The following is a 47,312-nucleotide window of genomic DNA, read 5'->3' on the forward strand; positions in this document are numbered from 1 at the left end:
CGATCGTGCCGATGTTTACGTGCGGCTTGCTCCGCTCAAACTTTGCTTTTGCCATTTTAGGCTCCTATTCCTGTCAAACCCGCGAGGGGTTAATCTCGTTATTTTTGCGGCCCTACCCCGGTCACTTCTGACCGGAGTATTTCGCCTGAATTTCCTGTGCGACGTTCGAAGGCACCGGCGCATTGTGGTCGAAGACCATCGAATACTGGGCGCGGCCCTGCGACATCGAGCGCAGCGTGTCGACATATTTGAACATGTTGGCGAGCGGAACCTGGGCTTCGATCACCGTCGCGTTGCCGCGCGGTTCCTGACCCTGGATCTGACCGCGACGGGAGTTCAGGTCGCCGATGACATCGCCGACGTAATCTTCAGGCGTCACGACCTCGACCTTCATGATCGGCTCGAGAAGCTGTGCGCCGGCCTTGCGGGCGGCTTCACGGAAGCAGGCGCGCGATGCGATTTCGAAGGCGAGAACCGACGAGTCAACATCGTGGTAGGCGCCGTCAACCAGCGTGGCCTTGATGCCGAGCATCGGGAAGCCTGCCAGCGGACCCGAGGACAGAACGCTTTCGATACCCTTCTGAACGCCAGGAATATATTCCTTCGGAACGGAACCGCCGACGATCTTGGATTCGAATACGAAATCCTCGCCATCCGGATTGGGTTCGAAAATGATCTTGACGCGGGCGAACTGACCCGAACCACCCGACTGCTTCTTGTGGGTGTAGTCTTCCTCGTGAGCCTGCGTGATCGTTTCGCGGTAGGCCACCTGCGGCGCGCCGACATTGGCCTCGACCTTGAACTCGCGCTTCATGCGGTCGACGAGAATGTCGAGGTGAAGCTCGCCCATGCCGGCGATGATGGTCTGGCCGGATTCTTCGTCGGTGGCAACGCGGAAGGACGGATCCTCGGCGGCCAGACGGTTGAGGGCAAGACCCATCTTTTCCTGGTCGGCCTTGGTCTTCGGCTCGATCGCGATCCGGATAACCGGCTCGGGGAACTCCATCCGCTCCAGGATAACAGGCTTCAGCGGATCGCAGAGCGTGTCACCGGTGGTGGTTTCCTTGAGGCCCGCAAGAGCAACGATGTCGCCGGCATAGGCCACGTCGATGTCCGAACGCGAGTTCGAGTGCATCTGCAGCATGCGGCCGACGCGCTCGCGCTTTTCCTTGACCGTGTTCATAACGCCCGAACCCTTTTCGAGCGTGCCGGAATAGACACGGCAGAAGGTCAGCGAGCCGACGAAGGGGTCGTTCATGATCTTGAACGCCAGCATCGACAGCGGCTCGTTGTCATCGGCCTTACGCGAGATTTCGGCTTCGGTCTTGACGTCGATGCCCTTGATCGCGGGAATTTCGACCGGCGACGGCAGGAAGTCGACAACGGCGTCGAGCAGCGGCTGCACGCCCTTGTTCTTGAACGCCGAGCCGCACAGCATCGGGAAGAAGTCGACGTTAATCGTACCCTTGCGGATGAGTGCGCGGATCTTGTCGTTATCGGGCATGTTGCCTTCGAGGTAGGCTTCCATGGCCTCCTCGTCGATATCGACGATCGTCTCGATCATCAGTTCGCGGTACTCTTCAGCCTTTTCCTTCATGTCAGCCGGGATGTCGGTGACGTCCCACTGCGCGCCAAGATGCTCGCCGTCCCAGACGAGAGCCTTCATCTCGATCAGGTCGATCACGCCGGCGAAGTCGTTTTCAGCGCCGATCGGCAGCTGGATGACAACCGGGGTCGCGCCGAGACGGGACTTGACCATGGAGACCGAGCGATAGAAGTCGGCGCCGATCTTGTCCATCTTGTTGCAGAAGATCATGCGCGGAACATGATACTTATCGGCCTGGCGCCAGACGGTTTCCGTCTGCGGCTCAACGCCGGCATTGGCGTCGAGAAGTGCAACGGCGCCGTCGAGCACGCGCAGCGAACGCTCGACTTCAATGGTGAAGTCAACGTGGCCGGGGGTGTCGATGATGTTGAAGCGGCGCTTCTTGCCGTCGCGACCTTCCCAGAAGGTGGTCGTCGCAGCGGACGTGATCGTGATGCCGCGCTCCTGCTCCTGCTCCATCCAGTCCATGGTAGCAGCGCCGTCGTGGACTTCGCCGATCTTGTGAGACTTGCCGGTGTAGAACAGGATGCGCTCGGTCGTCGTGGTCTTGCCAGCGTCGATATGCGCCATGATCCCGAAATTGCGGTAGTCTTCGATTTTATAGTCGCGAGCCATGATATCAGGCCTTCCTCGGTGTTCTAATTACCAGCGGTAATGCGAGAATGCGCGGTTGGCATCGGCCATCTTGTGCGTGTCTTCACGCTTCTTGACAGCAGAGCCGCGATTGCTCGAAGCATCCATGAGCTCGCCGGACAGGCGCTCGATCATGGTGGTTTCGTTGCGCTTGCGCGCAGCAGCAATCAACCAACGGATGGCAAGCGCTTGGCGGCGCTCGGGACGGACGTCGACGGGAACCTGGTAGGTTGCACCACCAACGCGGCGCGAACGAACCTCGACATGCGGAGCAACGTTGTCGAGCGCCTGATGGAAAACCTCAACCGGGTTCTGCTTCAGCTTGCCCTCAACAGCGTCGAGCGCGCCGTAGACGATCGATTCGGCGACCGACTTCTTGCCGTGCAGCATGACGGCATTCATGAACTTGGTGATCACCAGATCGCCGAACTTGGGATCCGGGTTGATCTCACGCTTTTCTGCACTGTGGCGTCGTGACATATTCTTTGTCTCTCAACAGTTGCGGCGCTTAAAACGCGGAGAACCTCGCGCAGCGCCAGAGAAATGAAAACCGAATTACTTCGGACGCTTCGCACCGTACTTCGAACGACGCTGCTTACGATTCTTGACGCCCTGGGTATCGAGCACGCCACGGATGATGTGGTAGCGAACACCCGGCAAGTCCTTCACGCGGCCGCCGCGGATCATCACGACGGAGTGTTCCTGCAGGTTGTGGCCTTCGCCCGGAATATAGCCAATGACTTCAAAGCCGTTGGTCAGGCGGATCTTGGCAACCTTACGAAGCGCCGAGTTCGGCTTCTTCGGCGTCGTGGTGTAGACGCGGGTGCAAACGCCGCGCTTCTGCGGGTTCTGCTCCAGTGCCGGAACCTTATTCCGCTTCACCTGGGGCTGACGCGGCTTGCGGATCAATTGGTTTACGGTAGGCATTCAACCATCCCTTGATTTCGTGTCTCATCGCCCTTCTGGGGCATATTCCATGCCGTTTCCGGCGATAAAGAAGCACATCAAGCGCTATATGCGCACAAGCACGGCCCAAGCCGCCTTTCCGGCGGATGGACCTTAAAGCAGAGGACACAGGCGCTTTGCCGCGTCATGCGTGCAGCATTTTGATCTTCAACGTGCTGTATGAGAACCTAGTCTGAGGTGAACTCCGGGACATTTGGCTTCCCGAACGGCCAGACCTCACTTTGGTTCTGTTGGCGCGGACATACTCGTTTACCCATGCATCGTCAAGCCTGCAGCCCGGAATTTCTTTACCAAAACCCTTGAGGGGCGGTGGTTTGCGAGCCCTTCCCGCCGATGCGGCAAGTTTTGGCAATGCGCGGAGTGCTCCGCGCAATAAAATGACTCGCCGCTCATGACGCCCGCCCCCCAAGGTCGATCGTGCGCGCGACTCCGATTCTCTCAAGGAACATCGCGTCGTGGCTGACCACCAGGATCGCACCGTCATAGGCATTGAGCCCCGCCTCCAGCGTGGCGAGGCTCTCAAGGTCGAGATGGTTGGTCGGCTCGTCGAGAATCAGCAGCTCGGTCGGCCGCGTACCGCCGATCGCGGCGGCAAGCCCTGCCCGCAACCGCTCGCCACCGCTGAGCGTCGAGATGGTCTGCAAGGCGGCATCAGCGCGGAACCGGAATCGTGCGAGCGCCCCCCGGCAGGCATTTTCATCATCATCGGGATTGAGGCGGCGGAAGTTTTCGCGGACGGTCTGGTCTGGATCAAGCAGCGACACCGTCTGGTCGAACAGCGCATGGGTCACGTGGATTTCGGCGCTGCCGCCGAGCGGGGCGAGTCTGCCGGTCAAGATGGCGATCAGCGTCGACTTGCCTGCGCCGTTGCGGCCCGTGATCGCCACTCGTTCGGGTCCCATCATCTCGAAGGAGAGGTCGCGAAACAGCGGCTGCTCCGGATGATAGCCGCCGGCAAGACGGTCCGCCGCGGCGACCCGCCTGCCCGATGCCAGCCCCGAATGGGCAAGGGTCACCGTGAATGGCTCGACGACCTCGACCTTCGCGCGTGCGCTTGCCAGCTCCACCGCCGCCTCCTGCTGCTGGCGTTCAGACAGCGCCCTGTCGCGCGCGGCCGAACCTTCCGCCTGCGCCTTCATGCCGTCGAGCACAATTTTCGGTTGGTCGCGACGTGCGCGCAGCCGGCGACCCATGGCATCACGCCGCGCCTTGCGTTCGGAACGCTCGCGCACGGTGCGGGCGACCTTGCGGACATCCTTGCGCGCATCACGCAGCTCATGCTCCAGCGCCAGCCGCTCGGCTTCCTTCTCGGCTTCATAGAAGCTGAAATTGCCGCCATAGCGCGTCATGCCGAGCGTTGTCAGTTCGACGATCGCGTCCATGTGCTCCAGAAGCGCACGGTCGTGGCTCACCACCAGCGCGCCGCCTTGAAAGTCCCTGAGGAAGCGGACAAGGGCTTCCCGCCCGGCGACATCGAGATTGTTGGTGGGTTCGTCGAGCAGGATGAAGTCCGGCGCTTCGAAAGCCAGCGCCGCCAGCCGGGCGCGGGTGATCTCGCCGCCAGAAAGCCTTGCCAGAGGCGTAGAGAGCGGCGCGGCGAGGTCCAGCCGGGCAAGCGCGGCAACCGCCCTTTCCTCCGCCGTCCAGTCGATCGCGGCGAGCGTTTCGGCATCGGCCTCGCCGCGCTCCGCACTTTCGATGGCCGCCAGCATGGCATCAATGCCGAAAAGCGTGGCGAGCGTCTCGCCCTCGCCGGCCGAAACCGCCTGGTCGAGCACGGCGATGCGCCCGGCAACCTCTACGCTGCCGGAGGACGGCGTCAGCGCGCCGACGATCAGCTTGAGCAGAGTCGTCTTGCCAACGCCGTTGCGGCCGACGAAGCCCGTCAGCCCGGCGTTGAAAACCGCGGAAATATCTTTGAAAAGCGTGTGGCCGTCAGCAGTGCTGTAGGACAGGCCGGAAAGCGTGATGGTCGCATGCATGGATATAATTCTCCCTCGAAGCCAGAATCTGTACTGTCTTGAGGTGAGAAATCATCGTCCTGCGCATCCCTTTCGATTGCCGTGCGCCCTAGATATCCGCTTCTCCCGCCCGTTTCAAGGCCGTGGCTGATGGAACGGGGATTTCGCCGGGGTCAGGAAATCAGACCGCTGCCAAGCGTAAACTGGCCGAAATTCGGAAAGGCCGACGAGGCGGTGTTGCCGTCGTGAGGGAGTGGCGTCGTGATATCCATCTCGCTCTGGAACAGCGCCCATTTGTCGGTCGCAAGCATCTGCTCAGTGCCGGACCAGCCGGTCGAGCCCGCAAGCCAGATCAGGTCCGCGTGGCCCGCGCCCACCACGGCGGAGGCAACGGTTCCAGAGCCATAGACCCCGAGCCTGTATGCACCCTTCAGCGCCTTGGACACGGCGGCGAAATAGGATTCAATGGTCTGGAGATCGGCGCTCGCATCGTAGTCATAGTCGACGGAGAAATAGATCGCGGAGCCATGCGGCTGTCCGATCGCGGCCGCAAGCTTCAGCGCCTGCGTCGCATCGCGGCTTCCGTTCGACGGGTCGAGATCGCCGATCTTTCCGTCCGCGCCGCCGGTCTGTTCGAACACCACCGCCATCGTAAGGCCGGCCGCGGCAAGCGCATTGGCCTCGGCCGGCTGAAACTGCTTCTGCGGTAGCGACGATGAGTCCTCGAGATTGTAATAGCGGATGACGGTCTCGACGCCGCCGCTTTTCAGTTGGGGAATATAGGCCGTCGTGTTCCACGGCGTATCGATGATACGGTACATAGCGCTCCATCCTCGCAAAAGGGGGTAATGCAACCTAAGGTATATTAAATCATCAAAAGCAACCAGATTAAAAATCTATGGTCGCATTTAGGGGCCGGATCGCGATATCATGCGGTAAAACAGGCTCCGCGCCACACCGGAAAGCGCCTCCTATCCCGGCAAATGCTGATGCGGATCAGGGCGGCGATATCACAGAAAGGCCCGACATGATTGCCATACCCGGCTACACAAACGACGGCGAGCGCATGGTCTTCATCATCACCGGCAAGGTCTATCACGAGTGGAACGGCGACACCGAGGTCCATGTCCTGATCGCCGCTCCGGACGAGGACACCGCCGTGCGCAACACGCTGAACGCGCTGGCAAACGAGGGCTATTCGGAGGCCGATCTCGACCAGATCGGCATGATCTCCGAAATCCCCGACGAGGAGCCCCACGCTTCGGCCTATCAGACGGCACTGGAGGGCGAGGTGGCGATCGTGAAGCTCAACGGCGATGGCGGCTTCTGAAACTGGCGCGTTGACGCGCTTCAAGTGATAGTCGCGCGTAAAACACCGCGAAAAGGCCGCTCAGCCGGCGCTCTCGCTCTGCACTGGCGTCCATGCATGATGGTCGGCCGGAAAGGCGCGTGAAAACTGCCGCGCGGGCATTGGTCGGCCGATCAGGAAACCCTGGATGCAGATGTCGGGATAGATGGCGACGAGATGGTCGGCCTGGCCTTTGGTCTCCACGCCCTCGCAGATCAGGGTTACCTCGAGCGCTGCGGCAAGTTCACAGACCTTGCTGACGATCACGGCGCCGATCGCCTGTTGGTCGAGCGCCTGGGTGAACATCCGGTCGATCTTGACGCCGGCGATCGGCATGCGCGCGATATAGGCAAGGTTCGAATAGCCCGTGCCGAAATCGTCGATGAGGATGTGATAGCCGCGCCTGCTGAAGGCCGCCATCGCCTGGGTCAGGCTGTCCTGGCTCGCCGTCGAGCGCTCCGTCAGCTCCAGCGCGACCTGACCGGCAGAAAGCCCGTGGGACCGGGTTTCGGTCTCGAGAAAATCCAGAAACTCCAGGCTCAGTATGTCCTCGGAGGCGACATTGATGCTGACATAGAAATCCGGATCGGCCGCAAAATGCGCCGCCATGTCGGTGAATGCCCGTTTGACGACGCTGCGGGTGATTCGTCCTATCAACCCGCAGGTTTCCGCCGCGGGGATGAACTGGTCGGGCGGAATCAGCGTCCCGTCGAAATCCACCAGCCGCGCAAGCGCCTCCGCCCCGCATATCCTGTTGTCGGAAAGCCTGACGATCGGCTGATAATGCACGGTGAGCCGGTCATCATTGAGCGCCCGATCCAGCTTCTGACGCCAGGACCGGCTTTCACGATAGAGATGCGCGTGCCAGAGCCCGAAGAAGGCGCCGGCCGAAACGCCGCCGGCCAGAACTAGCATGAAATCAAGCGGTGCCGTTTTCAAAAGGGCGGGCGCATCATAGGTGGCAACGACGCAGACATCGGTCTTGTCATTGCAGCGCGAATAGACCCTTCGCTGCGCAATGCGATACCAATCACTGTTGCTTCCGAGCAAAGGCGCCAACCCTTCGGTATCGCCGAAGGATTGATAGACGTAGCTGGCATCGCTGGTCAGCACCAGGGCGGCGAGCCGTTCGGCAGGGTCTTCGTAGCGCGCGAAGGCGGAGGGTTCCGTCATTACGACGCTGTTGCCGAAAGAGGACATGTCGGCCGCAAGACCAGCCGGCGCGATGCCTCTGGTGCCCTTCCAGAGAATGGCCGCGTTGACGCCGACCACCTGTGAACGCGGCGGCATCTTCACCGGCGTCTCCAGTTCGCCCCATATGCCGGTGCATATCAGATACCCTTCCCGCAAGCGGCCGACATCGGCAAGATAAGGAGCGGCGAACACGACGCCGCGCATCGCATCCAGATCCTCTGCGGAACAGGGCGCGTTGTCAGATCGGTCGAGGGTGCGCAATACCGTCAGGCTCGTTTCGGCGACGGAGACCGCGTTTTGAAAGACATCGGAGCCATAATAGTCGACATACTCGTCGGCGTTATGGTTGCGGATGAACTCGGCGATCACTAGCGCACATATCCCGCCCAGAAAGACCCAGACAAGACAGATGATCCAGATGCTCCGCCTACCCGCCTCCATAGCGCTTCCTTTCCGCCGCCGCGCAAATCAGGGGACCCGCCAGGGCTGCCCTTCTCTGGCGCAAATCGTCCGTCAATCCCTCCCAGACCGACGCCGACGACAAGACCGCGTAACCAGCGAATGCTATCGCTAGCATTTTAGCAATAAATGTTAAAGACCGCCGAAAGTCGGTAGTCTCTTACACAAAAGTTTGAAAACGGTCGGCGGAAGTCCGAAGCCGGCGTCTATGCGCCCGGCCGAGGCCCGCTTTCCGGGTTCAACGCGGACAGCATCCGGGTTATCTCGCCGGCGTCGGAGCCCCTCGGCGGACTTCAATGATGGGGTTGTCGCGGGTCGAACTGCGACAACCATCCATGACGTGAACCTGGCGACCCGTCCTGGCTTTGTTATCAGAACGCGCAAAGCGTTCCATTCTTCTATGCGAAGCGAAGACACGAAATCCCCGATCGCCCCTTACTCCGCAACCACTACACTGTGTGCGTCCGCCATTGTTTTGGCTAACGATATTTCAGCTAGACCCCAAAATGGTCCAGCCGCACCGCGCACAACGGAAGCGGAGATCGCGCCAGCAGGCCAGAACCAGACTGCATCCTACCGGCTGAAGGCCGAACGCATCAGACCGAAACCGGCCATGGCGAACAGACCGGCCACCGCGCCTTCAACGACGCGCCTGAAACGCTGATATCCCGCCATCGCACCGGGCAGCGAAAACACCAGAGCATAAAGCATATAGTTGACGAGCCCGAGGATCATGCAAAACCCCGTGGCGACAATCATCGGCTGTCCGCCGGAGTCCGCGCCGATGGAAAGCGCCGCCATCCACGCCAGCACGGCCTTGGGATTCGAGAGGTTGAGGACGAGACCGCGGCGAAACCAACGTCCGTCCGCAGCTGTTTTCCCGCCAGGCTCAATTCCAGACTTTGCCGCGGCGCGCGCGGACTGGAAGGCGAGGTAGAGCAAATAGGCCCCGCCGAACACTTTAAGCGCGCTCAGGAAATAGACAGATCCCTGAAGCACCGCCCCCATGCCCGTCGCAGCGACAACGCCCCAGAATGAAAGCCCCGCAGCAAGACCGGCGCCGAAAACAAGCCCCGCGGCTCTTCCGAACCGCATCGCAATCGTCGCGACGGCGATGTTGGCCGGACCTGGCGAGACGGCGACGATAAAGAATGCCAGCGCGATGGAGAGAATACCGTAAAGATCGGCCATGAAAGTGGTCCCCGCTACGTTCGAGAAGCAGGTTATGCGCGTTGGCAACACCTCGCAAGCCTGTCTGGCGACAGTAAGCTGCATAACAGAAAAGCCGCCGGCACGAGACCGGCGGCTTTCAGATCAGACAGCTTCAACGCAGAGGCTTATTCGCCCGGCTGCGGCTCGCTTTCCGGGTTCATCGCGGACAGCATCGGGGTCGCCTCGTCGGCGCCGGAGGCCTTGCGGCGGGCATCGATGATGAGCTCGTCGCGGGTGGTCGCGATGCGACGGACCTGCGACATGGCGCGACCGGTACCGGCCGGGATCAGACGGCCGACGATGATGTTTTCCTTCAGGCCCTGCAGGGTATCGACCTTGCCGGCAATCGCCGCTTCGGTCAGCACCTTGGTGGTTTCCTGGAAGGAAGCCGCCGAGAAGAAGGACGGCGTCTGCAGCGAGGCCTTGGTGATGCCGAGCAGCACCGGTTCGCCTTCCGCAGGCTTCTTGCCCTGCGCGACCAGTTCCTCGTTGAGATTGTCGAAGGCAATCGCCTCGACAATATCGCCGGAGATATAGCCGCTGTCGCCCGAAGACGTGATCTCGATCTTCTGCAGCATCTGGCGAACAATCACCTCGATGTGCTTGTCGTTGATCACAACGCCCTGCAGACGATAGACTTCCTGGATCTCGTTGACGAGGTAGGAAGCCAGCGCCTCGACGCCCTTGATCGCAAGGATGTCGTGCGGAGCGGGGTTGCCGTCGAGGATGTAGTCGCCCTTCTCGATGTAGTCGCCATCCTGCAGATGGAACGGCTTCGACTTCGGAATGAGGTATTCCACCGGCTCGACACCGTCTTCCGCAGGCTCGATCTGGATGCGGCGCTTGTTCTTGTAGTCGCGGCCGAAGCGGATCGTACCGTCGATCTCTGCGATCACGGCATGGTCCTTCGGACGGCGGGCCTCGAATAGTTCGGCCACGCGCGGCAGACCACCGGTAATGTCCTTGGTCTTGGCGCTTTCCAGCGGCGAACGCGCAAGCACGTCACCCTGGCTGACCTTCTGGCCGGGCTCGACCGAGAGGATCGCGTCGACCGACAGCGGCAGGCGGGCTTCGCCGCCGCGCGGCAGCTTCAGCACTTCGCCGTCCTCGCCGCGAATGACGATGGCCGGCTTCAGGTCCGCACCGCGCGGGGTCGAGCGCCAGTCGATGACCGAACGCTTGGTGAAGCCGGTGGCCTCGTCCGTCGTTTCGGTAACCGAAAGACCTTCGACCAGGTCTTCGAAATCGACCTTGCCTTCGACTTCCGTCATCATCGGGCGGGTATAGGGGTCCCACTCGGCAAGACGCTGGCCGCGCTTGACCGTGTCGCCGTCGTCCACGAACAACTTCGAACCATAGGCGACCTTCTGCGAAGACCGCTCCTGATCGCGCTGGTCGAGGATCTGGATCGCCATGTTGCGGCCCATCGCCACCAGAACGCCGTCGGAATTGCGCAGAACATTGCGGTTCTTGATGCGCACCGTACCCTCATAGGAAGATTCTAGGAACGACTGGTCGACCACCGTTGCCGTACCGCCAAGGTGGAAGGTACGCATGGTGAGCTGGGTGCCAGGCTCGCCGATCGACTGCGCGGCGATAACGCCGACAGCCTCGCCGAGATTGACCGGCGTACCGCGTGCAAGGTCGCGACCGTAGCAGACCTGGCAGACGCCCGTCTGGACTTCGCAGGTCAGCGCCGAACGGATCTGCACCGACTGGATGCCGGATGCTTCGATCCGCGCCACATCCGCCTCGTTGATCTGACGGCCGGCCTCGACGATCAGTTCGCCGGTGGTCGGGTCCTCGATGTCCACGAGGGCGGCACGGCCGAGAACGCGCTGGCCGATGGAGGCCACCACCTGACCGGCATCGACGATGGCGGTCATGGTCAGGCCCTTGTCGGTGCCGCAATCCGCCGTGTTGACGATGCAATCCTGCGCAACGTCAACCAGACGACGGGTCAGGTAACCCGAGTTCGCCGTCTTCAAGGCGGTATCGGCCAGACCCTTACGGGCGCCGTGCGACGAGTTGAAGTACTCGTTCACGGTCAGGCCTTCCTTGAAGTTCGAGATGATCGGCGTCTCGATGATTTCGCCCGAGGGCTTCGCCATAAGACCACGCATGCCGCCCAGCTGACGCATCTGGTTCACCGAACCACGCGCGCCGGAATGGCTCATCATGTAGATCGAGTTCATCTGCTTCTGGCGGCCGGTTTCCGGATCGAATTCGACCGCGCGAATGCGGGCCATCATCTCTTCGGTAACCTTCTCGGTGGCCTTGCCCCAGGCGTCGACGACCTTGTTGTACTTTTCGCCCTGAGTGATCAGGCCGTCATTGTACTGCTGCTCGTATTCCTTCACGAGCGCCTCGGTCTCGGCGACGATGGTGTGCTTGGCGTCCGGAATGACCATGTCGTCCTTGCCGAACGAAATGCCGGCCTTGCAGGCGTGGCTGAAGCCGAGCTGCATGATCCGGTCGCAGAAGATCACCGTGTCCTTCTGGCCGCAATGGCGGTAGACCGTGTCGATCATCTTGGAGATGTTCTTCTTGGTCATTTCCTGGTTGCAGGTGTCGAACGGCACGTTGGCGTTCTTCGGCAGAAGCTCGCCGATGATCATCCGGCCCGGCGTGGTGTCGTGGATCTTGGAGACGACATTGCCGTCCTCGTCCACGGTCTTGAACCGGCCCTTGATCTTGGCGTGCAGGGTGACGACCTTGTTTTCCAGCGCATGATGCAGTTCGCCCATATCGGCAAACACCATGCCCTCGCCCGGCTCCTTCTCGTTCATGATCGAGAGGTAGTAGAGGCCGAGAACCATGTCCTGCGACGGCACGATGATCGGCAGACCATTGGCCGGGTGCAGAATGTTGTTGGTCGACATCATCAAGACGCGCGCTTCCAGCTGCGCTTCAAGCGACAGCGGAATGTGAACGGCCATCTGGTCGCCGTCGAAGTCGGCGTTGAAGGCGGTGCAGACCAGCGGATGAAGCTGGATCGCCTTGCCTTCGACCAGGATCGGCTCGAACGCCTGAATGCCGAGACGGTGCAGCGTCGGCGCGCGGTTCAGCAGCACCGGATGCTCGCGGATAACCTCGTCGAGGATATCCCAGACTTCCGGACGCTCCTTCTCGACAAGCTTCTTCGCCTGTTTGACGGTCGAGGAGTAACCCTTGGCATCAAGACGGGCGTAGATGAACGGCTTGAACAGTTCGAGCGCCATTTTCTTCGGCAGGCCGCACTGGTGCAGCTTCAGCTCCGGACCGGTCACGATGACCGAACGGCCGGAATAGTCGACGCGCTTGCCGAGCAGGTTCTGACGGAACCGGCCCTGCTTGCCCTTCAGCATGTCGGAGAGCGACTTCAGCGGACGCTTGTTGGCGCCGGTGATAACGCGGCCGCGACGGCCGTTGTCGAACAGCGCATCAACCGATTCCTGCAGCATACGCTTCTCGTTGCGGATGATGATGCCCGGTGCGCGCAGCTCGATAAGCCGCTTCAGACGGTTGTTACGGTTGATGACGCGACGATAGAGATCGTTGAGGTCGGACGTCGCGAAACGGCCGCCATCGAGCGGCACGAGCGGACGCAGATCCGGCGGGATCACCGGAACGATCTTCATGATCATCCATTCCGGACGGTTGCCCGATTCCAGGAAGTTCTCGACGATCTTCAGGCGCTTCATCAGCTTCTTCTGCTTCAGATCCGACGTGGTGTCGGCAAGCTCTGCGCGCAGATCGCCTGCGATCTTGTCGAGATCCATGCTGGCAAGCATCTCATAGATTGCCTCGGCGCCGATATTGGCCGAGAACTGGTCCTCGCCGAACTCGTCGACGGCCATCATGTATTCTTCTTCCGAAAGGAGCTGGTTCTCCTTCAGGTCGGTCAGGCCCGGTTCGGTGACGATGTAGTTCTCGAAATAGAGAACGCGCTCGACATCCTTCAGCGTCATGTCGAGCAGCGTCGAAATGCGGCTCGGGAGCGACTTCAGGAACCAGATATGGGCAACGGGCGCGGCGAGCTCGATATGGCCCATGCGCTCACGGCGAACGCGCGACAGCGTGACTTCGACGCCGCACTTTTCGCAGATAATGCCCTTGTATTTCATGCGCTTGTACTTACCGCACAGGCACTCGTAGTCCTTCATCGGGCCAAAGATGCGCGAGCAGAACAGACCGTCGCGCTCGGGCTTGAAGGTACGGTAGTTGATCGTTTCCGGCTTCTTGATTTCGCCATAAGACCAGGAAAGGATCTTCTCCGGGCTGGCGATCGAGATCCGGATCGAATCGAAGACCTGCGCCGGCGCCTGCGGATTGAAAAGATTCATGACCTCTTGGTTCATGCCTGTCTCCTTGACTGGGCGGCATCGCCCTTGCTGGCAGTCGATCCGGTCAAAACCCCGATACCGGATGACCTGCCTTTAAAACGGTTGTGGCCGCGAAATGCGGCGAAACTGACACTTGAAGCTTACTTTATAAGCATCGAGCGCCGGCGACGCGCCCGCCCTTTCAAAGGGGGCGCGTCGGCTCTCATCCTTATTCCGCGGCGTCCGGAAGCTCGACGTCGGGCTGTGGCTCCTCGGCGGAGTTCTCCAGTTCGACCGAAAGTCCGAGCGAGCGCATTTCCTTGACGAGAACGTTGAAGCTCTCCGGAATACCGGCTTCAAACGTATCATCGCCGCGGACGATGGCTTCATAGACCTTGGTACGACCGGCAACGTCATCCGACTTCACGGTCAGCATTTCCTGCAGCGTGTAGGCGGCGCCGTAGGCTTCGAGCGCCCAGACCTCCATTTCGCCGAAGCGCTGGCCGCCGAACTGCGCCTTGCCGCCCAGCGGCTGCTGGGTCACGAGCGAGTACGGACCGATCGAGCGTGCATGGATCTTGTCGTCAACCAGATGGTTGAGCTTGATCATGTACATGTAGCCGACCGTAACCTTGCGGTCGAACTGCTCGCCGGTACGGCCGTCGTAAAGCACCGACTGGCCGGACGGGTCGAAGCCCGCGCGCGACAGCATCTCGGACACGTCGCCTTCATGCGCACCGTCGAAGACCGGCGTTGCGATCGAGACGCCGCGCTTGGCTTCTTCCGCCAGACGCACGAGACCGTCGTCGTCGAAATACTCGACCTCGTTGCGGGCTTCGGAAGCGTAGACCTCGGTCAGCGTTTCCTTCAGCGGCGCAATGTCGTTGGTCTCCTTGTAGGCTTCCAGCATCTCGCCGATGCGCTTGCCCATGCCGGCACAACCCCAGGCCAGATGCGTTTCCAGAATCTGGCCGACATTCATGCGGCTCGGAACGCCAAGCGGGTTCAGCACGACATCGACATGGGTTCCGTCTTCCAGGAACGGCATGTCTTCGGCGGGCAGGATGCGGGAGACCACACCCTTGTTGCCGTGGCGGCCTGCCATCTTGTCGCCGGGCTGGATCTTGCGCTTAACAGCCACGAAGACCTTGACCATCTTCATCACGCCCGGAGGCATTTCGTCGCCGCGCTGGACCTTTTCGACCTTGTCCATGAAGCGCTGTTCAAGGCGGTTCTTGGATTCGTCGTACTGGCCGCGGAGCGCTTCCAGTTCGCCCTGAAGGTTCTCGTCCTCGACGGCGAACATCCACCACTGCGAACGCGGATAGGCGTTGATGACCTCATCGGTCAGCACGGCGCCCTTCTTGAAGCCCTTCGGGCCTGCAATCGAGGTCTGGTCGCGCAGCATGTCGGCAAGACGCGCATAGACGTTGCGGTCCAGAATGGCCTGCTCGTCGTCACGGTCCTTGGCGAGGCGTTCGATTTCCTCACGCTCGATCGCCATGGCGCGCTCGTCCTTCTCGACGCCGTGACGGTTGAAGACGCGGACTTCAACCACGGTACCGAAAGTGCCGGGCGGCATGCGCATCGAGGTGTCGCGAACGTCCGAAGCCTTTTCGCCGAAGATGGCGCGCAGAAGCTTTTCTTCCGGCGTCATCGGGCTTTCGCCCTTCGGCGTAATCTTGCCGACGAGAATGTCGCCCGGATGCACTTCGGCGCCGATATAGACGATGCCGGCCTCATCGAGGTTCTTCAGCGCTTCTTCCGAAACGTTCGGAATGTCGCGGGTGATTTCTTCCGGACCGAGCTTGGTGTCGCGGGCCATGACCTCGAATTCTTCCAGATGGATCGAGGTGAAGACGTCATCCGAAACGATCCGCTCGGAAAGCAGGATCGAGTCCTCGTAGTTATAGCCGTTCCAGGGCATGAACGCGACGAGCGCGTTGCGGCCGAGCGCCAGGTCGCCAAGGTCCGTCGACGGACCGTCAGCGATGATGTCGCCCTTGTTCAGAACGTCGCCGACGCGGACCAGCGGACGCTGGTTGACGCAGGTGTTCTGGTTCGAACGCTGGAACTTCATCAGCCGGTAGATATCAACGCCCGACTTCGACGCATCAAGGTCTTCCGTGGCGCGGATAACGATACGGGTCGCATCCACCTGATCGACGATACCGCCGCGCTTGGCGGCGATCGCAGCGCCCGAGTCACGGGCAACGATCGGCTCCATGCCGGTGCCGACGAACGGCGCCTCGGCTCTGAGAAGCGGCACGGCCTGACGCTGCATGTTCGAGCCCATCAGCGCGCGGTTGGCGTCGTCGTTTTCCAGGAACGGAATAAGAGCGGCGGCAACGGAGACGAGCTGCTTAGGCGAAACGTCCATCAGGTTGATGTTTTCGCGCGGGGCCAGCATGACTTCGCCGGCGTGACGGCAGACGACGAATTCTTCAACGAAGCTGCCGTCATCATTCATCACCGAGTTGGCCTGGGCGATATAATACTTCGCCTCTTCCATGGCCGACAGATAGATCACCTCGTCGGTGAGCTTGCCGTCCTCGGAAATCTTGCGGTACGGGCTTTCGATGAAGCCGTACTTGTTGACGCGGGCGAAGGTCGCGAGCGAGTTGATAAGACCGATGTTCGGGCCTTCCGGCGTCTCGATCGGGCAGATACGGCCGTAATGGGTCGGATGCACGTCGCGGACTTCGAAGCCCGCGCGTTCACGCGTCAGACCGCCCGGACCCAGCGCCGAAAGACGACGCTTGTGGGTGATTTCCGACAGCGGGTTGATCTGGTCCATGAACTGCGACAGCTGCGAGGAGCCGAAGAACTCGCGCACGGCGGCAGCCGCCGGCTTGGCGTTGATCAGGTCCTGCGGCATCACGGTGTCGATCTCGATCGAGGACATACGTTCCTTGATCGCGCGCTCCATGCGCAGAAGACCCAGACGATACTGGTTCTCCATCAGCTCACCAACAGAACGGACGCGACGGTTGCCGAGATTGTCGATGTCGTCGATCTCGCCCTTGCCGTCGCGCAGGTCCACCAGCGTCTTGACGACGGCCAGAATGTCTTCCTTGCGCAGCACGCGCATCGTGTCCGGCGCATCGAGATCGAGACGCATGTTCATCTTGACGCGGCCAACGGCCGACAGGTCATAGCGCTCGGCATCGAAGAACAGCGAATTGAACATCGCTTCGGCCGATTCCATCGTCGGCGGCTCGCCCGGACGCATCACGCGATAGATATCGAACAGCGCGTCCTGACGGTTCTCGTTCTTGTCGGCAACCAGCGTGTTGCGGATATACGCGCCGACATTGACGTGGTCGATGTTGAGGATCGCGATCTCGTCGATGCCCTGATCGATGATGCCGGCCAGGTTCTTCTCATCCAGCTCTTCGCCGGCCTCGAGATAGATTTCGCCGGTTTCCATGTTGACGAGATCTTCGGCAAGGAAAGTGCCGTAAAGCTCTTCATCGGTGACCTTGAGCGCCTTGAGGCCGCCTTCCGACAGCTTCTTCAGCATGCGGGGCGTCAGCTTCTTGCCGGCTTCGACCACGACTTCGCCGCTATCGGCGTCGATAAGGTCGGAGACGGCCTTCTGGCCGCGCAGACGCTCGGGCGCGAACGGCACTTTCCAGCCGTCGCCGTCACGCTCATAGGTGGCCTTCTCATAGAAGGTCTCGAGGATTTCCTCGGTATCCATGCCAAGCGCCATCAAGAGCGACGTCGCAGGAATCTTGCGGCGGCGGTCGATACGGGCGTGGACGATGTCCTTGGCGTCGAATTCGATATCGAGCCAGGAACCGCGATAGGGGATCACGCGGGCGGCAAACAGCAGCTTGCCCGACGAATGGCTCTTGCCCTTGTCGTGGTCGAAGAAAACGCCCGGCGAACGGTGCATCTGCGAAACGATGACACGCTCGGTGCCGTTGACGATGAAGGTCGCGTTGTTGGTCATCAGCGGCATGTCGCCCATATAGACCGACTGCTCCTTGATGTCCTTGATCGACTTTGCGCCCGTGTCCTCGTCGATATCGAACACGATAAGACGCAGCTTCACCTTCAGCGGCGCGGCATAGGTCAGGTCGCGCTGGCGGCATTCCTCGACGTCGAACTTCGGCTGTTCGAACTCGTAAGACACGAATTCGAGCATCGAAGCTCCGGAGAAATCGGTCATCGGGAAGACGGATTTGAAAACCGCCTGCAGCCCCTCGTCGGGACGTCCGCCCTTGGGCTCGTCAACCATGAGGAACTGGTCATAGGAGGCCTTCTGAACCTCGATAAGGTTCGGCATCTCCGCGACTTCCGGGATCTTTCCGAAAAACTTGCGTACGCGCCTGCGACCGTTAAAGGAAAGGGTCTGAGCCATTCAGGTAGCTCCTTCAATCTGCATCCGGGCCTGCAACAGACGGTCACCGATGGCCAATTGGCTCCGTCGTCATTTAAGGGTCTTCTTGAGAACCCATTACCCAAAGGCCCGAAATGGGACTTTGGGTAATGGTTTCGCATCATTTGTCATTGCACGGGCGGGCGATGCCGCCCGTGCAACAAAAAGCAAAGCTTACTTGAGCTCGACCTTGGCGCCAGCTGCTTCCAGCTTGCCCTTGAGCTCTTCGGCTTCGGCCTTGGAAACGGCTTCCTTGACCGGCTTCGGAGCGCCTTCGACGAGGTCCTTGGCTTCCTTGAGGCCGAGACCGGTGATGGCGCGGACTTCCTTGATGACGCCGATCTTGTTGCCGCCGGCTTCCGCCAGGATGACATCAAATTCGGTCTTTTCTTCAGCGGCGGCGGCATCGCCACCGGCAGCGCCGCCGGCAGCAGCAACGGCCACCGGTGCAGCGGCGGAAACGCCCCACTTTTCTTCGAGCATCTTGGAAAGCTCAGCGGCTTCGAGAACCGTCAGCTCAGAGAGTTCTTCTACGATTTTGGCGAGATCAGCCATGTTCATATTCCTTCAGTGTTGGTTCGAACTGGTTCGAAATTTTGTAAACAGCGAAAAACCGCATCAGGCGGCTTCGTCCTTCGTGGCGTAGGCGTTGAGCACGCGCGCAAGCTGGCTTGCGGGTGCCGAAGCAATCGTCGCGATGCGGGTAGCCGGGGTCTGGATCATACCAACCAGCTTCGCACGCAGCTCGTCCAGCGAAGGCATCGTCGCAAGCGACTTCACACCTTCCGCGTCGAGCACGGTTGCCCCCATGGCGCCGCCGATGACAACGAGCTTGTCGTTGGTCTTGGCGAAGTCCATGCAGACCTTCGGAGCCGTCACCGGGTCATCGCAAAATGCGATGAGCGTCTGACCTTTGAAAAGGTCGGACATTCCCTCGGACTCCGTACCCTGAAGGGCAATTTTGGCCAGGCGGTTCTTCGCGACTCTGACAGTGCCGCCCGCTTCACGCATCTTCGAACGAAAATCGTTCATCTGCGCAACGGTGACACCGGCATAGTGGGCCACGACAACCGAACCGGAAGCCTTGAAGACTTCGTTCAGTTCCGTGACGAATTCGCGTTTTTCCGCTCTTTCCACTGCCTATCTCCAGTTGACAGGACCATTTTCGGACCTGTCGGTTTGCCTTTGCCGCAAGGGGCTTCTTGTTTATATCCAAGATCCCAAGCGACGCTCGAGGATCCTGCCCCCATCGGCGCGCGATTTCTCAAGCGCCTAGGCACAACCAGGTTCGAACCAGTTAAACCGCCAAAGGTGACTTGCGTCGCCAACGGAAAAATTGGTCTCACCCGTCTCATGCAGGCATGAATTAAGGTTGCCCACCTGCAATCTCGGACAGGAAACCGGGTTTTATCCCGGGTTTTTCCGGGCCCTGGAGCCCGGAAACTTGTCACCGGAAGATCACCTCCGGAAATTCTGTATTACGCGCTCAGGCGTTGACCGACGAGAAGTCGATCTTGACGCCGGGGCCCATGGTCGACGACAGCGCCAGGCGCTTGACGTAGTTGCCCTTGGCGCCAGCCGGCTTTGCCTTGACGACGGCATCGGCGAAGGCGCGAATGTTTTCTTCGAGCGCCTTGGCGTCGAACGAGGCCTTGCCGACGCCGGCGTGAACGATGCCGGCCTTCTCGACGCGGAACTCGACAGCGCCGCCCTTGGAAGCTTCGACAGCCGCCTTGACGTCCATCGTGACGGTGCCAACCTTCGGGTTCGGCATCATGCCGCGCGGGCCGAGCACCTTGCCGAGACGGCCGACGAGCGGCATCATGTCCGGCGTGGCGATGCAACGATCGAAATCGATGTTGCCGCCCTGGACGGCTTCGACCAGGTCTTCCGCGCCAACGACGTCGGCGCCGGCTTCCTTGGCTTCATCGGCCTTGGCGCCGCGGGCGAAAACGGCAACGCGAACGCTACGGCCCGTGCCGTTCGGCAGATTGACGACGCCGCGGACCATCTGGTCGGCGTGGCGCGGATCGACGCCGAGGTTCATCGCGATCTCGATGGTTTCGTCGAACTTCGCGGTGGCGCGTTCCTTGACCATCTGCACCGCTTCGGACAGGGCGTAGAGCTTGTTGACGTCGACGCCTTCGCGGGTCTTCTGAATACGCTTTGCAATCTTGGTCATGGCAATCAACCCGTCACTTCCAGGCCCATGGCGCGGGCGGAGCCCTCGACCATGCGCATTGCGCCTTCGATATCGGCGGCGTTCAGATCGCTCATCTTGGCTTCCGCGATCTTGCGGACCTGTTCAGAGGTGATCTTGCCGGCCGATGCGCGGCCCGGAGTCTTCGAACCGGACTTCAGCTTTGCTTCCCGCTTCAGGAAGTAGGAAACCGGCGGCTGCTTCATCACGAAGGTGAAGGACTTGTCCTGGAAATAGGTGATGATGACCGGGATCGGCATACCCTTTTCCATTTCCTGCGAGGCGGCGTTGAACGCCTTGCAGAATTCCATGATATTGATGCCACGCTGACCAAGCGCGGGACCGATCGGCGGGGACGGATTTGCCGAACCTGCCGGGACCTGCAGCTTGAGCTGGCCTGCAACTTTCTTAGCCATTACTCTGCCTTTCACGTTGTGGACCGGAACCCCGGCCCGACTGCCGGCCTATGCCGGCGGCTGCGGTTGCGTGGTGCGAACCTCCGGGCGCCGGCTAAGCGCCCCGTTCTTCCACGCGCAATGCCCCCGAAGGGGCAAAACTTCAAACTTTCTCGACCTGAGCGTATTCCAGCTCGACCGGGGTGGCGCGGCCGAAGATCGAAACCTCGACCTTCAGGCGGGCGCGCTCCTCATCGACATCCTGCACGACGCCGTTGAACGACGCGAACGGACCATCGGAAACCCGAACCTGCTCGCCGATCTCGAAAAGCACGGTCGCCTTCGGGCGCTCGACGCCTTCCTGTACCTGGCCGAGAATATGCTCGGCCTCGGAATCGGGAATCGGAACCGGCTTCTGGTCGCTGCCGAGGAAGCCCGTCACGCGGGGCGTATTCTTGATAAGGTGAAACACCTCATCATTGAGCTCGGCCCTTACCAGCACATAGCCGGGAAAGAACTTGCGCTCAGAATCGACCTTGCGGCCGCGACGCACCTCGACGACCTTTTCGGTCGGTACGAGAATGCGGTCGAAATACTGGTCGAGACCCTTCTGGCGGGCCTTCTCCTCGATCGCCTCTGCCACCTTCTTTTCGAAGTTGGAATAAGCATGAACGATATACCAACGCATAGCCATCTGCTTCCCCTTCCCGATCAGGCGCCGAGATTGAGGATGAAATTCATCAACAAGCTCATCAACTGGTCCGCAGCAAAAAAGAAAAACGCCGCGATCACGACCATCACGATAACCATGAGGGTCGAAATCACAGTTTCGCGCCGGGAAGGCCAAACGACTTTGGCCGTCTCAGCGCGCACTTGCTGCAGAAACGTGAATGGATTGGTTTTAGATGCCATAAATGCCCACGCCTTTACGGCACGTAAAGCGGAAGATCCAGCTCCACGCGCCGCGAGTCTGTTTTTCACTACATATCATCGTTTTTCGTTGACACAAGAGAAAAACGTATTTTTGTTTTCACATTCACGCGAGCCGGCCACTGATTTGCGCTTCCGATCAAGCGTGCTGGCAGGGGCAGAGGGGCTCGAACCCCCGACCTGCGGTTTTGGAGACCGCCGCTCTACCAACTGAGCTATACCCCTTCATCCTCCGCAAGCGACAGGCGTTTCCGCGCGCCAGCATCAGACATGGCGCTCATTTACGGATATGACGCGCGCTTTGCAAGGGTGTTTTTGATGAATGCCGGTGAAGATTGCGCAATACGTCCCTTTGCCTGGTTGATGGTGGATGGTGGAGAAGCGAGGGTGCAGCTTGTCTACGCCCGCAACGCCTCGTTTTCGGGATCGAACGGGCTTTCCTCCACGACGGTCGCGTCGTAAAGATCGCCGAGAATCCTGATCTTCAGCTTCGTTCCGGGTGCCGCATAGTCCGGCTTCAGCATGGCGAGCGCGATCGACTTACCGATGCGCCAACCGAAACCGCCCTGGGTGGCGCGGCCGGCGAGGTTGCCGTCGCCGTCATAGATCGCTTCCGAGCCGCGGGCATCGCAATCGGTGACGCCCTCGACGATCAGGGTCGCGAACACGGCGGAAAGCCCCTCTTCCTTCTTCGACAGCAGCGCCTCCTTGCCGATGAAATCCTTCTTCGGCTTGATGAAGCGGTCGAGACCCGATTCGTAGGCGGTGTATTCGATCGTCATTTCCCGCTGCATGGCGCGGTAGGATTTTTCCAGCGCCATCGCGCCCATCGCGCGGATGCCGAACGGCTTGATGTCGAATTCGGCCCCGGCCTCCATCAGCTTGTCGAAGATGTAGGTCTGCATCGCGATCGGGTGGTGCAGCTCCCAGCCAAGTTCGCCGACGAAATTGACGCGCAGCGCATGGCAGCTTGCCGCCCCGATCGAGATCGGCTGCCCGGTGAGCCAGCCGAAATGCTCGTTTTCAAGCGAGGAACGCGTCAGCTTCTTCAGAAGATCGCGCGATTTCGGCCCGGCGACCACAAGCACGCCCATTTCCATGGTCAACGGCCGGAGCGTGACCGAGCCATCGGTCGGCGCGAGCTTCATCAAGAGGTCGTGGTCGTGGCTTTCGAGCCCTGCGCCGGAGACCAGATAGAACCGGTCGGGCGCCCACTCATAAAGCGTGAATTCCGCCCTCACCCCGCCTTCCTGGCCGAGCAGGTGGCAAAGCGCGATCCGGCCGCGCTTTTTCGGGATTGCGTTGGCGAAAATGCTGTCGAGGTAGGTACGCGCGCCCGGCCCCGAGACTTCCATCTTGGCGAACGGCGTCATGTCGAGTACGCCGACCTTTTCGTGGACGTGCTTCACCTCGTTGCCGACATGCTCGAAATAGTTCGAGCGGCGGAACGACCATTTTTCCACGATACGGCCGTCATCGAGCGGCGGCGCGTGGTTGTGGCTGGTGATCACATCGGCGCCGACGCCAAGTTCGCTCTCGTCCAGCGCATAGCCATCCGGTGCATACCAGTTGGCGCGCTCCCAGCCATAGACCGAGCCGAACACGCCGCCGAGCGCCTTGAGCCGTTCATAGACCGGCGAGGTCTTCAGCGGCCGGGCGGCGGCGCGCTCCTCGTCGGGATAATGCATGGTGAAGACATTGGCATAGGCCTCCTCGTTCTTGGCGATGAGGTAGCCTTCGGTGGCGTAGGGGCCAAAGCGGCGCGGATCGACGCCGGCGAGATCCACGGTCGGCTCGCCATTGACGATCCATTCGGCCAGCTGCCAGCCGGCGCCGCCGGCGGCGGTGATGCCGAAGGAATGGCCCTCGTTCAGCCAGAAATTCTTCAGCCCCGGTGCGGGGCCGACGATCGGGTTGCCATCCGGCGTATAGGCGATCGCACCGTTATAGACCTTCTTGATGCCGACTTCGGCAAAGGCCGGAACGCGCGCCATCGCGGTCTCGATATGCGGCATCAGCCGGTCGAGTTCCTCCTGGAACAGCTCGTATTCGCTGTCGTCTGACGGCCCATCGACATAACAGACCGGCGCGCCGGTCTCGTAAGGCCCCAGGATCAGACCGCCCGCCTCCTCGCGCATATACCAGGCGCTGTCGGATTCGCGGAGCACGCCCAGTTCCGGCAGGCCCTGTTTCTTGCGCTCCAGGATCGCCGGATGCGGCTCGGTGACGATATATTGATGCTCGACCGGAATGACGGGGATATTGAGCCCGACCATCGCGCCGGTCCGCCGCGCAAAATTGCCGGTACAGGAGATCACATGGTCCGCGGTGAACGCCTCCTTGTCGGTCTCCACATGCCAGGTGCCGTCGGCGTTCTGGCGGATTTCGGTCACCGTGGTGTTGCGCATGATCCGCGCGCCATTGTCGCGCGCGCCCTTGGCCAGCGCCTGGGTCAGATCGGCCGGCTGGATATAGCCGTCGCCGGGATGCTGGATCGCGCCGAGAAGGCCGTCGGTCTCGCAGAGCGGCCAGACTTCCTTGACTTCTTCAGGCGTCAGGAACCTGAAATCAACGCCGATGGTCTCCGCGATGCCGGAATAATAGAGATACTCATCCATCCGGTCCTTCGTCATCGCGAGCCGGATATTGGAGACCTTCGAGAAGCCGACATTGAGCCCGGTCTCTTCCTCCAGAGCGGAGTAGAGATTGACCGAATATTTGTGCAACTGGCCGACGGAATAGCTCATATTGAACAGCGGCAGCAGGCCGGCGGCATGCCAGGTCGAGCCGGAGGTCAGCTCCTTGCGCTCGATCAGAACCGCGTCCGACCAGCCCTTTTTCGCCAGATGATAAAGCGTCGATACGCCGACGACGCCGCCGCCGATCACCAGTGCCCGAGTTTTCGTTGTCATCCGTTCCGCCTCTGAGGATAGCGCCTGTGCCCGCCTTCGGCGCGTCAGTCTGATGACAAGGCTCCAATCCCTTGATGCGTCATGCTCGGGCTTGACCCGAGCATCCAGGCGACACGGAGAACGCTGCCTGGACCCTCGGGTCAAGCCCGAGGGTGACCCCAAGAAGGTGGAGTCTGTGCGCAAACTGACCCGCTCCAGACGGGCCGTTCTTCATCCGACTATGCAACGCGCGCAGCCCCGCCAACAGCCCGTTTGCGACATGCAGTCTTGTGGCCGCGACGCGCTGAAAATCATGCGCTCGTGCGCCGGTCAGCGCTCGCCGCCGTCGTCATTGCCGGCATCGGGATGATCGAAGGACGGGGCGGTTTCGCTTTCGACCGGCGCGGGCGCTGTCTTGCGCATCTGCTTGCGGATCGAGTTCGCCAGTTCGTCGTGGCGCTCCTTCTGCGGGATGATGTGCAGGTCGCGCTGGGGATAGGGAATGGTGATGCCCGCGTCACGGAAGCGCTCGAAGATCGCCACCCTTATATCGTTGCGCACGGAAATACCGTTGAAGACGTCGGCAAGATAGACGCGCAGCTCAAAATCGAGCGTCGATTCGCCGAACCCCATGAAGATCACCATCGGCTCCGGGTTTTGCAGCACCAGCGGGTGCGAGGTTCCGATATCCATCAGAATGTTCATGACGGTGCGCGGGTCGCTGTCATAGGAGACGCCGACCGCCACCTCGGAGCGCCCCATCTGGTTGTGGTGCATCCAGTTGCCGACCGAGGCATTGATCAGCTCTGAATTCGGCACGATGATCGACTGGCGCTGGAAGGTCTCGATCTCGGTCGCGCGCACCGAGATGCGCTTGACGAAGCCTTCCGTAGTGCCGGAGACGATCCAGTCGCCCACCTTGAACGGCCGCTCGGCCAGCAGAATGAGGCCGGAGACGAAGTTGGAGACGATCGTCTGCAGCCCGAAGCCGATCCCGATCGACAGCGCCGAGGCGACAAGCGCAAGGCTCGACAGATTGACCCCGGCGGCCGAAATCGCCAGCAGGCCGGCAAGCACGATGCCGAGATAGCTGATGCCGGTTTTGACCGAATTTCTGACGCCGGAATCGGCCTTGGAGCGCAGCAGCACATTATTGTCGAACCAGCCCTGGAACCAGCGGGTCCCGAGATAGCCACCGATAAACAGCAACACGCCGATCAGGATGCCGCCAAGCGAGATGGTGATCGATCCGACGGTGACGGAGGTCAGATTGTTGCCCGCCCAGAGCTTAATCTCCTCCCAGCGCACGCCCCATGACAACAGTATCAGCGGAATGCCGATAAAAAGCGTCGCCGCATAGGTCACCAGTCCGAGCACGAGCGAAATCTGGTCGCTGCGCACACTCGATATGCCGAAGCGGCTAACAAAATGCTTGCCGTAGCCGGTTCTCGCGAAACCGCCCGGCTGCGACACCGCCTGTCCGAGCAGCATGCCGAGATACATCGTTATCAGCACCCCGCCGGTCAGCACCACCTGATTGGCCGCGAGGCGGGCGAGCGCGACATAGCCGATCAGAGCCGCCAGCACTATGAAAATGCCGACAAGCCGGGTCAAAGCGGCGATGATGGAGGGAAACAGGATCTTGAACGACCGCTTCTGCGCCGTCTTGCCGCCCATCGGCGCGCGCGGCCGGATGAACGACATTGCGATCAGTATCGCGCCGATCAGCACCGAGGTCACGAGACTTCGCGCGACCTCGAGGCGCAGATCCGCATCAAGCGTATCGTTCAGGACGCCAAGCAGGATATCGATCCAGTTGATCGCGGCAAGCGCGGTGAAGGCCAGCGTCAGGTTGCGCGCCGCCGGGTTGCTGACCGGCACAAGCCGCCATTGCGGGCGAAGCGGCGTCAGCACATTGCGCGACAGCAGGAACACGAAAATGATGATGGCGGCCGAGACATAGGCCGCGCGCACGAAGCGCTCCACATCCGGCAGGAAGATGTTCAGGCTGATGAACAGGACATAGGAAACGATGAGAAAGGCAAGCAGCGCCAGGCTCGGGATCGCCGTGGTCCAGAAACTTGCCAGAAGCCGCGCCACGTAATCGGGTTCCTGCGCCTCGAAGTCGAGCTTGGTGCGCTCCAGGTAGCGGCTGGAGATGCGATAGGAAAACACCGCCGCCAGTAGCGAAAGCAACATGGCGGCCAGGAAAGGCAGCCGTTTCGCGTTCCAGATATAGTTCAGCCATCCGCCGTAAGACACCCTGAACGCCGTGATCTCGGCGCTGAGCAGACGGCTGAAATCGGAGGAGAACAGCTGCATCAGGTCGGTGTGGGCAAACAACTTTTCGGCGAATTGCTCGCGCCTTATGCGACTGATATCGGCGGACGCCTCATTGGCGGCGGTGCTCAGCTTCTGGGCCTGATCGGACAGCGCATTGATTTCCGAACGCTGGGCCAGAAGCTTGTTGCGCTCGTCCGTGGTGACCGCCGGTTCCGGGGTCTCGCCCGGCCCGGGGGCGGAGCCGAGTTCGGTAAGTTGCGCGCGCACCTCCGTCAGCCGGTCCGAGGTCGCGCTCACCGTCTTGGCAAGTTCGATCTGAAGCTGGTCCACCTCGGTCTGCAGCTTCACAAGCGCATCGGTGCCCGGCGGTTGACCGCTAAGCGCCGTTGTGACCGTCGAGAGCGTCTGCGAAAACCCGCTCAGCCGGTCCTGCATATCCTGAACGAACGGATCGGTCGGCGTCGCGTCCGCCGCCGCGGGGCTGCTTGCCTGCGGCGCTCCCGCAGCCGGCGCCGAAGAAGCATCGCTTGCGGGCGGCGTCGCGGCCTGCTGCCCCGTCGCGGGGGCGGCAGCCTGGCCGGTTTCCTGGGCATAAGCGCCCGCCGCCGGCAATGCGAAGACGAGCGCCAGCGCCAGATACAGAATGCCGAAAATCCCCGCCCTTGCGCCGCCTCGCCACATCAAACCGCTGGCCCTTTCACTTGTCCTGCACCGGTGCTCTTGACGAGCAGCGCGTCAATTTCAAGGCAGCGGACCTTGCCGCCGCCCTGTTTCGTCACTTCTGGCCCCAGCCGGTGTTTTCGTCGCTCGAAAGATAGGCCCGCTCGGCCGGCGTGGAACGGCGTTTCAGGATCGCGTTGCGGTGGGGGAACCGGCCGAATTCGGCGATCACATCACGATGGCTCTCGGCAAAGCGGGAATATTCCTCATTGCCGAGCGCCTTGAACAGCTCGACCGAGCGCTTCTGATCCTTCAGCTTTTCGGAATGTTCGAATGGCATGTAGAAGAAGGCGCGCCGGTCCGCCGGCACCGCCTGGTCCGCGCCGCTGGCAACGGCGAACTTCGCTTCCCTGAGCGCCAGCCGGTCGGTGGCAAAGGCCATCGGCGTCGCGCGGTAGATATTGCGGGGAAACTGGTCAAGCACGATAACGGCGGCAAGCTGCGCCTCGGGGGTGGCGCGCCATGGGCCGCCGATCTTCTGCGCTAAGGCCCGGTGGGTGGAGAAGAACCGGTAGAGGATGGTGCGGTCGAGCGCTGCCACGTCATCGGGCTGGAACCAGTCCTTCGGCGTCAGTTCCTCGAACCAGAATGCAAGCACCTGTTCAGGGGTCGCCGCCTCGTCGATGAATTCGCTCATGTCGCCTCTCCTCGGCTTATGCAGTTCTGCTTGCGCATGACAGACCGGGACGATACATTTTCACATAGCTCCGCTCAAGCAAGACATTTGCGAGACATATATGCATGAACCAGCCGGATCGCGGCGCGGCGTCACCGTCGTCACATCGTTGATCTTCGTGATCCTGTTGCTGCTGGCGATCCGCGGGGGGGCGGGATTTCTCAAGCCGGTAGCGCTGGCGCTGTTCATCATCGCCGTCACCTGGCCGATCAAGAATGCGCTGCAAAAGTTCATGCCGGCGCTGGCGGCGCTGGCGCTCACCGTCATTTCCACCATCGTCGTATTCGTGATCTTCGCCACGCTGGTCATCTGGGGCTTTTCCCGCGTCGCGGCCTCGTTCGTCGAAGCGGCGTGGCAGCTTCAAGCGGCCTATCAGGACGCCGTCGCCTGGTTCGACGGACAGGGGATCGCGGTCGCAAGCTCGCTTTCGGATGTCTTCAATGTCGGGCTCGTGGTTCGCACTGTCAGGCAAATTACCGGGCAGGCCAGCACCACGCTCAGCTTCTGGCTGATTGTTCTCGCTTATGTCGTGCTCGGCCTGACAGAGGTAGACAAGCTGCGCAGCAAGCTCGACGTGATCAACCAGCCCGGCTTTGCCGCCACGGCTGTGAAGATTGCCCATGAAACGGCCCGCAAATTCGGTCGCTACATGCTGGTGCGCACCGAAATGAGCGCCATCACAGGCCTGCTGTTTTGGGGCGCGGCCACCGTCACCGGGCTCGATTTCCCCATCGAATGGGGCGTAATCGCCTTTGCGCTGAACTACATCCCGTTCATCGGCTCGGTGATCGCCACCGTGTTTCCCTCGCTCTACGGCGTCATCCAGTTCGAGCATTGGGAAACGGCGCTGGTGCTGTTTGTCTCGCTCAACCTGATCCAGTTCATCATCGGCAATTATGTCGAGCCGATGGTTTCGGGATCGACGCTTTCGATCTCGCCCTTCGTGGTGGTGTTCTCGATCTTCTTCTGGACCTTCATGTGGGGCCTGTTCGGCACCTTCCTCGGCGTGCCGATCACGATCGCGCTCCTGACGGTGTGCGAGAACATTCCCTCGCTGCACTGGGTCGCCAACATTTTCGGCGGCAAGTCCAGACGAAAAGAGGTAAAGGCTTTGGCTGCGCCGCCGCAGGAGTAATGCTTCAGCGCGGACGCTCCGCCCTGTCTCGGGTCATGCCCTTCGCGGCAAGCTCCGCCTCATACTCGGCGAACATGCGCGCACCATCCTCGCCGAGTTCGCGCAGATAGGTCCAGGTATAGATCCCGCTGTCGTGCATATCATCAAAGCCGATGCGGATCGCGTAATTGCCGGCGGGCGCGACCGTCATGATCTCGACATTGCGCTTGCCCGGCACCGTCACCGCCTGGCCGGGACCATGGCCCTTGACCTCGGCTGAGGGCGAGAGCACGCGCAGCATCTCCGCCGGCAGCGCGTAACGGGCGCCATCGTCAAACGTCACGGTCAGGTTTTTGCGGTCTTTCGAGACCCTGATCTCTGTCGGAATCGATGTCAAAACCGGCTCCTTTCGCCACCATTTCACAGAGCTTTGTTTGACACCGGACTTGACGCTTGCCAACCCGAAGAACATCTTCCCGGCAAGGAGATTTTGCGTGAACAGGCATTTCAGCGAGATAGCGGACGAAAAAACCGCCCCGATGATCGACCCCTTCGGGCGCGCGATCACCTATCTGCGCGTCTCGGTGACCGACCGCTGTGATTTCCGCTGCACCTATTGCATGGCGGAAAACATGACCTTCCTGCCGAAACGCGACCTCTTGACGCTGGAAGAACTCGAACGCCTGTGCAACGCCTTCATCGACAAGGGCGTGCGCAAGCTGCGGCTCACCGGCGGCGAGCCGCTGATGCGCAAGAATGTGATGCACCTGATCGAGGCGCTCGGCCGCCGCATCGAGGATGGCGCGCTTGACGAACTGACGCTGACCACCAACGGCTCCCAGCTTTCGCGCTTCGCCGACGACCTCTATGCCGCCGGCGTGCGCCGCATCAACGTCTCGCTCGACACGCTCGACCCGCAGAAATTCCGCGAGATCACCCGCTGGGGCGATTTTCACAAGGTGATGGCGGGGCTCGAGGCCGCGCGAAAAGCCGGGCTGAAGGTCAAGCTCAACGCCGTGGCGCTCGCCGGCTTCAACGAGGCCGAGATCCCCGACCTGCTGCGCTTTGCACATGGCGAGGGCATGGACCTGACCCTGATCGAGGCCATGCCGCTCGGCGAGGTCGAGACCGACCGCTCCGCGCAATATCTGCCGCTGTCGAAGGTCCGCCGCGACCTGGCAGAGCGCTTCACGCTCACCGATATCCCGCTCGACACCGGCGGGCCGGCGCGGTTCGTCAGGGTGGCAGAGACCGGCGGCAAGCTCGGCTTCATCACCCCGCTCAGCCACAATTTTTGCGCAAGCTGCAACCGGGTGCGCCTCACCTGCACCGGCATGCTCTACATGTGCCTCGGCCAGGACGACAATGCCGATTTCCGCGCCGTGCTGCGCGACAATCCGGGTGACGACGCGACACTCCATCGCGCCATCGACAATGCCATCGCCCGCAAGCCGAAAGAGCATAATTTCGAGCTCGACGAAAAAACCTCCCGCGTCGCCGTCGCCCGCCACATGAGCATGACCGGCGGCTGAGAATTTAAAGCCTCAACGCGCTCTTCCCCCGCACTCGGTTCGGCGATATGAACCGAATGATCAAAATATGGGCGAATGATGCGTATTTCCTCAAATCTCTCCGGCGCGCTGTTCATGATCGCGGGCATGGCTAGTTTTTCGATCAACGACGCGATCGTGAAAAAGCTGACCGAGGAGATCGGCGTCGGGCAGATCATGTTCTTCCGCGGACTGATCGTCATGTTCATCGCACTGATCATCGCCTGGCGGGCGGGCGTGTTTTCGCACATGCGGGCCGTGCTGGAGCCGCGGGTTCTGATACGCAGCGCTTGCGAGCTTGTCGCCGCCATCGCCTATCTCGAAGCGCTGAAGGCGATGCCGCTTGCCAATGCGGCGGCGATCCTGCAATGCCTGCCGCTCGCCGTGACGCTTGGCGCGGCGCTGTTCATGGGCGAACCCGTCGGCTGGCGGCGGTGGAGCGCGATCATCGCCGGCTTCATCGGGGTGATGATCATCATCAAGCCGGGTCCCGCCGGCTTTGAGAGCGGCGCGCTCTACGTCGTGATCGCCATGCTTTTCGCCACCGCCCGCGACCTGCTCACCAAGGCGATCCGCACCGATGTGCCGGCGATCGTGATCACCCTGTCGACCTCCGCCCTGCTGACCATTGGCGGCGCGGGGCTCGGCACGATCGAACAGGACTGGGACCTGATGCGCTGGCCGCTCGTCGGCCTGCTCATCCTTGCGGCGGGCTTTCTGCTGATCGGCTACCAGTTCATCGTGTTCGCCGTGCGCAAGGCCGATATCTCCTATGTCGCGCCGTTCCGCTATACCGGGCTGTTGTGGTCGACCATCCTCGGCATGATCATGTTTGCGACCTATCCGGGCGTGAACGTGCTGATCGGCGGGGCGATCGTCGTGGGCGCGGGCCTCTATTCGTTCTACCGCGAGCGCCAGCGCGGCATCGAACCGCTCAGCGAAACCACCCAGCCCGGCGGCCCGCAGGGCGGCGGCCTGCTGGCGCGCGCCGAAGAGGAGGTTCTGCGCGATTGACGAAACCTGACCGCATCCCGGCCGTCATTCTCGCCGGCGGCGCCTCGCGGCGCATGGGCGAAGACAAGGCGATGCTCGCCTTCGGCAGTGGAACGCTGCTTTCTCATGCCCTCACGCGTATTTCCGCACAAAGCGCACCGGTGGTTATCAGCCGCCATAATGGGACGATGGTGGAATTCGCAGGCGCTCCCGTCGTTATCGATGACAGCGGGGAGCACGCCGGCCCGCTCTCCGGCATCCTTGCAGCGCTTCGCCATTTCGGGAACGGCCCTGCCTCCCATATCGCCTCGGTTGCCGTCGACACGCCTTTCTTCCCAACGGATTTCGTCGCCCGGCTACAGGCAGCAGTCCCCGCCCCTGATGAAATCATCGCCGCACGCTCGAACGGCCGCGTCCATCCCGTCTTCGCGCTCTGGCCGGTCGTGCTTGCCGATGACCTAGCGGCCCGGCTCGCGGACGGCAACAGAAGACTGATGGGCTTTCTGGAGCGCCATCCGCACCGGTTCGTGGATTTCGAGATGGTCGGCGATAGCGACCCGTTCTTCAACATCAACACGCCGGAAGAGCTGGAGCAGGCCCGAAAACGGCTGGGCGCGGCTTAAATCGGCTGTTGCGCCATTCCGCGACCCGGCATAGAGCGTAGGCCGAAACCCATGAGGCTGAGGCGATGGCGCGCAAGATCGACGAGAAGAAGCTGGCGAAGGCCTATAACCGGGCGCTGGCGCTGGAAAAGGAAGGCAGGCTTGCCGAGGCCGCCGAAGCCTATCGCGAAGTGCTGGCGATCGATCCGGAAGACCATGGCGGCGCTGCGGTGCGCCTTGCCGCCACCGGCTTTGGCGATACGCCGCTGAAGGCGCCGGGCGCCTATGTCGAGACCCTGTTCGACCAGCATGCCGATGATTTCGAGGATATTCTGGTGGAGCAACTCGGCTATTGCGTGCCGATGACGATCCGCCAGCGGTTCCAGGCGCTTTCACTCGGCCCATTCCGACGGATGCTGGATCTCGGCTGCGGCACGGGCCTTGGCGCGGACGCCCTTAACGATATGGCGGACGATATCACCGGCCTCGATATTTCCGAGAACATGGTCGAGATCGCCTACGAGAAAGGTCTCTACGACACGCTTTTCGTTGCCGAGGTCGAGGAGTTCCTCGAGGAAAGCGACGAAACGCCCTTCGATCTGGTGATCGCCGCCGATGTGCTGCCCTATCTCGGCATACTCGACGCGCTGTTTCAGGGCGCCGCCGCCAATATGGAGACGGGCGGCATCTTCGCCTTTTCCGCCGAGACCCTGCCGGAGGAACGGTTGAAGGGAGCGGGCTATGCCGTCGGCCCGCATCACCGCTTCGGCCACAGCCTCGCCTATATCGAGGCCCGGCTCAAGGACGCCAGCTTCGACACGGTCGAGGTCACCGATATCAATGTCCGCATGGAAAATGGTCAGCCCACGCCCGGCTATCTGGTGATCGCCCGGCTTCAGGAGGCGTGACGGCGTCCAGCCTGATAAAACCGCCATGGCGTATACCAGTGCCAGCGCGGGTCCAACTCTTCGGGAACTGGGTCGAAGCCGCAAGTGCCGCCCGGCCCACAACGCCCGACGCGAAACAGGGTGAGAAACCCGCCTGACCATAGTCCGTGGCGGGCGATCGCCTCATAGCCATATTCCGAACATGTCGGCAGATGCCGGCAGGACTGGCCGATCAGGCTTGAGAATGTGAGCTGATAGAAGCGGATCAGGCCGAGACCCAGAAGCCGGTCCGGCGTCTTCGGAAACGGCCCGCCGTAATTGCGCGAATGCCCGCTACACATCGCGCCCGGCAGCCTCGGCCAGAGCGGGGCCGCGTTCCAGCGCATCGAGCGCCTTTACGGTGGCCTCGAAGGTGAGCATCACCGAGCCGTGGCGGGCCGGATAATCCTTCACCGGCAAGAGACAGCGCATCTCGGCGAAACGTCCATCCGGCCCCTCCCCGCCTTCCTTCAGCATGGCGCGCATCTTGTCCCGGGCCTCGCGGACTTCCGCCGGCGTCGCGCCGATAACGGTCTCGGCCATGATCGCCGACGACGCCTGACCGAGCGCGCAGGCCTTCAACTCGTGGGAAAAATCGCTGACGCGGCCATCCGCGAGGTTGAGATAGACCGTCAGTTTCGAACCGCACAGCCGCGAATGCGCCGAGGCCGATGCGTCGGCATCCGGAAGAGCGCCGAGCCGGGTCACATTGCCGGCATGCTGCAATATTTTCGCGGAATAGATATCGTCCATCGGTCACCCTGCGGCGCGTCTTTTCAGTGCTTCATTCGGAAGATGGGTTTTCTGCGCTGTCGCAACAAGCCCGCAGCACACGATTGCCAAGGTTCCGATCCGGGTCTATTTAAACCGCCGGAAACGGGAAAAGCCATGCTGAATTTCGAAAAGCCGCCGCAGGACAAGGCCCTGCTCGATGAATCGCGCGACTTCACCCCGCGTTTCGATGACAACGGTCTCGTCACCGCCGTGGTCACCGACGCGCGAGACAACGCCGTGCTGATGCTCGCCCACATGAATGCCGAGGCGCTGGCGCTGACGCTCGAGACCGGCTTTGCCCATTACTACAGCCGTTCGCGCAAGGCGATCTGGAAGAAGGGCGAGACCTCCGGAAACCTTCAGCGCGTGGAGGCGGTCCTTGCCGATTGCGACCAGGACGCGGTTCTGATCAAGGTGACCATGACCGGCCACGCCGCCGCCTGCCACACCGGCCGCCGGTCGTGCTTCTACCGCTCCGCCTCGATCGAGGGCGGCAAGGCCGTGCTGACCAGCATCGACGACGACAGGGCGTTTGATCCTAAGGAAGTCTACGGCGGGAAATAGGGATTTTCGGGAGGAAGACTTCGACGTCCGCTCGTCGCGAATCTCAGTACATTGAGGCGTCCGGTTTCATCGCAACCTTGCAACCCATAATCTCCCCCCTTGAGGGCAGGGTTATCGTGTAGGGCGTAGCGGCTCGCTCCCAATATTCTCTCCCGCTTGCGGGAGAGATGCCCCGAAAGGGGCAGTGAGGGTGAAGCAGCATTTCCACATGCGAGGCGTTCGCGGGGATGGATTCCCCCCCTCACTGTCGCTTTCGCGACATCTCTCCCCTCCGGGGCGAGAAGATCGGGGGGCTATGCGACGATGCCGAATGCGATAGCCCTGCCCCAAAAGGGGAGACATTATTGGCTGAGACGCTTCCCTTCTTTCCCTCACCCGGCGATATACGACTTGATGTGCTCGGCTTCCTGCTCGACCTCGCGGATGCGGGACTTGACGACGTCGCCGATCGAGATGATTCCGGCGAGGCGGCCATCGACTTCCACCGGCACGTGGCGGAAATGGCGCTTGGTCATCACCTCCATCAATTCGTTGACGCTCACGCCCTCGTCGCAGCGATAGACATTCTCGGTCATTTCCGTCGAAACCGGATGGGAAAGACATCCCGCGCCGTGCTTGCTGATCGCGCCGACCAGGTCGCGCTCGGTGAAAATGCCGACAATGCTGTCATTTTTGCCGACGATCACGACCGCGCCGATGCGGTTTTGATGCAGGATCGTCGCGATTTCCGAAATCGACGTATCGCCCTTCGCGGTCACGACCGCGCGGCCCTTCTCGGCAAGTATCATTCTCACGGTAATGGACATCGAAACCTCCTCGTTTACGGCGCCGACGCGTGTCCGCCTCCGGCCGGCCACGCAAAGTCGAATGGTGCATGAGGTTTCAGGCGATTGCAAGAAAACCGTGACCGGCTCAGAAAACCAGGGCGCGCGGCTGCCCGACGTCGAACAGCGGGAAGGTGAGGAAACCGAACAGAAAGCCGCCGATATGAGCCTGCCAGGCGATCTCGCCGGCGCTGATGCCGGCAAAGCTGACGCCCACCGCGATCAGCAGATTGCCGGCCAGCCAGACCAGCACGAAGGCGCGCGCGGTGCGATCGCGGAACACATCGGTAATGGCCAGCCGCGGCCCGAGATGCGCCTGCGGCAAAAACCGGCCGCCGGCGAACACGAAGCGGCAGGCCGCCCCCATATAGGCCGAGACCACGCCGGACGCGCCGATCAGCACCGTGACGGCGCCCCAATCCGTGGCGGCGAAGAAGAACGCGGAAGCCGCAGCGCTCGCCACCCACAGGATCAGGAACCGCGCCGCCCCGATGCGTCGGGCGACCGGCGCGCCGAAGATCGCCAGCCAGATGGCGTTGAAAACGATATGCGTCCAGCCGCCATGCAGCAGCGAATAGGTGAGTGGCGACCACAGCCACGCCCAGCCCTGTTGAAACAGGCTGTGGGCATAGCGCACCGGCAGGAACCCGAATTCCTGCCAGATCATCACATTGGTGCGGTAGGAGAGCAGGAATTCCTGCACCAGGAAGATCGCAAAAAGCACGGCCAGCGCCCCGACCACCACCGGAGGCAGGTTTATGGCTGGCTCGCGATGCCGGTGATGGTCCATCCGGCCGCCGCCCGTACGCGGTGTCTGCATGATCGCACTCCTGTTTGCGGGTGTGATATCCGATCGACCGGGACTTGGAAAGAAGGCTTTGCATATGCGTGATTTCTTAAATAAACCACCCACATCGCCCGCGGACTTAATGGGATATTAACCCCGATTTGCGCACATTCACCGACAGCCTAGCAATGTGCTTTCCGGGCCGGTATCATCCGGCCACGGAACCGCCAGCAAACATCAACCGCCAGAATTCGCAAGAGTTTTTCGTATGCAGAGACAGGCAACAAGCCGATTCCCCAAGAGCCGGTTTTCAGCGGCCGCGATCCTTCTCGCGGCCTTCACGATTCTGCTGACCGGGTTTGTCCCAGCGCGCGCCGACAGCAATGACGCAGCCATCGTCATCGACGTCAACACCGGCAAGGTGCTTTACGGCGAAAACCCCGATGCGCCGCGCTATCCGGCCTCGCTGACCAAGATGATGACGCTTTACCTGACCTTCGAGGCGCTGGACGACGGCCGCATCACGCTCGATACCCGGGTGCCGTTCTCCAAGAACGCAGCCGCCGAGCCGCCGACCAAGCTCGGCATCGGCGCCGGCAATTCGATCAGCGTCGAGACGGCGATCTATGCGCTGGTGACCCGCTCCGCCAATGACGTGGCGACCGCGCTCGGCGAATTCCTCGGCGGTTCGGAAACCAATTTCACCAAGATGATGACCAACAAGGCGCATGCGCTGGGCATGACGAAGACGACCTACCGCAATGCCCACGGCCTGCCGAACAGCGCGCAAAAGACCACGGCGCGCGACCAGGCCCGCCTCGGCATCGCGTTGCGCCAGCATTTTCCGCAGTACTATAAATATTTCGGCACCCGCAGCTTCAAATACGGCAAGACCACGATCGGCAACCACAACCATCTGCTCGGCAACGTCAAGGGTGTCGACGGCATCAAGACCGGCTACACCAATGCTTCGGGCTTCAACATCGCGACCTCGGCCATTTCCGGCAATCGTTCGATCGTCGCCGTCGTCATGGGCGGCGCGACATCGGCCAGCCGCGACAAGTGGGCAACCCGGCTGATCACCACCTACCTGCCCAAGGCCTCCAATGGCCGCAAGCAGTTCGTGATCGCCCGCACCAAGAGCAGCGGCGGCCCGATCGTCGCAGCCGCCATGGTGTTCCCGAAGACCGGCCCGATCCCCTATGCGCGCCCCACGAGCCAGACCGGCGGCGTCGCGCTCGCCTATGCCAACGACAACACGGCCGCTGCAACCCCGGCAGCGCTCTCCGGACCCCAGGCCGACCTGATCGCCAATGTTCCGGTGCCGAGCGCGCGCCGTGCGCCCGACAATGACGATGGTCTGAGCGTCGAGGACATTCTCGAAACCGCCGACGGCGTGGCCGATGCGGTGGGCGAGGCGATCGTTCCGGCCGCCGAGGCGTCCGAGCCCGATACGTCAATCAAGACCGGTTCGGTGCGCGCGTCGCGCGGCTGGGTGGTTCAGGTCGGCACCGCCGCCACGCCCGAGGCCGCGAGGGCCCTTCTCGCCAACACCAAGGGCAAGGCCGGCGGCGCGCTCGACAGCACCGAGCCCTTCGCGCTCGCCTACAATACCGGCGGCCAGTCGGTCTACCGCGCCCGCTTCGGCGGCTTCTCCGATCAGGAGGAAGCCGTGCGCGCCTGCCGGGCGCTGAAGCAGAACGGCGTGAGCTGCTGGGCAAGCCTCCAGTAGACGCTATGAATTGACGGCACATTTCTGCTGTTTAGAACAATAAAACGCCGGCCCCGTTAACGGGCCGGCGTTTTTCGTAAAGGCTTTTGAAAGGTTTCCGCCTTAATCTCGAGAGTAAGGTTTTGGAAAGCAAGAACAGCGAAAGTTCGAATAGCCGCACCTCGCCCCAACGCGCTCCAAACCGCCGGTAAATCCTTGAGTGTCTTGCGTATGAGGATAGACGTGACCAGGAAACAGCGTTTCGGAATGATGTCAGGCCAATCTCTCCCCCTCGATCGCCGCGGCGGCCTCAACCCGCTGCAGGAAGCCGCCCAGAAACTCGCCGACTACGCGCGTTTCCAGGGGCGCTACAAGGCCCGCGAACTGGTCGGCCTGCTGTCCAGCCAGAGCGAACGCGCCGCCCGCTCGATCGCGCCCGCGGTGAAGATCCATATCTATATCGCCGACGATGCGACCGGCAGGATGCCCGTCAATCTCAGGCTGCGGTAAAACAAAAAGGCCGCGCAGGGCGCGACCTCTTTTCACGAAGTACGATACGAAAAAGGCGGCCCCGCGGCCGCCTTTTGCCGTTACATCTTGACGGCGGAGATCTGCACCTCGACGCGGCGGTTCTGGGCGCGGCCTTCCGGCGTCGCATTGGAGGCGACGGGGTTGGACGGGCCGAAGCCGACGGCGGAAATGCGGTTGCCGCCAACGCCGGACCGGATCAGGTAATTCGCCACGCTGTTGGCGCGCTCCTGAGATAGACGCTGGTTATACTCGAGCGAGCCGGTCGAATCGGTGTAGCCGTTAACGTTGACCGCGGTGCGGTCATATTTGCGCAGCACGGTCGAAACGGCGTTCAGCGTCGAGTAGAAATTCGGCAGGATCGAGTACTCATCCGTCGGGAAGGTGACGTTGCCCGGCATGATCAGCGTCAGCATGTCGCCGTTGCGGACCACGGAAACGCCGGTGCCGGCGAGCGCCTGGCGGAACTCCCGCTCCTGATTGTCCATATAGGCGCCGATGCCGCCGCCGGCGATTGCGCCGAGCGCGCCGCCGATCGCAGCCCCCTTGGCGTCGCCGCCCACGGCAAGGCCCGCCAGCGCGCCAAGCGCGCCGCCGGCTAGCGCGCCGGTTCCTGTGTTGTTGTTGACGGTCTGGCCCGAATACGGGTCGGTCGTCGTGCAGCCGGCAAGAAAGGCAAGGCCTACGGCTGCGATGGTGATCTTCTTCAGCATGGTGTCCCTCAGAGTTGAAAGCTTCGCCAACGTTGAAGCCGTTTCTTTGCGGCAATCATATGGCGCGAATGTGCGGCTTCTCGGGGGCAATCCCACAATCAGCCGCACCTGTTGTCAAGATAGCGCAGCCGGCTCAATTGGCCATAGGGGCTGCCGTCACGGGTGCGGCGGCCGTGGCGCCCGCTGCTGCCGGCGGCGCGATCCGGATTTCGACGCGGCGGTTCTGGGCGCGGCCATCTGCGGTATCGTTGCTCGCCACCGGATCGGCCTTGCCGTAACCGACCGGCAGGATGCGCTGCGGGCTGACGCCGCGCTGGATAATGGCCCCGGCGACCGCATTGGCGCGCTGCTGCGACAGCTTCAGATTATAGGCGTCCGAGCCGGTGGAATCGGTATAGCCGTTCACGTCAATATCGGTGGCGCTGTACTTGCGCAGCAGCGCGGCGATGGTATCGAGCGCCGGCGTGAATTCGGGAACGATATCGTATTTGTCGGTCTCGAAGGTAATCGAGGACGGGAAGACCAGTGCGATATATTTCGGCGTGCGCACGATCGTCACGCCGGTATCCTTGAGCTGATCGCGGAATGCCTGCTCCTGGCTGTCCATGTAGGCGCCCGGGTCGGACACGGAAATATTGGTCACCGACACTTCCTGCGGCGCGACGTCTTCGCCGCCGGTCGACGCGCATCCGGCAAGCAGCAGTGAGCCCGAAAGAGCAATAGCGATGGTCCTGATCATGGTGTTCCCCTCTGTTCTCGAAATGCCGGTGCTTCCGGCCGGTCTCCATAACAACAGCATGGCGGATGATTCCGCAAGCAGCGCCTGACGATTTCCCGGCGGCGCTAGAGCGTCGGGCGAAAAAGTGGAATCCGGTTTTTCGTTAACCCGACGCGTCAAAATAAAGAATCTAGAGCATCGGGCAACGCCAATTAATCGCCCGATGCTCTAGTGATGCCCGAGCAATGTCGCGTCGTGCATTTCAGCGTTCAGACGGCGCTCCTCATCGACCTTCGGTTTCGAGAACCGGGCAAGGATCAGATAGGCCACCGGCGTGATGTAGAGCGTCACGATGGTGGCAAAGCCGAGCCCGCCGACAATCACCCAGCCAAGCGCGATGCGCGCCTCGGCGCCCGCACCCGACGCCAGCACCAGCGGGATGCCGCCGAGCACTGTCGAGATCATCGTCATCATCACCGGCCTCAGGCGCAGAAGCGTCGCATGCTCGATCGCGTCGCGCACGCCCTCGCCCCGGTCGCGCAGCTGGTTGGCGAACTCGACGATCAGAATGCCGTTCTTCGCCATTACCCCGATCAAGAGCACGAGCCCGATCTGGGAATAGATGTTGAGGCTGGTACCGGTCAGAAGCATCGCGATCACCGCGCAGCCGATGCCGAACGGCACGGTCGCCAGAATGATCAGCGCGCTCCATACGCTTTCGAACTGGGCGGCGAGCACCAGAAACACGATGATGATCGCGAAACCGAACACCATGGTCATGCCGGAAGCGTTCTCGTCGAGCGCGGCCGCCTCCGCCTGCGCCTCGACATGAGCGCCGGGGGGCAGAAGCGGCTCCGCGATCTCGACCAGCCGCTGATAGGCCTCGCCCAGCGCCACGCCCTCGCCAAGGCTGGACGACAGTGAAACCGAGGGCCGCTGGTTTTCGCGCTCCAGCGTCGGCGCAATCGATTTTTCCTCCAGCGTGGCGATGGTGGACAGCGGCACGATGCGGCCGTCACCGGCCTTCAGGAATATATTCCTGAGATCGGTCGGGTCATCGACCTTGCGGGTGTCGGAGCGAAGCTGCACGTCATAGGATTCGCCGTCGATGAACACCTCGCCGACCGAACGGCCGTCGAGCAGCGCCCTCAGCGCCTCCGACAATCCGGCGATATCGATGCCGAGGTCGTCGGCTCTGCGGCGGTCGAGGGTGAGCGCAAGCTGCGCCTGCGAGGCGTCATTGCTGAGCCGCGGGGCGGAAAACATCGGGTCGGCTTCCATCGCATCCACGATCTCAGCCGCCGCGACGGCGAGCTTCTCATGGGTGGAACCGACCAGCGCAACGCTGAGCCCGTTACCGCCGCCTCTGATATTGAGCGAGTTGGGCTGGAAGGCGAAGGCGCGCACCGCCGGAATCTGGCCGGCGGCCATGTTGACATCGCCGGCGACCGCGCTCTGCACCCGCTCGCGTTCGCTCCAGGGGGCGAGCGTCATCACCATGAAGCCGCTATTGGTATCGCTGCCGAAGCCCGAGATCGAGAAAACGCTTTCGATCTCGCCGCTGTCGATCAGCGGCTGCAGGCGCTCTTCCACCTGCTGGATGCGGTCGCGGGTATAATCGAGGCTGACGCCCTCCGGCGCCGACACCCGCATCATCAGCATCGAGCGGTCCTCGCTCGGCAGGAGTTCATTGGTGATGTTGGCATAGGCGAGATAGGCGCCGAACATCAAAAGCGCGCCGAAGGAAAGCACGACCAGCGGGGCGGACAGCGACCAGCGCAGCGTATGCGCATAGAAGCGGTTGAAGCCGTTGCCGAGCCGGGTAGCGAGCCCGGGCTTGCCCTCTTTGTGCTGGACCAGAATGCGCGAAGCCAGCATAGGGCATAGCGTCAGCGCCACGAAGGACGACAGCATCACCGCGAAGGCGAGCACGAAGCCGAATTCGCGGAACAGGCCGCCCGCCTGCCCCGGCAGGAAGGAGAGCGGCACGAACACGGCGGCAAGGGTGGCCGTGGTGGTGATCACCGCGAAGAAAACCTGTCGGGTGCCGAGAACGGCGGCCGCGCGCGGGCCCATGCCGAGCGCGCGCAGGCGCACGATGTTTTCCAGCACCACGATCGCGTCATCCACCACCATGCCGGTGGCAAGCACGATCGCGAGCAGGGTCAGGATATTGACCGAGAAGCCGGCGAGATAGATCGCGGCCAGCGTGCCGACGAGCGCCACCGGCAGCGTGATCGCCGGGATGATGGTCGCCCGCCAGTCACGCAGGAACAGGAAGATGATCGCCACCACGATCAGCGCGGCAAGCGTCAGCGAGCGGACCACTTCCTCGATCGAGCCCGAAATGAACACGGCGTCGTCGCTCGAAACCCGGATCGTGGTGCCTTCCGGCAGGTTTGGCCGGAGCTCTTCGATGACCCTGTGCACACCCTCCGATATTTCCAGCGTATTGGATTTGGCCTGGCGCACGATGCCGAGACCGATGCCCGGCTGGCCGTTGTAGCGCAGCGCCGTCGCCGCGGTATCCGGACCGAAGACGACGGTTGCTACATCGCCAAGGCGGACATTGTCGGCGACCTTCAGATCTGCAAACTCTTCCGGCGTGGTCAGGTCGGCCGTCGCGCGCACGCCGAGCGCCTGGGTGGTGCTGGTGAGCGAGCCGGCCGGCACGTCCCACGACATGTCTGAAAGCGCATTGGCGAGATCGGCAACCGTCAATCCGCGGCTGGCAAGTGCTGCCTGATTGATATCGATGCGGAAGATCTTTTCCCGGTCGCCATAGACCGCGACATCGGCCACGCCTTGCACGGCGGCAAGCCTGTCCTCGATATTGTCTTCGACATATTTGGTCAGGTCATCGATATCGAGCGTGGACGAGGTGACCGCCAGCCGCAAGATCGGCTGCGCATCCGAATCGGCCTTGACGATGCGCGGCTCGTCGGCGTCATCCGGCAATTGCCCCTCGACCCGGCCGACGGCATCGCGCACGTCCATCGAGGCGACATTGATATCGGTATCCTTGCTGAATTCCAGCGTGACCCGGCTCGATCCGGTCTGCGACTGCGACGACATCGACTGCAGCCCGGAAACGCGCGCGACCGCGCCCTCGATGACATCGGTGACCTCGCGGTCCACCGTTTCAGGCGAAGCACCGGAAAACGTGGTGCGCACGGTGATCACCGGCTGGTCGACATCCGGCAGTTCGCGCACCTCGACGCCGAAATAGGCGGCAAGGCCGGCGACCACGATCAGCGCGTTGAACACCAGCGCCATGATCGGCCGGCGCACGAAAATCGCGGTGAAGCCATGCTCGGTTGCGTGATCGACAGCGATCTCGTCACGCTTTTCGCCAGGCGGGGTTTCCGCGCTCATGACGACGCCTCCGCGTTCGCCTCACGCACCGCGCCGCCCTCGCGCAGGCGCTGGATACCCTCGATGATCACGGGGCCGCCCTCTTCCAGCGCGGCATCGACCAGCACCAGATCGGGGTCGCGCTGGATCACCCGGACGCGGACCTTGTGCGACGCGCCATCGACGATGCGCCAGACATAGGCGCCGTCCGAATCCCACTGGATCGCAAGCGGATCGACGCCGGGATATTCATCGCCGGAAAACCGCATGGTCACGTCAAAGGACATGCCCGCTCTCAGCGCATCGTTCTCATTATCGAGGCGTGCGCGCACGGTGAAGGTACGGCTTGCGGGATCGATCCGGTTGTCGACCGCCTCGACCACGCCTTCAAAGCGCTTCTGGGGGGCTGCGACCAGACTTGCCTCCACCGGCGCGCCCGGCGCCACGGCGGTGGCGAAGCGCTCCGGAACGTCGAAATCAACGAGGATCGCCGAACGGTCGTCAATGGTGACGATCTCCGACGAGGTGGTGACATAGTCGCCGACATTGACGCCGACGATGCCGGCGACGCCCGAAATCGGCGCGACGATCTGCCGGCGGGCAAGATTGAGTTCCGCCGTCTCGAGATCGAGCTTGGCGGATTTTTCGGCGATCTCGGCGTTGTAGACTTCGAGATTGGAGATCGAGGAGCTGATCTTGCGGTTGATCTCGGCCTGCCGGGCGGCGCTTTCGAGCGCGACCTCGGCCAGATTGCGCGCCAGAACCTGCTCGCGATCATCGAGCTGAACGATGACGTCGCCCTTCTCCACCCTGTCGCCGGAGGATATGCTGATCTCCGTGATCGTGCCGGCCTGTTCCGGCAGCAGCGTCACCGACTGGATTGCGGCACCGCTGCCGATCGCCGTGAGCTGATCATTGACCGTGCCGATCGTGACCGGCGCGGTGACCACCTGAACGGCGCCGCCGAAACCGCCGCCGCGGCCGCCGGACGGGGCGCTGGCCGTCTCGCTATTGCCGGCAATGCCCATCGAGGCCAGAAGCGCGCGACCATCCGGCGCGAACCAGAGCCAGGCCGCGGCCCCGACCGCCAGAACGCCGAGACTGATGGCAAGCTGATTATAAAGACGCATTCATGACCTCGGACTGACAACTTGGGCGGGATTCCTGTACCGAAGTATCGTTATCGCTTCCGCCTCCGCAAGTCGCCAGATCAAACCTCACCAAATTGTAATGTTACCTCCGCCTGGCGGCGCATAATCGATGGCCTGCATTGCCGGGGATGTGCTTTTTTTGTTCTCATTTCCCGCGCCGCCTTCACCTTTGCCATGCAAGCCACTAGATTGGCCTCATGAATCAAGGTGACGACAATATTCCGTTTTTCGACGAAGACGATGCGCCGCAGCCCGCAGCGCCCGCCCGCTCCGGCCTTGCCGCACGAGCGATGGCCGCGCGCCGCGCGCCGGATGCGCCCGATTATCTCTCCGGCCTCAACCCCGAGCAGCGCGACGCCGTGGAAACCACGGAAGGGCCGCTTCTGGTGCTTGCCGGGGCCGGCACCGGCAAGACCCGGGTTCTGACCACCCGCATCGCCCATATCCTGGCCTCGGGCAAGGCCTATCCCAGCCAGATCCTCGCCGTCACCTTCACCAACAAGGCCGCGCGCGAGATGAAGGAACGGATCGGCGCGCTGGTGGGCGGAGCGGTCGAGGGCATGCCCTGGCTCGGCACGTTTCACTCGATCGGCGTCAAGCTCCTGCGCCGCCACGCCGAGCTTGCCGGGCTGCGCTCCGACTTCACCATTCTCGATACCGATGACGTGCTCAGGCTGCTCAAGCAGTTGATCCAGGCCGAGGGGCTGGACGACAAGCGCTGGCCGGCGCGCCAGTTCGCCGGCATGATCGACAATTGGAAGAACAAGGGGCTGACGCCGAAGACGATTGCCGAGGGCGATGCCCGCGCCTTTGCCAATGGCCGCGGCCGCGAGCTCTATCAGGCCTATCAAGACCGACTGAAGACGCTCAACGCCTGCGATTTCGGCGATCTTCTGCTGCACCCGATCGAGCTGTTCCGTCAGCACCCGGACATTCTCAAGGAATACCACCGCCGCTTTCGCTACATTTTGGTGGACGAGTATCAGGACACCAACACGGCGCAATATATGTGGCTGCGGCTGCTCGCCCAGCGTCCGAGCGGTGAGGACGGTCCCATCAATATCTGCTGCGTCGGCGATGACGACCAGTCGATCTATGGCTGGCGCGGGGCGGAAGTCGACAATATCCTGCGCTTCGAGAAGGATTTCCGCGGCGCCAAGGTGATCCGGCTGGAGCGCAATTACCGCTCGACCGCGCATATTCTGGGCGCCGCCGGCAATCTGATCGCCCACAACGAAGGCCGTCTCGGCAAGACGCTGTTCACCGAGCGCACCGATCCCGACGACAGCAAGGTGCAGGTCCATGCCGCCTGGGATTCCGAAGAGGAAGCCCGCGCGATCGGCGAGGAGATCGAGCAGTACCAGAAGAAGGGCGAAGCGCTGAACGACATGGCGATCCTTGTGCGTGCCTCGTTCCAGATGCGCGAATTCGAGGACCGCTTCGTCACTCTCGGCCTCAATTACCGGGTCATCGGCGGACCGCGCTTTTACGAACGCCTCGAAATCCGCGACGCCATGGCGTTTTTCCGCCTGACCTGCCAGCCGGCCGACGATCTAGCGCTGGAGCGGATCATCAACACGCCGAAGCGCGGCCTTGGCGATGCCAGCGTCCGCAAGGTCCACGACTATGCCCGCGCCCGCAACATTCCGATGCTGGCGGCCGCGCGCGAGCTGATCGACACCGACGAGTTGAAGCCGAAGCCGCGCAAGGCGCTGTTCGACGTCGTCACCCAGTTCGATCGCTGGCAGGACCTTCTGGAAACCACGCCCCATACCGAGCTTGCCGAACAGATCCTCGACGAGAGCGGCTATACCGAGATGTGGCAGAACGACCGCTCGGCGGAAGCGCCGGGCCGGCTCGAAAACCTCAAGGAGCTGATCCGCTCCATGGAAGGGTTCGAGAGCATGCGCGGCTTCCTGGAGCATGTCTCGCTGGTGATGGATGCCGACAACAACGAAGACCTTGACGCCGTCTCGATCATGACGCTGCATTCGGCCAAGGGGCTGGAGTTCAAGACCGTGTTCCTGCCGGGCTGGGAGGAAGGTCTGTTTCCGCATCAGCGCGCGCTGGATGAAAGCGGCCGCGCCGGGCTGGAGGAAGAGCGCCGGCTCGCCTATGTCGGCATCACCCGCGCCAAACGCCACTGCCATATCTGGTTCGTGTCCAACCGCCGCATTCACGGGCTCTGGCAGTCGACCATGCCGTCGCGGTTTCTCGATGAACTGCCGGAGGACCATGTCGAGGTCGGCGAGACCGAGGTGTCCTATGGCGGTTACGGGCAATCCCGTTTCGACCGCGCCGAGCCGTTTTCCAACACCTATGCCACGCCCGGCTGGAAACGCGCCCAAGGCAACCGCTCCGACGCCACCCGCGACAACTGGGGCTCACGCTCCGGTCACGCGGTGGAGCGGATCGGCTACGGCGAAAGCGGGCCACGCGGACGCACCATCGAAGGCGAACTGGTGGCGCGCTCGACCGGCGAGGAGTCCTCCGCCTACGCCATCGGCGACCGCGTCTTCCACATGAAGTTCGGCAATGGCAACATCACCTCGATCGAAGGCAACAAGCTGACCATCGATTTCGACAAGGCCGGACGCAAGCGCGTGCTGGACGGGTTCGTGAAGCCGGTTTGAATGCCGGAAGACGGTAATCGGACTGCCGAAGGGTCCTCCGTCATGCTGCTCTCCGGCTTCCCTACTTGCATCCACGTTTCCCTGGGATTTTGTTTCCTTGATGGTCGTTCAGCCACCCACCTGCGTCATCCTCGGGCTTGACCCGAGGATCTAGAGCGTCGGGCGATTAGTCTGCAACGCATGCTGTTGATTTGAAGTAGTTCCA

Annotated in this window: 37 protein-coding genes and 1 tRNA gene; 10 read left to right on the top strand and 28 right to left on the bottom strand. The window is 62.0% G+C overall.

All coding sequences use genetic code 11. From position 1 onward, the window contains the following. Nucleotides 1-121: 121 nt before the first annotated feature. The 5 genes from fusA to V6766_RS21675 all read right to left on the bottom strand — a co-directional run bounded on the left by fusA (nt 122) and on the right by V6766_RS21675 (nt 5,987). On the bottom strand, nt 122-2,221 hold the full coding sequence (fusA, locus tag V6766_RS21655; RefSeq protein ID WP_448427396.1) for an elongation factor G: 2,100 nt from the start codon (nt 2,219-2,221) through the stop codon (nt 122-124). A gap of 27 nt (nt 2,222-2,248) precedes the next feature. Next, the gene (rpsG, locus tag V6766_RS21660; protein ID WP_018065616.1) at nt 2,249-2,719 is read right to left on the bottom strand and encodes a 30S ribosomal protein S7; all 471 of its coding nucleotides are present in this window, start codon (nt 2,717-2,719) and stop codon (nt 2,249-2,251) included. A 75-nt stretch (nt 2,720-2,794) separates the two neighbouring features. After that, on the bottom strand, nt 2,795-3,166 hold the full coding sequence (gene rpsL / locus V6766_RS21665; RefSeq protein WP_018065617.1) for a 30S ribosomal protein S12: 372 nt from the start codon (nt 3,164-3,166) through the stop codon (nt 2,795-2,797). Nucleotides 3,167-3,594: 428 nt separating this feature from the next. Continuing rightward, nucleotides 3,595-5,187 carry an ABC-F family ATP-binding cassette domain-containing protein gene (locus V6766_RS21670; protein WP_448470099.1) on the bottom strand — a complete coding sequence of 531 codons (1,593 nt, stop codon included), beginning with the start codon at nt 5,185-5,187 and terminating at the stop codon, nt 3,595-3,597. A 152-nt stretch (nt 5,188-5,339) separates the two neighbouring features. Then, on the bottom strand, nt 5,340-5,987 hold the full coding sequence (locus V6766_RS21675) for a glycoside hydrolase domain-containing protein (protein WP_448470101.1): 648 nt from the start codon (nt 5,985-5,987) through the stop codon (nt 5,340-5,342). Nucleotides 5,988-6,193: 206 nt separating this feature from the next. Here V6766_RS21675 and V6766_RS21680 point away from each other — a divergent pair, with 206 nt between their 5' ends. Then, entirely contained in the window at nt 6,194-6,496 is a 303-nt protein-coding gene (locus V6766_RS21680; protein ID WP_448470103.1) for a transcriptional regulator, read from the top strand. Nucleotides 6,497-6,556: 60 nt separating this feature from the next. Here the strand turns inward: V6766_RS21680 and V6766_RS21685 are convergent, their stop codons facing one another. The 14 genes from V6766_RS21685 to V6766_RS21750 all read right to left on the bottom strand — a co-directional run bounded on the left by V6766_RS21685 (nt 6,557) and on the right by V6766_RS21750 (nt 28,126). Further along, entirely contained in the window at nt 6,557-8,149 is a 1,593-nt protein-coding gene (locus tag V6766_RS21685; protein ID WP_448470105.1) for an EAL domain-containing protein, read from the bottom strand. Nucleotides 8,150-8,740: 591 nt separating this feature from the next. Further along, nucleotides 8,741-9,358, bottom strand: a complete 618-nt coding sequence (locus V6766_RS21690; protein WP_448470107.1) for a LysE family translocator — start codon at nt 9,356-9,358, stop codon at nt 8,741-8,743. A 146-nt stretch (nt 9,359-9,504) separates the two neighbouring features. Further along, nucleotides 9,505-13,719, bottom strand: coding sequence for a DNA-directed RNA polymerase subunit beta' (gene rpoC, locus V6766_RS21695; RefSeq protein WP_448470109.1), 4,215 nt, complete (start codon nt 13,717-13,719; stop codon nt 9,505-9,507). 193 nt (nt 13,720-13,912) lie between these two features. After that, nucleotides 13,913-18,052, bottom strand: a complete 4,140-nt coding sequence (rpoB, locus tag V6766_RS21700) for a DNA-directed RNA polymerase subunit beta (protein ID WP_448470111.1) — start codon at nt 18,050-18,052, stop codon at nt 13,913-13,915. Between the two features lie 192 nt (nt 18,053-18,244). Continuing rightward, nucleotides 18,245-18,625: a 50S ribosomal protein L7/L12 gene (rplL, locus tag V6766_RS21705; RefSeq protein WP_448470113.1), complete on the bottom strand. Its 381-nt coding sequence runs from the start codon at nt 18,623-18,625 to the stop codon at nt 18,245-18,247. A 63-nt stretch (nt 18,626-18,688) separates the two neighbouring features. After that, nucleotides 18,689-19,207 carry a 50S ribosomal protein L10 gene (gene rplJ, locus V6766_RS21710; protein ID WP_448427385.1) on the bottom strand — a complete coding sequence of 173 codons (519 nt, stop codon included), beginning with the start codon at nt 19,205-19,207 and terminating at the stop codon, nt 18,689-18,691. Between the two features lie 349 nt (nt 19,208-19,556). Then, complete coding sequence (rplA, locus tag V6766_RS21715; RefSeq protein WP_448470115.1) at nt 19,557-20,252, bottom strand: 50S ribosomal protein L1; 696 nt, start codon at nt 20,250-20,252, stop codon at nt 19,557-19,559. 5 nt (nt 20,253-20,257) lie between these two features. Continuing rightward, nucleotides 20,258-20,686: a 50S ribosomal protein L11 gene (rplK, locus tag V6766_RS21720; RefSeq protein ID WP_018065629.1), complete on the bottom strand. Its 429-nt coding sequence runs from the start codon at nt 20,684-20,686 to the stop codon at nt 20,258-20,260. A gap of 142 nt (nt 20,687-20,828) precedes the next feature. Then, complete coding sequence (nusG, locus tag V6766_RS21725; protein ID WP_180900957.1) at nt 20,829-21,359, bottom strand: transcription termination/antitermination protein NusG; 531 nt, start codon at nt 21,357-21,359, stop codon at nt 20,829-20,831. Nucleotides 21,360-21,376: 17 nt separating this feature from the next. After that, a complete protein-coding gene (gene secE, locus V6766_RS21730; RefSeq protein ID WP_026173618.1) occupies nt 21,377-21,577 on the bottom strand; it encodes a preprotein translocase subunit SecE in 201 nt (66 codons plus the stop codon). A gap of 167 nt (nt 21,578-21,744) precedes the next feature. Next, nucleotides 21,745-21,820: transfer RNA gene (locus V6766_RS21735), tRNA-Trp, on the bottom strand. Between the two features lie 173 nt (nt 21,821-21,993). Beyond that, nucleotides 21,994-24,507 (bottom strand): GcvT family protein, encoded by a 2,514-nt coding sequence (locus tag V6766_RS21740; protein ID WP_448470117.1) that lies wholly within the window; start codon nt 24,505-24,507, stop codon nt 21,994-21,996. Between the two features lie 309 nt (nt 24,508-24,816). After that, a complete protein-coding gene (locus V6766_RS21745) occupies nt 24,817-27,450 on the bottom strand; it encodes a mechanosensitive ion channel domain-containing protein (RefSeq protein WP_448470119.1) in 2,634 nt (877 codons plus the stop codon). Nucleotides 27,451-27,544: 94 nt separating this feature from the next. After that, nucleotides 27,545-28,126: a DUF924 family protein gene (locus tag V6766_RS21750; protein ID WP_448470121.1), complete on the bottom strand. Its 582-nt coding sequence runs from the start codon at nt 28,124-28,126 to the stop codon at nt 27,545-27,547. A 100-nt stretch (nt 28,127-28,226) separates the two neighbouring features. Here V6766_RS21750 and V6766_RS21755 point away from each other — a divergent pair, with 100 nt between their 5' ends. Further along, on the top strand, nt 28,227-29,300 hold the full coding sequence (locus tag V6766_RS21755) for an AI-2E family transporter (protein ID WP_448470123.1): 1,074 nt from the start codon (nt 28,227-28,229) through the stop codon (nt 29,298-29,300). A 4-nt stretch (nt 29,301-29,304) separates the two neighbouring features. Here the strand turns inward: V6766_RS21755 and V6766_RS21760 are convergent, their stop codons facing one another. Next, nucleotides 29,305-29,676, bottom strand: coding sequence for a gamma-butyrobetaine hydroxylase-like domain-containing protein (locus tag V6766_RS21760; RefSeq protein ID WP_448470125.1), 372 nt, complete (start codon nt 29,674-29,676; stop codon nt 29,305-29,307). Nucleotides 29,677-29,818: 142 nt separating this feature from the next. Between V6766_RS21760 and moaA the strand changes: the two genes are divergently transcribed. The 4 genes from moaA (at nt 29,819) to V6766_RS21780 (ending at nt 33,332) form a co-directional block, all read left to right on the top strand. After that, a complete protein-coding gene (moaA, locus tag V6766_RS21765; RefSeq protein ID WP_448470153.1) occupies nt 29,819-30,811 on the top strand; it encodes a GTP 3',8-cyclase MoaA in 993 nt (330 codons plus the stop codon). Nucleotides 30,812-30,889: 78 nt separating this feature from the next. Continuing rightward, nucleotides 30,890-31,843, top strand: coding sequence for a DMT family transporter (locus tag V6766_RS21770; protein ID WP_448470127.1), 954 nt, complete (start codon nt 30,890-30,892; stop codon nt 31,841-31,843). Further along, complete coding sequence (gene mobA, locus V6766_RS21775) at nt 31,840-32,445, top strand: molybdenum cofactor guanylyltransferase MobA (RefSeq protein ID WP_448470129.1); 606 nt, start codon at nt 31,840-31,842, stop codon at nt 32,443-32,445. Before V6766_RS21770 ends, mobA begins: the two co-directional genes overlap by 4 nt. 65 nt (nt 32,446-32,510) lie before the next feature. Further along, nucleotides 32,511-33,332, top strand: coding sequence for a methyltransferase domain-containing protein (locus tag V6766_RS21780; RefSeq protein WP_448470131.1), 822 nt, complete (start codon nt 32,511-32,513; stop codon nt 33,330-33,332). Here the strand turns inward: V6766_RS21780 and yidD are convergent. Further along, nucleotides 33,320-33,652: a membrane protein insertion efficiency factor YidD gene (yidD, locus tag V6766_RS21785; RefSeq protein WP_448470133.1), complete on the bottom strand. Its 333-nt coding sequence runs from the start codon at nt 33,650-33,652 to the stop codon at nt 33,320-33,322. The genes V6766_RS21780 and yidD overlap by 13 nt on opposite strands. Beyond that, nucleotides 33,645-34,103 (bottom strand): iron-sulfur cluster assembly scaffold protein, encoded by a 459-nt coding sequence (locus tag V6766_RS21790; protein WP_448470135.1) that lies wholly within the window; start codon nt 34,101-34,103, stop codon nt 33,645-33,647. Before V6766_RS21790 ends, yidD begins: the two co-directional genes overlap by 8 nt. 135 nt (nt 34,104-34,238) lie before the next feature. Between V6766_RS21790 and hisI the strand changes: the two genes are divergently transcribed. Continuing rightward, nucleotides 34,239-34,688, top strand: coding sequence for a phosphoribosyl-AMP cyclohydrolase (hisI, locus tag V6766_RS21795; RefSeq protein WP_448470137.1), 450 nt, complete (start codon nt 34,239-34,241; stop codon nt 34,686-34,688). 371 nt (nt 34,689-35,059) lie between these two features. Here the strand turns inward: hisI and V6766_RS21800 are convergent, their stop codons facing one another. Together V6766_RS21800 and V6766_RS21805 are read right to left on the bottom strand one after the other, a co-directional pair. Beyond that, entirely contained in the window at nt 35,060-35,494 is a 435-nt protein-coding gene (locus V6766_RS21800; protein WP_448470139.1) for a CBS domain-containing protein, read from the bottom strand. 106 nt (nt 35,495-35,600) lie between these two features. Further along, a complete protein-coding gene (locus V6766_RS21805) occupies nt 35,601-36,332 on the bottom strand; it encodes a rhomboid family intramembrane serine protease (RefSeq protein WP_448470141.1) in 732 nt (243 codons plus the stop codon). Nucleotides 36,333-36,567: 235 nt separating this feature from the next. Between V6766_RS21805 and V6766_RS21810 the strand changes: the two genes are divergently transcribed. Together V6766_RS21810 and V6766_RS21815 are read left to right on the top strand one after the other, a co-directional pair. Continuing rightward, nucleotides 36,568-38,031, top strand: a complete 1,464-nt coding sequence (locus tag V6766_RS21810) for a D-alanyl-D-alanine carboxypeptidase (protein WP_448470143.1) — start codon at nt 36,568-36,570, stop codon at nt 38,029-38,031. Between the two features lie 222 nt (nt 38,032-38,253). Continuing rightward, entirely contained in the window at nt 38,254-38,520 is a 267-nt protein-coding gene (locus V6766_RS21815) for a hypothetical protein (RefSeq protein WP_448427368.1), read from the top strand. Between the two features lie 80 nt (nt 38,521-38,600). On the opposite strand, the gene V6766_RS21820 is transcribed toward V6766_RS21815, so the two are convergent. From V6766_RS21820 to V6766_RS21835, 4 genes are all read right to left on the bottom strand, one after another. After that, nucleotides 38,601-39,251, bottom strand: a complete 651-nt coding sequence (locus tag V6766_RS21820; protein WP_230722459.1) for an OmpA family protein — start codon at nt 39,249-39,251, stop codon at nt 38,601-38,603. A gap of 133 nt (nt 39,252-39,384) precedes the next feature. Further along, the gene (locus tag V6766_RS21825) at nt 39,385-39,990 is read right to left on the bottom strand and encodes an OmpA family protein (RefSeq protein ID WP_448470145.1); all 606 of its coding nucleotides are present in this window, start codon (nt 39,988-39,990) and stop codon (nt 39,385-39,387) included. Between the two features lie 207 nt (nt 39,991-40,197). Next, the gene (locus tag V6766_RS21830; protein ID WP_448470147.1) at nt 40,198-43,344 is read right to left on the bottom strand and encodes an efflux RND transporter permease subunit; all 3,147 of its coding nucleotides are present in this window, start codon (nt 43,342-43,344) and stop codon (nt 40,198-40,200) included. Next, nucleotides 43,341-44,453: an efflux RND transporter periplasmic adaptor subunit gene (locus V6766_RS21835; protein WP_448470149.1), complete on the bottom strand. Its 1,113-nt coding sequence runs from the start codon at nt 44,451-44,453 to the stop codon at nt 43,341-43,343. Before V6766_RS21835 ends, V6766_RS21830 begins: the two co-directional genes overlap by 4 nt. Before the next feature lie 218 nt (nt 44,454-44,671). Here V6766_RS21835 and V6766_RS21840 point away from each other — a divergent pair, with 218 nt between their 5' ends. Continuing rightward, nucleotides 44,672-47,107 (top strand): ATP-dependent helicase, encoded by a 2,436-nt coding sequence (locus V6766_RS21840; RefSeq protein ID WP_448470151.1) that lies wholly within the window; start codon nt 44,672-44,674, stop codon nt 47,105-47,107. Nucleotides 47,108-47,312 lie beyond the last annotated feature (205 nt).

This window comes from Martelella sp. AMO21009 (genome assembly GCF_053484295.1).

Excerpts from the sequence above, each read along its gene's own strand:
- hisI (WP_448470137.1), top strand. The coding sequence starts at position 34,239 with ATGCTGAATTTCGAAAAGCCGCCGCAGGACAAGGCCCTGCTCGATGAA.
- V6766_RS21780 (WP_448470131.1), top strand. The coding sequence starts at position 32,511 with ATGGCGCGCAAGATCGACGAGAAGAAGCTGGCGAAGGCCTATAACCGG.
- V6766_RS21680 (WP_448470103.1), top strand. The coding sequence starts at position 6,194 with ATGATTGCCATACCCGGCTACACAAACGACGGCGAGCGCATGGTCTTC.
- V6766_RS21690 (WP_448470107.1), bottom strand. The coding sequence starts at position 9,358 with ATGGCCGATCTTTACGGTATTCTCTCCATCGCGCTGGCATTCTTTATC.
- V6766_RS21675 (WP_448470101.1), bottom strand. The coding sequence starts at position 5,987 with ATGTACCGTATCATCGATACGCCGTGGAACACGACGGCCTATATTCCC.
- moaA (WP_448470153.1), top strand. The coding sequence starts at position 29,819 with ATGATCGACCCCTTCGGGCGCGCGATCACCTATCTGCGCGTCTCGGTG.
- nusG (WP_180900957.1), bottom strand. The coding sequence starts at position 21,359 with ATGGCTATGCGTTGGTATATCGTTCATGCTTATTCCAACTTCGAAAAG.
- V6766_RS21840 (WP_448470151.1), top strand. The coding sequence starts at position 44,672 with ATGAATCAAGGTGACGACAATATTCCGTTTTTCGACGAAGACGATGCG.
- rpsL (WP_018065617.1), bottom strand. The coding sequence starts at position 3,166 with ATGCCTACCGTAAACCAATTGATCCGCAAGCCGCGTCAGCCCCAGGTG.
- V6766_RS21820 (WP_230722459.1), bottom strand. The coding sequence starts at position 39,251 with ATGCTGAAGAAGATCACCATCGCAGCCGTAGGCCTTGCCTTTCTTGCC.
- rplA (WP_448470115.1), bottom strand. The coding sequence starts at position 20,252 with ATGACCAAGATTGCAAAGCGTATTCAGAAGACCCGCGAAGGCGTCGAC.
- V6766_RS21830 (WP_448470147.1), bottom strand. The coding sequence starts at position 43,344 with ATGAGCGCGGAAACCCCGCCTGGCGAAAAGCGTGACGAGATCGCTGTC.
- V6766_RS21790 (WP_448470135.1), bottom strand. The coding sequence starts at position 34,103 with ATGGACGATATCTATTCCGCGAAAATATTGCAGCATGCCGGCAATGTG.
- V6766_RS21835 (WP_448470149.1), bottom strand. The coding sequence starts at position 44,453 with ATGCGTCTTTATAATCAGCTTGCCATCAGTCTCGGCGTTCTGGCGGTC.
- V6766_RS21770 (WP_448470127.1), top strand. The coding sequence starts at position 30,890 with ATGCGTATTTCCTCAAATCTCTCCGGCGCGCTGTTCATGATCGCGGGC.
- rpoB (WP_448470111.1), bottom strand. The coding sequence starts at position 18,052 with ATGGCTCAGACCCTTTCCTTTAACGGTCGCAGGCGCGTACGCAAGTTT.
- rpsG (WP_018065616.1), bottom strand. The coding sequence starts at position 2,719 with ATGTCACGACGCCACAGTGCAGAAAAGCGTGAGATCAACCCGGATCCC.
- rpoC (WP_448470109.1), bottom strand. The coding sequence starts at position 13,719 with ATGAACCAAGAGGTCATGAATCTTTTCAATCCGCAGGCGCCGGCGCAG.
- V6766_RS21800 (WP_448470139.1), bottom strand. The coding sequence starts at position 35,494 with ATGTCCATTACCGTGAGAATGATACTTGCCGAGAAGGGCCGCGCGGTC.
- yidD (WP_448470133.1), bottom strand. The coding sequence starts at position 33,652 with ATGTGTAGCGGGCATTCGCGCAATTACGGCGGGCCGTTTCCGAAGACG.
- fusA (WP_448427396.1), bottom strand. The coding sequence starts at position 2,221 with ATGGCTCGCGACTATAAAATCGAAGACTACCGCAATTTCGGGATCATG.
- V6766_RS21805 (WP_448470141.1), bottom strand. The coding sequence starts at position 36,332 with ATGCAGACACCGCGTACGGGCGGCGGCCGGATGGACCATCACCGGCAT.
- rplL (WP_448470113.1), bottom strand. The coding sequence starts at position 18,625 with ATGGCTGATCTCGCCAAAATCGTAGAAGAACTCTCTGAGCTGACGGTT.
- V6766_RS21825 (WP_448470145.1), bottom strand. The coding sequence starts at position 39,990 with ATGATCAGGACCATCGCTATTGCTCTTTCGGGCTCACTGCTGCTTGCC.
- V6766_RS21750 (WP_448470121.1), bottom strand. The coding sequence starts at position 28,126 with ATGAGCGAATTCATCGACGAGGCGGCGACCCCTGAACAGGTGCTTGCA.
- V6766_RS21810 (WP_448470143.1), top strand. The coding sequence starts at position 36,568 with ATGCAGAGACAGGCAACAAGCCGATTCCCCAAGAGCCGGTTTTCAGCG.
- V6766_RS21755 (WP_448470123.1), top strand. The coding sequence starts at position 28,227 with ATGCATGAACCAGCCGGATCGCGGCGCGGCGTCACCGTCGTCACATCG.
- V6766_RS21740 (WP_448470117.1), bottom strand. The coding sequence starts at position 24,507 with ATGACAACGAAAACTCGGGCACTGGTGATCGGCGGCGGCGTCGTCGGC.
- V6766_RS21685 (WP_448470105.1), bottom strand. The coding sequence starts at position 8,149 with ATGGAGGCGGGTAGGCGGAGCATCTGGATCATCTGTCTTGTCTGGGTC.
- rplK (WP_018065629.1), bottom strand. The coding sequence starts at position 20,686 with ATGGCTAAGAAAGTTGCAGGCCAGCTCAAGCTGCAGGTCCCGGCAGGT.
- V6766_RS21670 (WP_448470099.1), bottom strand. The coding sequence starts at position 5,187 with ATGCATGCGACCATCACGCTTTCCGGCCTGTCCTACAGCACTGCTGAC.
- V6766_RS21745 (WP_448470119.1), bottom strand. The coding sequence starts at position 27,450 with ATGTGGCGAGGCGGCGCAAGGGCGGGGATTTTCGGCATTCTGTATCTG.
- secE (WP_026173618.1), bottom strand. The coding sequence starts at position 21,577 with ATGGCATCTAAAACCAATCCATTCACGTTTCTGCAGCAAGTGCGCGCT.